71 protein-coding genes, 1 tRNA gene and 1 pseudogene (1 of these 73 running past the window's edge) are annotated in these 53,417 nt (G+C 43.3%); 21 read left to right on the top strand and 52 right to left on the bottom strand.

Annotation, left to right across the window (positions count from 1 at the left end; translation table 11 throughout):
* Nucleotides 1-530, top strand: partial view of an AcrVA2 family anti-CRISPR protein gene (locus tag RT084_RS06380; RefSeq protein WP_313098318.1) — the 3' portion only. The gene continues 484 nt to the left of window position 1, outside the view; the window shows 530 of its 1,014 coding nt (coding positions 485-1,014); its start codon lies beyond the left edge, outside the window; its stop codon occupies nt 528-530.
* Nucleotides 531-650: 120 nt separating this feature from the next.
* Nucleotides 651-1,019 (top strand): hypothetical protein, encoded by a 369-nt coding sequence (locus RT084_RS06375; RefSeq protein WP_313098315.1) that lies wholly within the window; start codon nt 651-653, stop codon nt 1,017-1,019.
* Between the two features lie 69 nt (nt 1,020-1,088).
* Here the strand turns inward: RT084_RS06375 and RT084_RS06370 are convergent, their stop codons facing one another.
* The 32 genes and pseudogenes from RT084_RS06370 to RT084_RS06215 form a co-directional block, all read right to left on the bottom strand.
* Nucleotides 1,089-1,715 (bottom strand): hypothetical protein, encoded by a 627-nt coding sequence (locus RT084_RS06370; RefSeq protein ID WP_313098312.1) that lies wholly within the window; start codon nt 1,713-1,715, stop codon nt 1,089-1,091.
* A 1-nt stretch (nt 1,716) separates the two neighbouring features.
* A complete protein-coding gene (locus RT084_RS06365) occupies nt 1,717-3,183 on the bottom strand; it encodes a hypothetical protein (protein ID WP_313098307.1) in 1,467 nt (488 codons plus the stop codon).
* Nucleotides 3,167-3,499: a hypothetical protein gene (locus tag RT084_RS06360; RefSeq protein WP_313098304.1), complete on the bottom strand. Its 333-nt coding sequence runs from the start codon at nt 3,497-3,499 to the stop codon at nt 3,167-3,169. The genes RT084_RS06365 and RT084_RS06360 overlap by 17 nt, the downstream gene beginning before the upstream one ends.
* Nucleotides 3,496-3,909, bottom strand: a complete 414-nt coding sequence (locus tag RT084_RS06355; RefSeq protein ID WP_313098302.1) for a hypothetical protein — start codon at nt 3,907-3,909, stop codon at nt 3,496-3,498. The genes RT084_RS06360 and RT084_RS06355 overlap by 4 nt, the downstream gene beginning before the upstream one ends.
* 23 nt (nt 3,910-3,932) lie before the next feature.
* Nucleotides 3,933-4,460 (bottom strand): hypothetical protein, encoded by a 528-nt coding sequence (locus RT084_RS06350; RefSeq protein ID WP_313098297.1) that lies wholly within the window; start codon nt 4,458-4,460, stop codon nt 3,933-3,935.
* 148 nt (nt 4,461-4,608) lie between these two features.
* A complete protein-coding gene (locus RT084_RS06345; RefSeq protein ID WP_313098294.1) occupies nt 4,609-5,622 on the bottom strand; it encodes a hypothetical protein in 1,014 nt (337 codons plus the stop codon).
* Nucleotides 5,623-5,636: 14 nt separating this feature from the next.
* Nucleotides 5,637-7,019, bottom strand: a complete 1,383-nt coding sequence (locus RT084_RS06340) for a hypothetical protein (protein WP_313098291.1) — start codon at nt 7,017-7,019, stop codon at nt 5,637-5,639.
* 175 nt (nt 7,020-7,194) lie between these two features.
* Nucleotides 7,195-7,926, bottom strand: a complete 732-nt coding sequence (locus RT084_RS06335) for a hypothetical protein (protein ID WP_313098288.1) — start codon at nt 7,924-7,926, stop codon at nt 7,195-7,197.
* 6 nt (nt 7,927-7,932) lie between these two features.
* The gene (locus RT084_RS06330) at nt 7,933-8,328 is read right to left on the bottom strand and encodes a hypothetical protein (RefSeq protein WP_313098285.1); all 396 of its coding nucleotides are present in this window, start codon (nt 8,326-8,328) and stop codon (nt 7,933-7,935) included.
* A 161-nt stretch (nt 8,329-8,489) separates the two neighbouring features.
* The gene (locus RT084_RS06325) at nt 8,490-8,771 is read right to left on the bottom strand and encodes a hypothetical protein (protein ID WP_313098283.1); all 282 of its coding nucleotides are present in this window, start codon (nt 8,769-8,771) and stop codon (nt 8,490-8,492) included.
* A gap of 86 nt (nt 8,772-8,857) precedes the next feature.
* Nucleotides 8,858-9,379, bottom strand: a complete 522-nt coding sequence (locus tag RT084_RS06320; protein ID WP_313098280.1) for a hypothetical protein — start codon at nt 9,377-9,379, stop codon at nt 8,858-8,860.
* 63 nt (nt 9,380-9,442) lie between these two features.
* A complete protein-coding gene (locus tag RT084_RS06315; protein ID WP_313098277.1) occupies nt 9,443-11,260 on the bottom strand; it encodes a hypothetical protein in 1,818 nt (605 codons plus the stop codon).
* A gap of 154 nt (nt 11,261-11,414) precedes the next feature.
* Nucleotides 11,415-12,041, bottom strand: coding sequence for a hypothetical protein (locus RT084_RS06310; protein ID WP_313098274.1), 627 nt, complete (start codon nt 12,039-12,041; stop codon nt 11,415-11,417).
* Nucleotides 12,042-12,046: 5 nt separating this feature from the next.
* Nucleotides 12,047-12,466, bottom strand: a complete 420-nt coding sequence (locus tag RT084_RS06305; RefSeq protein WP_313098271.1) for a hypothetical protein — start codon at nt 12,464-12,466, stop codon at nt 12,047-12,049.
* A gap of 3 nt (nt 12,467-12,469) precedes the next feature.
* A complete protein-coding gene (locus tag RT084_RS06300; protein WP_313098268.1) occupies nt 12,470-12,826 on the bottom strand; it encodes a hypothetical protein in 357 nt (118 codons plus the stop codon).
* A gap of 39 nt (nt 12,827-12,865) precedes the next feature.
* Entirely contained in the window at nt 12,866-13,072 is a 207-nt protein-coding gene (locus RT084_RS06295; protein ID WP_313098265.1) for a DUF7736 domain-containing protein, read from the bottom strand.
* Between the two features lie 62 nt (nt 13,073-13,134).
* On the bottom strand, nt 13,135-13,710 hold the full coding sequence (locus RT084_RS06290) for a hypothetical protein (protein ID WP_313098262.1): 576 nt from the start codon (nt 13,708-13,710) through the stop codon (nt 13,135-13,137).
* Nucleotides 13,707-14,870, bottom strand: a complete 1,164-nt coding sequence (locus tag RT084_RS06285; protein WP_313098259.1) for a hypothetical protein — start codon at nt 14,868-14,870, stop codon at nt 13,707-13,709. The genes RT084_RS06290 and RT084_RS06285 overlap by 4 nt, the downstream gene beginning before the upstream one ends.
* Nucleotides 14,867-15,154 (bottom strand): hypothetical protein, encoded by a 288-nt coding sequence (locus RT084_RS06280; RefSeq protein ID WP_313098255.1) that lies wholly within the window; start codon nt 15,152-15,154, stop codon nt 14,867-14,869. The genes RT084_RS06285 and RT084_RS06280 overlap by 4 nt, the downstream gene beginning before the upstream one ends.
* Nucleotides 15,155-15,163: 9 nt before the next feature.
* Nucleotides 15,164-16,882 carry a phage baseplate protein gene (locus tag RT084_RS06275; protein WP_313098252.1) on the bottom strand — a complete coding sequence of 573 codons (1,719 nt, stop codon included), beginning with the start codon at nt 16,880-16,882 and terminating at the stop codon, nt 15,164-15,166.
* Between the two features lie 95 nt (nt 16,883-16,977).
* Nucleotides 16,978-17,316, bottom strand: a complete 339-nt coding sequence (locus RT084_RS06270; protein WP_313098249.1) for a hypothetical protein — start codon at nt 17,314-17,316, stop codon at nt 16,978-16,980.
* Nucleotides 17,316-18,491: a hypothetical protein gene (locus RT084_RS06265; protein WP_313098246.1), complete on the bottom strand. Its 1,176-nt coding sequence runs from the start codon at nt 18,489-18,491 to the stop codon at nt 17,316-17,318. Before RT084_RS06265 ends, RT084_RS06270 begins: the two co-directional genes overlap by 1 nt.
* Nucleotides 18,492-18,494: 3 nt before the next feature.
* Entirely contained in the window at nt 18,495-19,061 is a 567-nt protein-coding gene (locus RT084_RS06260) for a hypothetical protein (RefSeq protein WP_313098242.1), read from the bottom strand.
* 4 nt (nt 19,062-19,065) lie between these two features.
* A complete protein-coding gene (locus tag RT084_RS06255) occupies nt 19,066-19,632 on the bottom strand; it encodes a hypothetical protein (RefSeq protein ID WP_313098240.1) in 567 nt (188 codons plus the stop codon).
* Between the two features lie 90 nt (nt 19,633-19,722).
* On the bottom strand, nt 19,723-21,273 hold the full coding sequence (locus RT084_RS06250; RefSeq protein ID WP_313098237.1) for a hypothetical protein: 1,551 nt from the start codon (nt 21,271-21,273) through the stop codon (nt 19,723-19,725).
* An 11-nt stretch (nt 21,274-21,284) separates the two neighbouring features.
* Nucleotides 21,285-21,830: a hypothetical protein gene (locus tag RT084_RS06245; protein ID WP_313098233.1), complete on the bottom strand. Its 546-nt coding sequence runs from the start codon at nt 21,828-21,830 to the stop codon at nt 21,285-21,287.
* A 2-nt stretch (nt 21,831-21,832) separates the two neighbouring features.
* Nucleotides 21,833-22,699 carry a hypothetical protein gene (locus RT084_RS06240; RefSeq protein ID WP_313098230.1) on the bottom strand — a complete coding sequence of 289 codons (867 nt, stop codon included), beginning with the start codon at nt 22,697-22,699 and terminating at the stop codon, nt 21,833-21,835.
* Nucleotides 22,693-23,607 (bottom strand): hypothetical protein, encoded by a 915-nt coding sequence (locus tag RT084_RS06235; RefSeq protein ID WP_313098227.1) that lies wholly within the window; start codon nt 23,605-23,607, stop codon nt 22,693-22,695. The genes RT084_RS06240 and RT084_RS06235 overlap by 7 nt, the downstream gene beginning before the upstream one ends.
* Before the next feature lie 117 nt (nt 23,608-23,724).
* Complete coding sequence (locus RT084_RS06230) at nt 23,725-24,216, bottom strand: hypothetical protein (protein ID WP_313098222.1); 492 nt, start codon at nt 24,214-24,216, stop codon at nt 23,725-23,727.
* Nucleotides 24,217-24,296: 80 nt separating this feature from the next.
* Nucleotides 24,297-24,875 (bottom strand): annotated as a pseudogene (locus RT084_RS06225) (lytic transglycosylase domain-containing protein); the annotation flags it as partial.
* 1,931 nt (nt 24,876-26,806) lie between these two features.
* On the bottom strand, nt 26,807-27,757 hold the full coding sequence (locus RT084_RS06220) for a hypothetical protein (protein ID WP_313098219.1): 951 nt from the start codon (nt 27,755-27,757) through the stop codon (nt 26,807-26,809).
* Nucleotides 27,757-28,461: a helix-turn-helix transcriptional regulator gene (locus tag RT084_RS06215; protein ID WP_313098215.1), complete on the bottom strand. Its 705-nt coding sequence runs from the start codon at nt 28,459-28,461 to the stop codon at nt 27,757-27,759. The genes RT084_RS06220 and RT084_RS06215 overlap by 1 nt, the downstream gene beginning before the upstream one ends.
* A 253-nt stretch (nt 28,462-28,714) precedes the next feature.
* On the opposite strand from RT084_RS06215, the gene RT084_RS06210 reads away from it, so the two are divergent.
* Nucleotides 28,715-28,852, top strand: coding sequence for a hypothetical protein (locus tag RT084_RS06210; RefSeq protein ID WP_313098212.1), 138 nt, complete (start codon nt 28,715-28,717; stop codon nt 28,850-28,852).
* Here the strand turns inward: RT084_RS06210 and RT084_RS06205 are convergent.
* From RT084_RS06205 to RT084_RS06145, 13 genes are all read right to left on the bottom strand, one after another.
* Nucleotides 28,842-29,528, bottom strand: a complete 687-nt coding sequence (locus tag RT084_RS06205; RefSeq protein ID WP_313098209.1) for a hypothetical protein — start codon at nt 29,526-29,528, stop codon at nt 28,842-28,844. The genes RT084_RS06210 and RT084_RS06205 overlap by 11 nt on opposite strands.
* A gap of 48 nt (nt 29,529-29,576) precedes the next feature.
* A complete protein-coding gene (locus tag RT084_RS06200; protein ID WP_313098204.1) occupies nt 29,577-30,101 on the bottom strand; it encodes a VRR-NUC domain-containing protein in 525 nt (174 codons plus the stop codon).
* Nucleotides 30,102-30,418: 317 nt separating this feature from the next.
* Entirely contained in the window at nt 30,419-30,808 is a 390-nt protein-coding gene (locus RT084_RS06195) for a hypothetical protein (protein ID WP_313098199.1), read from the bottom strand.
* Nucleotides 30,805-31,323, bottom strand: coding sequence for a hypothetical protein (locus RT084_RS06190; RefSeq protein ID WP_313098195.1), 519 nt, complete (start codon nt 31,321-31,323; stop codon nt 30,805-30,807). Before RT084_RS06190 ends, RT084_RS06195 begins: the two co-directional genes overlap by 4 nt.
* Nucleotides 31,316-32,635, bottom strand: coding sequence for a DNA cytosine methyltransferase (locus tag RT084_RS06185; protein WP_313098191.1), 1,320 nt, complete (start codon nt 32,633-32,635; stop codon nt 31,316-31,318). Before RT084_RS06185 ends, RT084_RS06190 begins: the two co-directional genes overlap by 8 nt.
* Nucleotides 32,635-33,426 (bottom strand): ATP-binding protein, encoded by a 792-nt coding sequence (locus RT084_RS06180; RefSeq protein WP_313098187.1) that lies wholly within the window; start codon nt 33,424-33,426, stop codon nt 32,635-32,637. The genes RT084_RS06185 and RT084_RS06180 overlap by 1 nt, the downstream gene beginning before the upstream one ends.
* Complete coding sequence (locus RT084_RS06175; RefSeq protein ID WP_313098184.1) at nt 33,426-34,406, bottom strand: YdaU family protein; 981 nt, start codon at nt 34,404-34,406, stop codon at nt 33,426-33,428. The genes RT084_RS06180 and RT084_RS06175 overlap by 1 nt, the downstream gene beginning before the upstream one ends.
* A gap of 97 nt (nt 34,407-34,503) precedes the next feature.
* The gene (locus RT084_RS06170; protein WP_313098180.1) at nt 34,504-34,998 is read right to left on the bottom strand and encodes a hypothetical protein; all 495 of its coding nucleotides are present in this window, start codon (nt 34,996-34,998) and stop codon (nt 34,504-34,506) included.
* Nucleotides 34,999-35,011: 13 nt separating this feature from the next.
* The gene (locus RT084_RS06165; protein ID WP_313098176.1) at nt 35,012-35,161 is read right to left on the bottom strand and encodes a hypothetical protein; all 150 of its coding nucleotides are present in this window, start codon (nt 35,159-35,161) and stop codon (nt 35,012-35,014) included.
* A gap of 14 nt (nt 35,162-35,175) precedes the next feature.
* A complete protein-coding gene (locus tag RT084_RS06160) occupies nt 35,176-35,373 on the bottom strand; it encodes a hypothetical protein (protein ID WP_313098174.1) in 198 nt (65 codons plus the stop codon).
* The gene (locus RT084_RS06155) at nt 35,370-35,636 is read right to left on the bottom strand and encodes a hypothetical protein (RefSeq protein WP_313098171.1); all 267 of its coding nucleotides are present in this window, start codon (nt 35,634-35,636) and stop codon (nt 35,370-35,372) included. The genes RT084_RS06160 and RT084_RS06155 overlap by 4 nt, the downstream gene beginning before the upstream one ends.
* 68 nt (nt 35,637-35,704) lie before the next feature.
* Nucleotides 35,705-36,022, bottom strand: a complete 318-nt coding sequence (locus RT084_RS06150; protein ID WP_313098168.1) for a CII family transcriptional regulator — start codon at nt 36,020-36,022, stop codon at nt 35,705-35,707.
* 9 nt (nt 36,023-36,031) lie between these two features.
* Nucleotides 36,032-36,235: a helix-turn-helix domain-containing protein gene (locus RT084_RS06145; RefSeq protein ID WP_313098165.1), complete on the bottom strand. Its 204-nt coding sequence runs from the start codon at nt 36,233-36,235 to the stop codon at nt 36,032-36,034.
* Between the two features lie 117 nt (nt 36,236-36,352).
* Between RT084_RS06145 and RT084_RS06140 the strand changes: the two genes are divergently transcribed.
* From RT084_RS06140 to RT084_RS06065, 16 genes are all read left to right on the top strand, one after another.
* Nucleotides 36,353-36,814, top strand: coding sequence for a helix-turn-helix domain-containing protein (locus RT084_RS06140; RefSeq protein WP_313098162.1), 462 nt, complete (start codon nt 36,353-36,355; stop codon nt 36,812-36,814).
* Nucleotides 36,801-37,679, top strand: a complete 879-nt coding sequence (locus tag RT084_RS06135) for a hypothetical protein (RefSeq protein WP_313098159.1) — start codon at nt 36,801-36,803, stop codon at nt 37,677-37,679. The genes RT084_RS06140 and RT084_RS06135 overlap by 14 nt, the downstream gene beginning before the upstream one ends.
* On the top strand, nt 37,676-38,599 hold the full coding sequence (locus RT084_RS06130) for a DUF3037 domain-containing protein (protein WP_313098156.1): 924 nt from the start codon (nt 37,676-37,678) through the stop codon (nt 38,597-38,599). Before RT084_RS06135 ends, RT084_RS06130 begins: the two co-directional genes overlap by 4 nt.
* A 345-nt stretch (nt 38,600-38,944) precedes the next feature.
* Complete coding sequence (locus RT084_RS06125; RefSeq protein WP_313098152.1) at nt 38,945-39,202, top strand: hypothetical protein; 258 nt, start codon at nt 38,945-38,947, stop codon at nt 39,200-39,202.
* A gap of 69 nt (nt 39,203-39,271) precedes the next feature.
* Entirely contained in the window at nt 39,272-39,469 is a 198-nt protein-coding gene (locus tag RT084_RS06120; protein WP_313098149.1) for a hypothetical protein, read from the top strand.
* The gene (locus RT084_RS06115; protein ID WP_313098146.1) at nt 39,466-39,654 is read left to right on the top strand and encodes a hypothetical protein; all 189 of its coding nucleotides are present in this window, start codon (nt 39,466-39,468) and stop codon (nt 39,652-39,654) included. Before RT084_RS06120 ends, RT084_RS06115 begins: the two co-directional genes overlap by 4 nt.
* Nucleotides 39,655-39,657: 3 nt before the next feature.
* Nucleotides 39,658-40,230 carry a hypothetical protein gene (locus tag RT084_RS06110; protein WP_313098143.1) on the top strand — a complete coding sequence of 191 codons (573 nt, stop codon included), beginning with the start codon at nt 39,658-39,660 and terminating at the stop codon, nt 40,228-40,230.
* Nucleotides 40,230-40,397, top strand: coding sequence for a hypothetical protein (locus RT084_RS06105; RefSeq protein ID WP_313098140.1), 168 nt, complete (start codon nt 40,230-40,232; stop codon nt 40,395-40,397). The genes RT084_RS06110 and RT084_RS06105 overlap by 1 nt, the downstream gene beginning before the upstream one ends.
* Nucleotides 40,330-41,568 carry a recombinase RecT gene (locus RT084_RS06100; RefSeq protein ID WP_313098137.1) on the top strand — a complete coding sequence of 413 codons (1,239 nt, stop codon included), beginning with the start codon at nt 40,330-40,332 and terminating at the stop codon, nt 41,566-41,568. Before RT084_RS06105 ends, RT084_RS06100 begins: the two co-directional genes overlap by 68 nt.
* A gap of 59 nt (nt 41,569-41,627) precedes the next feature.
* Nucleotides 41,628-42,311 carry a hypothetical protein gene (locus RT084_RS06095; RefSeq protein ID WP_313098134.1) on the top strand — a complete coding sequence of 228 codons (684 nt, stop codon included), beginning with the start codon at nt 41,628-41,630 and terminating at the stop codon, nt 42,309-42,311.
* On the top strand, nt 42,308-42,460 hold the full coding sequence (locus RT084_RS06090) for a hypothetical protein (RefSeq protein WP_313098131.1): 153 nt from the start codon (nt 42,308-42,310) through the stop codon (nt 42,458-42,460). Before RT084_RS06095 ends, RT084_RS06090 begins: the two co-directional genes overlap by 4 nt.
* A complete protein-coding gene (locus RT084_RS06085) occupies nt 42,444-42,857 on the top strand; it encodes a hypothetical protein (RefSeq protein ID WP_313098128.1) in 414 nt (137 codons plus the stop codon). Before RT084_RS06090 ends, RT084_RS06085 begins: the two co-directional genes overlap by 17 nt.
* Nucleotides 42,854-43,327: a hypothetical protein gene (locus RT084_RS06080; RefSeq protein WP_313098125.1), complete on the top strand. Its 474-nt coding sequence runs from the start codon at nt 42,854-42,856 to the stop codon at nt 43,325-43,327. Before RT084_RS06085 ends, RT084_RS06080 begins: the two co-directional genes overlap by 4 nt.
* Nucleotides 43,320-43,607 (top strand): hypothetical protein, encoded by a 288-nt coding sequence (locus RT084_RS06075; protein WP_313098122.1) that lies wholly within the window; start codon nt 43,320-43,322, stop codon nt 43,605-43,607. The genes RT084_RS06080 and RT084_RS06075 overlap by 8 nt, the downstream gene beginning before the upstream one ends.
* On the top strand, nt 43,604-43,801 hold the full coding sequence (locus RT084_RS06070) for a hypothetical protein (protein ID WP_313098117.1): 198 nt from the start codon (nt 43,604-43,606) through the stop codon (nt 43,799-43,801). Before RT084_RS06075 ends, RT084_RS06070 begins: the two co-directional genes overlap by 4 nt.
* Nucleotides 43,802-43,813: 12 nt before the next feature.
* Entirely contained in the window at nt 43,814-44,029 is a 216-nt protein-coding gene (locus tag RT084_RS06065; RefSeq protein ID WP_313098113.1) for a helix-turn-helix transcriptional regulator, read from the top strand.
* A gap of 15 nt (nt 44,030-44,044) precedes the next feature.
* On the opposite strand, the gene RT084_RS06060 is transcribed toward RT084_RS06065, so the two are convergent.
* Entirely contained in the window at nt 44,045-45,253 is a 1,209-nt protein-coding gene (locus RT084_RS06060; protein WP_313098103.1) for a tyrosine-type recombinase/integrase, read from the bottom strand.
* A 172-nt stretch (nt 45,254-45,425) separates the two neighbouring features.
* Nucleotides 45,426-45,512, bottom strand: a tRNA-Leu gene (locus RT084_RS06055).
* Nucleotides 45,513-45,753: 241 nt separating this feature from the next.
* On the opposite strand from RT084_RS06055, the gene modA reads away from it, so the two are divergent.
* The gene (gene modA / locus RT084_RS06050) at nt 45,754-46,695 is read left to right on the top strand and encodes a molybdate ABC transporter substrate-binding protein (protein ID WP_313098098.1); all 942 of its coding nucleotides are present in this window, start codon (nt 45,754-45,756) and stop codon (nt 46,693-46,695) included.
* A 40-nt stretch (nt 46,696-46,735) separates the two neighbouring features.
* On the opposite strand, the gene RT084_RS06045 is transcribed toward modA, so the two are convergent.
* The 4 genes from RT084_RS06045 to RT084_RS06030 form a co-directional block, all read right to left on the bottom strand.
* Nucleotides 46,736-47,155: an HIT family protein gene (locus RT084_RS06045; RefSeq protein ID WP_313098096.1), complete on the bottom strand. Its 420-nt coding sequence runs from the start codon at nt 47,153-47,155 to the stop codon at nt 46,736-46,738.
* 58 nt (nt 47,156-47,213) lie between these two features.
* Nucleotides 47,214-48,569 carry a serine hydrolase domain-containing protein gene (locus RT084_RS06040; RefSeq protein WP_313098094.1) on the bottom strand — a complete coding sequence of 452 codons (1,356 nt, stop codon included), beginning with the start codon at nt 48,567-48,569 and terminating at the stop codon, nt 47,214-47,216.
* Nucleotides 48,570-48,683: 114 nt separating this feature from the next.
* Nucleotides 48,684-49,580: a MaoC family dehydratase gene (locus RT084_RS06035; RefSeq protein ID WP_312385630.1), complete on the bottom strand. Its 897-nt coding sequence runs from the start codon at nt 49,578-49,580 to the stop codon at nt 48,684-48,686.
* Nucleotides 49,581-49,837: 257 nt separating this feature from the next.
* Nucleotides 49,838-51,220 carry a 3-oxoacyl-ACP reductase gene (locus RT084_RS06030; protein ID WP_312385629.1) on the bottom strand — a complete coding sequence of 461 codons (1,383 nt, stop codon included), beginning with the start codon at nt 51,218-51,220 and terminating at the stop codon, nt 49,838-49,840.
* Between the two features lie 349 nt (nt 51,221-51,569).
* On the opposite strand from RT084_RS06030, the gene RT084_RS06025 reads away from it, so the two are divergent.
* Nucleotides 51,570-52,883, top strand: coding sequence for an acetyl-CoA C-acetyltransferase (locus RT084_RS06025; RefSeq protein WP_095355327.1), 1,314 nt, complete (start codon nt 51,570-51,572; stop codon nt 52,881-52,883).
* A gap of 132 nt (nt 52,884-53,015) precedes the next feature.
* Here RT084_RS06025 and RT084_RS06020 read toward each other — a convergent pair whose 3' ends face one another.
* Nucleotides 53,016-53,306 (bottom strand): YeaC family protein, encoded by a 291-nt coding sequence (locus RT084_RS06020; protein WP_036595824.1) that lies wholly within the window; start codon nt 53,304-53,306, stop codon nt 53,016-53,018.
* Nucleotides 53,307-53,417 lie beyond the last annotated feature (111 nt).

Raw genomic sequence — 53,417 nt, 5'->3', positions numbered from 1 at the left:
TTTTAAAGTTATACGTTAATATTGAAGGTGGTAACTCGGATGATTTAGCCCCAATTATCGAAATGGCGATAGACAATGGAAAAACGGTTGAGCAGTCTATAAATGATGCCTATAAAGCAGAGAAAGACATAGACCCTATTGTGGCGTTGAATTATGCAAAGTCAGATATTGATATGCTAAAGATGCTGTTATCTATGCTGCTATGGCTTTGCGCTGAAGAACCTGATATATCAAACATCCAAGGCGAGCCGGTCAACAAAGATGCTTTGCGCTTGCCAAAATACCGCGTCAACAAAAAAACAGGCGTTTTTATTCCGCCGGATAAACCAACAATCTATGATATCGGTAAGCGTCTGGGTGGTGAGATACGCACGTTTAATGAGCGCTTAGGCAGTGGCGATAGTCGTATATCATCACGCAAACGCCCGCATATCCGCCGTGGTCACTGGCATGGTGTTTGGAGTGGCACAGGGCAAAACAAGCAATTTAAAATCTATTGGTGGCCAGCTATTTTCGTTAACGCAAGTTAATTACAATCCGTTACATTGTCTTGTTTGCTAGGTAACGTGGGTTACTATATTATACGAATTAACAGATACGAAGTGCTGTTTGTATCTGGCAACTTAAACACACCAAATAAGGACTTTGAAATGACTAAATTAATCAAAATGAATAATACAAACAATGATTCTGATAAGTACGCTGTAATTGTTGATGGCTTGTATCAATTGGTTGATACTGCTGAGCAAGCACAAAAACTAAAGGAAAAATTAAGCAATAATGAAATTGCGGCAGCTTCCCTGCATGGCATTGTTGTTTTAAAACCTTATGAAAAAGTTGATAGTGATTTAGCTATGATTTTTGGTGAACCTAGCCTTGTCAGTGAGTTTGAGCAAACCGATTTAATTGCTTATCAAAAACAAAAAGAACAAAAAATTATAAGCGATGTGATGTTTGCAACTGGAAAAGATGAAAATTATGCAAGAAATTGCATTTTAAATATACAAAATTTAGGTTAAGACAATAACACACTAAGTTTGGCTATTAAACCTATCAAAAACCCCGCTGCACTGCGGGGTTTTTTATGTCTAGGTGAAATCCCCTACATGGTAGCACTCAGCTACCGCCGCCAATCCAAGCGCCTGCTCTTGGATATCAAAATTAATGGCAACGTCAGCGACAATCTGCCAAGGCACCAATCGGCGAAACACGGGCGCAAGCTCAGCCAATTCTTTTGTGTCAATCTCATTATCCAGGGCGATGCGGATGCGACTGGTTAAAAATCTATCGCTTGCCTGGGTTTCATAGATATAATTAGGGTATTGGCTTAAATGCTTTTTGCTATGCCATAGGCGTACAATGTTATTTTGCCCAGGATAAAGCATATCGAGTACAAACTGCAAAAAAGCCAATCCGCGCTCACTGGCCAAACTTTGCCAGTTTGCCAAAATAATCGCCATCAAGGTATCAGAAAAGCCACTATCATTGCGCCGTAACACAGCCAAGCCATTGAGCTTGCTAAACCGTTCTACGACGTTTTTACTGCCCAGAAATGGCGTTCCGTATTGGTGCATATCCACCATATCAGGCAACATGGCTAACAGCATGGCGCGATTTGCACTGGCGATTGCTGCTTCAAGCTCATTGTATTTATGGCTTTTATCGACTGGCGTGTTTAGGTCACTGGCGCTGATATCTCGGTTTAATAAGCTCAATTTAAAGCGCCCCCAGTGTCCATAAACTATTACCCGCATCCGCGGTGCGGGAAATGTTGATGCGGATGCTATCACGGCTCACATACAGCCACTCATGCGGCTTTATTTTATTATTGCTGGCATCTTCACCAATCACAGTAAAGTCGCTAATACGGTCTTGAAAGGCGGGGATATTGTTGCGAATAAGCGTGGCAATCTCTTGACGGTTAAAACCATCGGCATTGGGATGACTGGCCGAAATAGTGCCCTTGCCATACTTTGATAATAGCAACTCAGTAATTTGGGTTTTGACATTATCTGTATCATGCACGCCAGACAACACGGCATTGATAGTTACCTGGTAAGGGCGCTCGGTAACACTCATGGTTCGCACTCTGCCCTCTAACAAGCTGTCCGCCTTAGCTACCAATAGGCGAATATCATTAACCAGGGTGGCTTGCTCGGATGCGTTATTGGCCACCACTGCCAAGTTTAAACGATTGATGTTGTCCACGCTTGCCCCGTAAAATTTCTCATGCGTGGTTTCATTCCAAATGGCCATATATCCAAAACGGCTCATAAAATGACTGCGTACTAGCATATCAAAATTACCCATGAATACCGCATTTTGGTCATACGTCGATGGATAGCTCGCCAGCAATCTCAACTGGGAAACGCTTAGCGGGTATGCGCCACTGCGTACCAAGCCGCCATACTTAAAATAAAGATTAAGGTAGGTTTCATTTTCTGAGTAAATCTGCTCAAGCGATGCCTGTTTCAACCCATTAATATCAACATAGCCGTATGACTGGGTAATGGTGATTTCGTATGTATCACCCGCTTGCACGGTCTGTCCGATTCGCTCGCTATCGCCTAGCATTACAACCAATGACTTAAAATCATCACTAAAAATAGTGTAAACCGCATCACCCGCCAAAGCATTCATGAATTTGGGCGCGTAGCTAAACACTGTATTAGTGGTCTTGTTTTCAACGGTAACGCCTGCGATATAAATATCTTCCACTGTCGGTAAAGTGAACCGGTAAAACGGCTCACTGTTTTGAATGGTGACTGTGGTAATTGATACCGTACTTTGCTCACAAATAACCGTTTGGCTTGAGCCTGCGGCAATGGTGATGGCTGATAATAACCGCCACTGTCTGCCAGTACCATCCTCGATGACGCGGCCTTGTGAAAGGCTGATACTATCGCGGCTGTCGTTTTCTATCGTCAACGCAAACTGGCAAGGTGAAGCGATGGGCAAAATGCCCTTATTGATTGCATCAGCAATGATGGTTCTATCTTTTGATTTGATAAAAGGCTCGATGATATTAATATCGTTATCAGCCGATAAAGCAATACCGAGTTCTTGGACTGCGGTTAGCATAGCGGTAACAGTGGGGTCGCCCACCAAATAGCGCTCAGCGATATCTGGATAATCATTTAATGCGCTTAATATGATGTTTTTTAAATTAGCTCGCTGTAACATTGTAAAAGTCCTGGTTATAGTCCTGCTCGGTATTATTGCTGCCAACTTCGATTAAAATATTGCCAAGCTTGATGTAAATATAAACATTTTCAAAGCCTGACTGCTGACTTACAATGCTTAATTGACTGCTATCTAGCTCACCCAAAATAGGAATATCCGCCTTCATTTTTTCAATGAATCTATCAGCGCTAAAACTGCTTAAATTTTTTAATAGCTGGTCTCGAACATTGCAGCCATAACTTTGCCCAAAATAACCATTAACTGGCGTGGATAGCCAGTGGTCTATCATGGCTTTAATATTTTCAGCGGTAATCATGTCGGCATCCTTCTGGGTGCGGCATCCCTAGATTTTTTCAGCGCATCGATTTGCTGGCTTGCCTTGACGTAATCACTATGCATGATTAGCACCAATAGTACCTTTAGCCAAATAGCGCCCAAACCGCCAACCGACATTATCACCATTAAACCAATCGCGCCTATGCCGCCCATGTTCGCTTGATAAAGCAAGCTGCCAAAGCGATACATCAAAAAAGCATAGGTTGATAAAAATGGCAAGCTCAGCATAACGCTGCGTTTGGCCAATGCTTCCACTGCGTATGCAAATAACGCTTTATCGGTCATGTGGTTTAGTTTTTTGATGTTATTACCCACGCTAACGCATAGCCAGGCCAATACAAGCCACAGCCAAAATGACAAGAAAGCATCGACGATGTATGCATTTACCATAAACTACCCCAAACGGCTAACAGTTAAGCGATTTTATTGTTTTTAGCTGCAGCAAGCTGTTCGACCAAGGTTTTTTCGGTTTGCTCAGCGGTGGCCAGTTGGTTATCCAGTTCTTTAGACTGCACCTTCAATTCTTGTATCTGTTTGGCCATGCTAACGCTGGCATTGCGGTTGCTGCTTGCCACACGAACCTTGATGGATGCTTGTTTTTTATCAAAACCCGCTTGACCTCTTTTTACAAAGTTGGCAATTTCATCCACCGACTTTTTGAACGAAGGCTTGTACTCGTTGTCTAGGTCGCCTGTTGTGGGCAACTGCTTGCCATTAACATCAACGCGATACATATCAAACTTATCATCCACCACGCGAATATAGGTAGTGACAACTTGGCCATTTTCTAAATTAAAATTAACCGGGGTCGCTGATACGCCTGATATGCGTTTGGCTTTATTGACAACAATAGTGACAATCGCCTCACCTACTGATTTGGCTAAATATTGGCTAAAATCTTTGACCAGGGGTGTTTTTTCGGTTAAGTCTGCAAGCTTCATGGGTAATCCTTAATGATTGGTATCTGATAGGGATTGTAAGCGGTTTTGGTGGGTATTTTGGTGGGGTGTTCCTTATCTGTTGGCCAATAAAAAACCCGCCGTGGGAATAGCGGGTAAAACCAATCTTAACGACTGTTTTTAGGGTTTGTTAGCTACCAATAATCCGTTGACTTTGGCGCATCAAGCCATTCATTGCCTTATCGTTATTGCGCGCCTTGCGAAAATCTTTGACGATTTTTGCACCGATTTTAGCATCCACTTTTTGGCCAGAAATAGCCGCCATGAAATTAAGGCCTTTAGCGCTCATAGTTTTGTGGTATAACTGTGAGATACCGTGGCGAATTGACTTAACACGCGACATTGATGCCAAGCCGTTATGCGCTTTACGGCGCGCTTTTTTAAGCGCTGCTTTTTGTTTGGCTGATAGGCGAACATGACCGCCAATACGCTTATTGACAACCACTTTCTTGCCATGGCGCATGACTCTGACGCCTTGATAGCGTAAATTACCGAATTTGGTTTTCTTCATGGTAGTAGAACCGGCTCTTAGCGGTTTTTTATTGCCCGCATCAAACATGGCACTGTCGTAACCTTCTTCTGTGTATTCATCAGAACCGCCAGCCACCAATGCTTCGGCATCATAACCAAACGCAAATGCCATCACAAATTCATCCAATGGGTCGCCATCTTGAGGTAGATTTTCCACCACGGTTTGGCAAGCTGATTCAATAGCCGTGTCCGCAACATCGGTATCGCTTGCAAATAAATCATTGATGACATCATCCCCAACACCGAGCGAGCTAAACGCATCCGCAACATGCGCTGATAATACCGATTTGACCATTGGGTCAATCTCAGTATCATCATCTTCATCATCTTCTTGGACTTGCTCAAGCGTGAGATTGTCTAGCACTTCGCTAGGCAACATTTCATCTTCTGGGTCGATATCGCCTTGACCTTCGGTAACGATTAGCGCTGTGCTAAGTACAATGCTCATGGCGGCAATACGCATACTAGCAATCGCGCTAATAGCGATGCGCTCAGCAATCGGGTCATGCTGCGCTTGGATTTGCTCAGCCGCTTCTTTGATGCCGTCAAATTGCGATTGCTCGATTTGACGTTCACGTTGCTGCTGGGCGATTTTTGTATTAATACCAAACATGGTTTTTTCCTCTGTTATTTGTTGACGGTGGTTTTGAGATAAGCTTGGCGTGCCGCGCCTTCTGGACGGCGATGGAGTTCAATATCAACGGCTTCAAAAGGCTTATCGGCTTTTGGAGTGATGCTGACAGCATAGTAAAGGCCGCCTAAATCATCTGACTTGACAAGCAAGCCCGCTGACGCACAATCATCCAGAAAATCAGCACATTCATCATTTGCCTTTTCGATGTAATTCGACATAGGTTTGAGTAAATGCTTTTTGGCAATATCAATGACATTGTTGGCGGTAAACGTCTCGATTTCAGCCGCGTTTGCTAGGCGTAAAACGCTGCTTTTACTGTCGCGCTGAGTTAATACATCGCCATAAACCCAGCGCGTGCTGTTTTGGTAGCGTTCATTCAACACCACGATAACGTGAGCTTCTGCTAAGGCATTTTGCGCCTCATCATCAAGTTCTACACCATCGAGCTGCTTCATGCCTTTAAAATTTAAAGGGAAGTCATAACCGCCAATCGGCACATGCAATGGTGGGATACCTTTTTCATTGGTCATCGCATTGCGAAGCAAATGCTGTGCCAGGTAATCACCCACACATGGACGCCATTTTTGGCGCGAAAGAACGGTTGATGCGCTACTGGGTCGTGATTTGTTTGGGTTCCATAAAATGCGGATGCGCTGGTCGTTATAGTCAAGGCTGTTTACTAGCGCTACTACATTTCGCCAGTCGGTCATATACCCCACATCGATAAACAAATGGATATTAAGCTTATCGATGACATGGCAAAGCGCCTCGATAATCTGCAAGTCATCTAAATTGCAAAGCGCGATATAATTTGGGCGCTGAGCCGATTTTAGTATCATGGCTTCGAGCGCGGCTGGCGTGACATCCGCTGTCAAGTCACCCGTTGTTTCTGGTACATCCAATACGACTTCTTTCACTCGGTAGCTGTTAAGTGAATTTAACGCACCTGCCGCAGTCAGTGCTGTGGTAATAGCTGCCACTTGTGCTTTGTTGTATCTGGTCTCGACTACATCAAAAAAATCATTGTCATTATCCATAGCGCCATAAAAATCAAGCTTTTGGGCAATAGCGGAAAAGTTTTTGCCGTAAGTGGCTTCAAGCGCATCAATGCCGCCACCGGTAAATAACTTGCCCGTCATTTCGGTAATCACGCCACCATCAACTTTATCCTTGAAGGTGATTTTAAATACCAGGTTATTTAATGGGTCATCGGACGTAATGGACTGTTTGCTGTCAGTTACGCGAATAGCGACTTGTGCGTTTTTATCAAACACATAATTGCCTGTCATGGCAATTTGCAATAATGCAGATGAGTTGTCAGCCTTGGATATCGCAAAGCCCGCGGCTGTCAAGGCAAGATAGATAGTATCATTCATGATAAAAGCCTATGCTGGTGATTTTTTATCAGTATAGGCTTTATGATTTATCGAGCTATTGGGGTGTTCCAATGTTTTAAGGGGTATAAAGGGGTTATTTGGGCATAAAAAATGCCTATGCTAAGTATTGAATTAGTATAGGCATTTTTGGGTTTGGCGTTAGGGTGCGTTCCGATTAAGTGGCCATTGGCAAACCTATAGCACAAGAGTAAATTTTGATTTCATTTTGATTTTCTTTACGAGGCAAATAATCATAAATATCAATGCCATCAATACCCACGCTAGGTTTAATTGTAAGAACCGTACTTTCATCTAATTCATCAGCACTAGGCAAGCCACTAAAAACAACTAACTCCGAATCAACATGCTGAAAAGGAAAAGAAAGCCCGCCATTCATTGTTAGCCAATACGCGCCCATCCTAGACGTTTCACTAACAACTGCGCCAAAAAGCCCATCGCGTAGCAATCGCCAAAATATAGCAGCGGCAGTTTTGGGTGCGTATCTTGTTGGTGTTGCATTCCATGTATAAGGCACACCGTTAGAGAAATTTTGCCTTAATACGACATCCTCTTCACCAAGATTCACGGTTAAGTGGAAATTATCACCAGGTATTTCAAATGTGTTATCAACCGTTATTGATGTTGGTATGCATTGAATAGGCTTCTTCCTAACCAAAACACCTCTACTGACGTATAAACGGCCATTCTTAACACTAGCAATACGATAGTAATGGTCATATTGATGTTCTTGGTCTAAATGCCTAAACTCGCGCGTGGTAGCAGCCAACCCAGTAGCTACCGGTACTGGCAAGTTGGTAGGACTGAAAGGCGATAATGAATGATAGATATTAAAACTATCAGGCTGCTTCTTAACCGACCACCAAAGTTTGATATGTCCTGTACTCATAAAAAATTACTCCCAATCACCACCAACAGGTTGAGGGATGTAGTCGTTAGGGTCTTCACTACCACCACCATCGCCATTGCCGCCATTGCCATTACTGCCATCGCCATTACCGGAATCAGAACCGCTATCGACAAACGAACCAACCCTTAACACCTGTAAACTAGGTACGCCGCGATTGAATACATCCTCTACTGCCAGATAATCAGGATTGCTAGGGTCATAACCTAACAGCGCTTGAAAATTATCTTTAGTTACGGTAAATGGCTTACCCATAAAGCCGCGCTTAAAATAGCCAACAAGGTAGCCTGTGGTAATGCCACCAGTTTGATTGACTTCGGATTCGTCCTTCACTCCCTGGTACTGGATGCCAGCCGCTTCGCCTAAAATCTTTGATTGAATCATAATGCTTTCCTTTGTGCGCTATTCCCAATCACCATCTGCGCCAGTTTCAGGCGTGTAATCGATATCTGGCGGTGTCGGTGTTGGTGTTGGTGTTGGTGTTGGTGTCGGTGTCGGTGTCGGCGTCGGCTCTGGGTCTGTTGGTTTTGGTGTCGGTACGTCAATTATCGTTTTTCTAGCGCACCAAGCCTTACCACCTGTAAACTAGGAATACCGCGACTAAATGCGTCTTCTACCGCCAAGTAATCAGGGTTACTGGGGTCATAGCCCAATAGTGCTTGAAAGTTGGTGGCGGTCACGGCAAATGGTTTGCTCATAAAGCCGCGCTTAAAACGCCCAACGAAATAGCCAGTAGTGAGCCCACCAGTTTGATTGACTTCGGACTCGTCTTTTACGCCTTGGTACTGAATACCCGCTGCTTCACCCAAGATTTTTGATTGAATCATAGTTTTTCCTTTAGCATAAAAAAATGCCTACCTAAGTATTGACTTAGTATAGGCATTTTTGGGTTTTACGTTAGGGGGTGTTCCAGTTATTCGATGGTCAGTTTATTCCCATGAATAAAATTGATTTGCTCAAGATTTCTCAAGATGCGTTCTCGGTTTGCTTTTTTGGTTGCTTTGATTTCGGTAGTTTCGCCAGGTGGCAAGATTGTGCCAGTAGCAGACTCAAGCAAATTATCATGCCAGCCATTAGTGACCTTAACTGTGTCATCGCTGCTTGTAGCTGCAGGTTTATCAGCATCTTTAACAATGGGTTTTACCGTATCAGTAGCAGTAGTAGCGGTAGTGCCAAGGTTATTATCAGCAGGCTTGTCACCACTATGGCTAGTAGCAGTAGTGGCAATAATACTATCATTAATGATAGCTGTATTTTTTCTGCTAGTCTTAGTTGGCTTGGTGGGTTTGTCATCATCTTGAGCGACTTTGGATGCATCATCGGTTTTTGTGTTGGTTTTTTCATCAACTGGCGCGGTTTTGTCATCAGCAACCTTGTCGGTAACAATCTGAGCGCTAGTTTGGGTAGGTTCTGTGTTTTGGGTGGTATCTGTCATGGCGTCAATCCTAGTTATTATTAAAAAAACCTAGGCGATGCTTGACCGCCTAGGTTGTGAAAATTATAAGCTTGGCACGTTCATAATTTTAATCAGCATTGCTTGATTGGCATATAGCGGATTTGGGTTATGTTCAGCGCTGATACGCGCATATACGCCTATTTGTTCTTCAAACATTTCACCGTTTGCGGTTAAGGCGATAGGCGGTACTGCGGTCATACCAATAAATGGCGCGGTTTCTGGCATTGTTGGGCGTGGTAGCACCAAAATTTCAGCGTTTTTGCCGTTATTGGTGGTATTGTCAAACACACCTAGACTGTCTGGAATGTAATATACATTGGTTCCGTCCATCAAGGTTCCGATACGGTAAATGCTTGAGCTATCACCATACGCAACGCCTGTCGGTCTAAAGTTATTGGCATCCATTGAGTTAAAATACACCGCGCCAGCATCCGACACATAGTAATCAACCGCACCAACTGCACGATTGGTCATTTGGGTGATAGATACCTTGGCTTTAAGAAGTGAACCCTTGGCGGCTGCCAACTTGCCTTCAACTGAATCAAACTCAATACCGTCTTTATCAAGGTCGATGATGTAGCTGTGTTTTTGCTGCATCAAACAAGCGCGGCGAGTTTCGCGCAATAATCGCGCGGTTTGCTCAAGGTTATATTTTTGCTGAACGATAGCCAATACCGCGCCATTCCAATCCAAGCCAAGCTCGTTACGCATTTGGGTAATGGCATCAATCGAGGCACTAATAAACGCGCGCATTGGTGCTGCAAAGATTGAGTATGACCCATAGGTTAAATCAAGCCCTGGTGGGGTCAAGATTAGGCGGCCTTCTGCGTTTTTGCGCTCATAGTCAAACACCAACTGCACTTCGACTTCATCTTTAGCGGGCGCTTCATTGCCAGCGGAAGTATCAAAGGTTACTGTAACCGTATGATTGTCTAAATCCGCTTTACCAGATTTCACCAGATATTTTTTACCGTCAATATCAACTGCTTGACCATCGATTGGCTGAATGAATGAAATGCCTGACTTGGTGGCGTGAGATTTGCTGTCATCACGCGCAACTGGTACTCCTTTTACCAAAATAACCACACGGCCACCTAGGTATGGTGCGACTTTGGTTGAGTCATCTATGACAAATTTAGTAGCGCCGTTTGCGTCTTTTTGTGCGTTATAACCAACGCGAGACGTAATTTTAAACTCACCTGCGCCAGCACCTGCTTGCATGACCAGTGTATGGCGGTTTTCAAGATAAGGTAAGCCTGCTTTAGAACCATCGATTAAATCACCCGCGTCAAAAACACCCATACGCATATTGGCAGTGGTTTGGCCAAATAGCAATGGCACTTCATTTGAACCGATAGGGTTTGGCAACTGAGCGACAATAGGCAAGCTTGATGCAATGTTGGTCATTAAGGTGACTTGGATTGCTGCTGGCACTACCGATAACGATTCGTGATGGTCAAATGACAATTTATCGTACTGAGCAATAACCTTTTGTGCTTCTGGGTCTTTGCTGTTTTCGATAAAGCCATTGTATGCCATAGCCATACCAGCGTAAATCGACTCAATAGGTGGATTATCGCCACCATTGCGGCGCTGATATTCTTCGATACCCATTTCTAAGCCATCAAAGATATGTTGAAGTGCTTTATCGCCACCTTCGACCACGCTTTTTGAGTTAAGGATTTTTTTCAAAATCTCTGGTAATTTTTCTTGCGACTCGTCATCAGCGGTGATGTTGTCAAACGCTTGAATCGTGGTCATGTTTTTGCGCTTGTCGGTAAACTCCGACAAAAAACGCTTGGTTGCATACAATTCATCTTGGACGAATTTGTTGCGTTTTAAAGCTTCTTGGTTATCCATAATACATATCCTGTGCTAGTTGATGGATTTAATCAGGTTTGGATATGCTTATGTTAAAAGTAGCTAGATGAGTGCTTAGGGGGGTGTTCCAATGTTTTGATGCATCAAAAAACCCTACTCGGTGGTAGGGTTTGTTGGGGTGTTTTATGTGGCGTTAAATTATCTCTGTTAGCTTCCACGGCTCTGCAATGAATTTTGGCTTATTATAAAACTTATCGTAAAATTCTTTAAAATCTTTAGCCATATCGGCTGATACATCAATTCTAACTAATTTGGGGCGGTATGCGGGCAAGTGGTATTTGGGTGCACCATTATAAATTGCTTCATAGGTCATGATTCTAAACCTTTCATCAGCTATCGCTTCATCTAGGAATGGTTGTACTCGCTCAACATAAAAGCTTTCTTTTTGGTTTTCTACCTGTTTAGCGATGGTTACAACCTCACTTAACAGAAAAAATGATGGGGTGCATTGACCACTGGCAAAAATCACATCGATACTACCAATTCTGCTTGGCTTATTACCATCCCCAATTCTCAAGCGCCCACGCCAATCCCAATTTGGGTCAATCATCATGCCGTGAAAATACAACTCACTTAAAACAAAAACTTGCGGCTCAGTAAAAAATCTATCAATAAATCGGTATCTTAGATGCTGAAAATACCGATAAGTCATGTCAATGTTATTCGCGCCTTTGCCCAGCATAAAATGGTCATAGTCTTGGCAATATCGGCGCAAATCTACTGCAAAGTTGTCCGAGGGGTTTAATGCGATTTTATTCATTGGTGTTATTTTCCAAGGTCTAGCATATCAGACAATATGCCTATTTTGGTCATCATAAATCCATCTATTTTAGGATTGCGGTTAGCATGCTTCACTAAAAAATATGGCTCGTCAATAGCGTTATTAATAACCACTTGTGTGTTATCACCCCAATAAATAATATTCGGATTAAGCATGCTTGTATTTAAGCGATTAAAGCCTAGTTTTAGGTTTTCAAACTGCTTTAAGGTTATAAAAAGATAGGTTGGGCTTCTGTTAAAAACCTTTTTACATTCCTGGTAATGATGGTCAACTCTATCACCAAAATCTAAATATTGGCTTCGCTCATATTGCTTGGTGGCTATTCGGCTTAACGCTGATTTTTCTTGCTCAAGTCGAAACGACTTTCCGTTAGCCATACCGCCTGTGATGATTGTTTCGGTCATCTGCTAATCCTTGGCTTCGTAAATATTGGTAGGTTCAGATAATTCACCCACTCTTACTACCTTCCAATCTTGCGGTAGTGGCTTCATTCCAGACATAAACTGCTCGACATACTGTTTATCTGCGTCCTTTGGTATTTCAACCATTATAAAGTTATCTGCTTGGTTATCTAAAAGCTCGTTTACTGCCTTTTGGCTTGCAATAATATCTTTTAGGCAGTGCATGGCGTGTGCATGCATTTCGTTGGTTATGAGAGTTGGTGGCAATCCATCACTAGAATAACCCACAAGGCTTTTATAGCCTTCTGTGAATCGCCTGTCTAATTCTTTTTTTAATTCCATTAATTGCGTTTTATTGGTCATGCCCACTCCGCAGATAATTCGCTTGGTATATAGTGATGATTATTTAGGTAATTGACCTACCAATTTTTCAAAATCAGCGCGGTACGCTTCTTTGATTTCACCATGCGGGTCTGCAAATTCATGCGTAAATACGGGTCGCCCCAATCGCCTTTCCACATCCTCATGAAAATCACTGGTATTTTGAACCATTCCAATGCCAGTGAACCCAGTTAAAATGATTGCTTGCTCTTTGGTTAGTTGCTGCATAGCTTGTTTGTCCTTTGTTGCTGATACAGATATTTTAAGCCAATCATGCAAAAACACAACGGCTATTCAAGTGGGGTTTTGTCATCAATCTTGCTTTCATCAAACGCGGGCAAGAAATCTAAATCAAATTTTTGGTTAAACACATATTTAACCCCAAAATCAGCCATCATGCTACTGCCGGTGCGACCCACACACTCCATGTAAATATAGCTGTCCTCAGCAAGCATCAAACAAAAAATATCACTTTTTTTAGGACGCCAGGTAGGGATGTTGGTCAGACGCTCTCTGCCCTTTAAGTTGATATCGTATGGCTCAATCTGCCCCGCCATTGACACCTCATCAGGCTGAATAAGCATATTGTTGTCATACACGGAACCACCGATAAACTGCTCGATAGCAAGCATGGCATGACCTAGTGGCTCATAATCGAAGGCGTGTTCATCCATCTTAACGTCGCTCGACACACCAAGCCCGCCCCAGGTTTCATCGGTTCGGTTCTGAAAATCACTGTTAGGTACTGGCAAGATGACCTTGCGAAAGGCAAAGCATGGGATGGATAGCAATGACTGCAAAACGATAGTGCGGCTCGCCAAACGTCTGCCATCCGCTACTAGGTTTGTCTCGACTCGTAAACTCATTTTCTGTTCCTATTCTGATATGGCGCTAAGCTTGACTGATACGCTTCAAACATTGCTTTTTGCTCTTTGCTAAACTTAATGCCCACGCGCTGCATTTGCTGCATGATTTGGTACTGCTGCTGACTGGGTAATGGCGTTAGCGATTTAAACGCCAGTTTTAGCTGTTTTTCAAGCTTGATTTTTATTTGCTTTCGCCAATGTTCAGCTGCCCTAGGATTGGCTTGCGCGCGCGCTTCTTGTCTGATTTGCGCGGCTGTTTGGCGCTGTGATAACGCCTTACCGCTGCCGCTTGCCAAGTCGCTACGGATGTAACCTTTTATTTTTTCAACGCCATAACTGCTTATAAGCGTATGCATGACGCGCAATACATGCTTGCAGCCAACGCCTGTTATCTTGGGGTTGCGGGTGGATGGGTAGCGATTTTCATGCGCCCCAAAATTAAACTTACCGATAGTGGCTATGTAGCGATACCAGTATTGGTGGCGGCCACAATCGCAATCAAACTTGATTTTGCCATGCTCAAGTAATTGTTTGATTTCTTGATAGGTGGGCATGGTGCTTCTACCCACCATCAAAGATGGGTAGTCGAGCAGCTGCACGGTGACATAGTGGTTTTTCGATTTACTACCAACACCGGCATTGGTTATAAAATAAACAACATTGCCTTGCCGTTTGTAGGTGGATGCTAAAAATATCTGCTTGTTGGCGCGCTCGATGTCTTTTGCACGAGATTGGTTGATTACCTGGCGCGGCGATATACCGCCAACAAAGCTATTGCGCGCCTGTTTGATGTTCGCCATGTAGAGAGACAACATGGCTGGGGTCAATGAGTTTTTAAGCCCTGCTTGCTGCGATAGCCTACGGTTGACGCGGGTGTTACCCAGGGTAAAATCTAGCAGCTCGCCTGCATCAATACCGGATTGGCTTCTGGCATTTTTGATGAGCCTTTTTAACGCATCATTGGTTAAGCGCTCACCTGTATGAATGGCTTTTTGAATGTCATCCATGTATTGATTGTGACTACTAGCATGACGGGTGCTTTCTGTGGCTTGTCTGGCGGCATTTTCACGATAAATACGGATTTGCTCGCGCGACATACCCGCCATGATTAAGTCTTGGTAGCTAGTACCGTCAGGCGCATCCATGGGTATTGTGGTCATAGTATCGATGTCACGCTCTTATAGGCGCGTTTTAGCGCGATTAACTGCATCCTAGTGGGTAGGATGATTTCTTGCTGTGGCAATGGCTGATAAATGGTGTTGGTTCCCGCACACACCATTATCACGTCATAGTCATCACGATTACCATATACCCGATACGCCACCAAGGTTGGGTCATTGATTTCATCGGTGCCGATTTCATAACGAACACACTGCCCCGTTTTACCCTTGCGACTGCTTAGGTCAACCAAGTCACGGATGGCATTATGATAGATATTTTGCATCTTTAATCCTTATGGCGCGGGATAGTCGAGTACAATTCGATACAGTCTTTGGTTTGGATTGATAGGAAGTTTTATATTGTATGATATGTATAGATTACTATACATTCTCGCCCCGAAGTTAGAAGTACCGTCATTTGTAACTATCAAATCAGGTAATGTAACTGGCGCACCATTAACATCAACAAGACCCTCAGTCTTCTGTACGTAAAGATTAACTTGTGATTTTGGATTAGTTATCCAGCTAGGGAAAAAGCGAACATCTGTGTCAGCCGTAGGATTAAAACGATAAGCTGTTCCATACATACCATTAGCCCATCTGCCATACTGTAGATTATCTAAGTTTTTAACCACCTTGCCTACATAGTAATCGCCATAAGGATTACCATCTACAGATTGCGCGCCTTCGCCTGTTTTAAACACATCAATCACGTATCTACCAGGTATTTCTTCGACTGGCGGTGCATCGCTGACCGTGTCATTAATGGTTAAGCCCGCGTGAATGGTTTGCGTTTTACCAATAGCGGCATCAAACAAGGTAAAGCCCCAATCAATGATGGTTTGCATATCGACGTGATAATTTTCTGGCAATACGCCAATCATTAAATTTTTGCCGTTATTGATTGTGGGTGGGTAGGTTAAATTTGCCCCATCGGATATAAACTCGCCAGCGCCTTGTTGCTTGAACGCTGAAACAGTGATAGGCACAGTCGCATTGGCAACATCAATCCATAGATAAATAGCACTGTCTTCATTTATCTGGCTAACGCGATTTCGCCCCAGGGCGTCTGACGTAAAGTAAATATCAAAGCTTGTTGCAGTGTAGTCGTTTGGCAATCTAAGCCACATGCCAACACCGATTGACGGCTGAATGTTGTTGTGCGGTTTGTTGGCGCCTAAAGCATTGGTTTTTAAATTTGCCGATGCGCTGCTACTGCTATCGGTTGCGGGGCGCCCAGAACCACTAATACCGCCAGTTACGAAATTAACATCATGACTATGACTAGGCATTTCATCGGTTGTTAATTGATGCTCGTATTCACCGAGTTGCTGCATCATGCTAATATTTTTGGTGACGCCATTTTTATCGGTATGACGGCCAACGCCTAGTAATAATTGACCTTCTGAAAACTTAGCCCATTTGCCATAGCCTTCACCGTCATGCACTTCTTGGCTATTAGCATAATCATTGGTTGTGATTAAAATACCACCGACCTTGATAGGTTCTGGGACGTACTCATTGCGTAAAAGGTATTGCGGGTGTGGGTTTGGATGCGCTAAATGTTGACTCATTAACACAAGCGATAACGCGCCGTTTGGGTCAGTGACCACTTGGACTTTGCTTGCGTCAAATGCATCTAATTTGATTGCAAAATTACCGACAAAATCAATGTCTGGGTAAACTTTGAAAAGCGGTTTATCGGTTGACGAAGCCAAGGCAAATAATCGATTTTCAGTGTCGTATAGCCCTAATTCCCACACTTCTGTTTCGGTAGTAGCTTTCACCACCGAGAATAAACGCAGTGTGTGCGTGGCAGGCTCGATGTCACCTACCGTTATGACATGGCGGCTGATTTCATTTTTCAGCGCCGTTTCACTCCCCGATGGATTGTAGCGCCCACTGCCAATGGCCAGGCGCTCAAGTCGCAATGTAATGCCTGTATTTTCGCTATCCAACATCGCGTTTTTGGCGCTGTTGGTAATTGTCATGATAATAGGTTTGGCTGCCATCAAAAAATCCTAAGCTAATTTTGTTTTAGGATATTATGGCCAAAAAAAACACCACTGTGATGCGGTGTTCCTTGTTTAAACCATTAACCTATAGATTAATCAGTCGGTGGTTGCTGTTGGCGTTTATCTAACTCGACCATGTAGCTAAACAACCAAATCTCTAGCTGTTGCGCCAATTCACCAATATTTTTCTCGCCTAGTTTTTCCATCGTTAATGGGTGATACAGCGTTAAAGTTTTGGTTAGCTCGTCTGCGTCAAAATTACCCACAATAGCTGATAAATCGCTTGGGATAAAGTTGCCATCTTTGAGATTAACGATTTGCTCACGGCTAAAAGTGACTGACTTAACGCCATCTTTGGGATTGTTTAAGATGATAGACTTAGCGCGGACATAGATATCGCCTGCGTCTTGTGTTTGCACATAGTTTGTCATTACAATTCTTCCCCGACATAGATAGTGACTGCTTTACCAAAAACTTTGGTTGAGTTTGCAGTCACACCTAATACTAGATTTGCGCCATTGACACGCACATAAAACTGATTGGCTGGGTCAATATCATTGTTATAAACAATAATGCCGTCGCTATTTGTCACTTTAGCTTGCACGGTTTCAACGGTTGTTAGCCCATGCGCTACTATCACCTCACCTACTGTACTTGGTAGTGTAGCAGTGAGTTTACGCCAACCTTTTTTATATGACGCACTACCACTGCGTAATGATTTAACTGACCCATCAAAACTTGAATCTGCTAATTTTGTATAGACACTAGCTTCGATAAATGACTGTTTTTGTGTTGCAAACGCACTAATGTTTGTGTAGCTTGATAAATCGTTGGTTATGCTTAATGACCAACCAGTTAAGTATGTGGGGTCAACAAGATAATTAACGTGTGCTGAAACAATAGATATTGCTGCTGACGTACCAAGAGATGTACCAACATCTCCCAAAATAAAGCATAAAAATCCGTCAGAGCTTTGGGCTTTTCTGACGGGGACATCTTTAGTACCGTAGCTAAATTTAGATACCGTACCTGCGGTGTATCCCAAAATATTTAATTTAATCGTTGATGTTTCAGAATCCGTTATACCATCTATACTGATACTAACAACTGTACCCTTATTAAATAGTATAGCGGTTTTAATAACAATTACACCAGTTACATTACCGCCTAATCTAATATCCCCTAAGCCATACACTGTAGCGGAAGAATCTTTCGCTATACTTGTGCGATAAACAGCGCCATTACTAATATCTAATGTTGTATTTTTATAAATACCATTTAATGCTGATTGTGGTATATAACCACTATTATTAAGTAGCAATACATTGTTTGCGCTAGTCCCTGCTGTGTAAGTTGCAGCCGTTCCTAACCCTAGATTACTTCTTGCTGTTGTCACATTATCAGAGCCTGTACCACCTTGCGCTACGGCTATCACATCGGTTAATTGATTTGGCGATACATTGATTTTATAAGCGCTACTGCCAGTAGTATCAGTTGCATATAAATCATACCCCTGACCAACACGCACTAAATAAACGACATTAGGTACAAGTGGGACGGGTAGTGCTGATACTGTCTTTATAACCTGCAATGGTTGATTGGCCATTTATCACCACGCATCATCATTGATTGTCGTAGTCACATATTTGCCTTTATAAGACAATAAGCCGTTAAGCTCGCTGATATTATCTAATTGGGTTTTGTTAGCATGGGTATGACTATTATTCACTGCCGCATCAATCGCTGTAACGCTTGATGTTGGCTTGTCCTGCAAGCTTGCCCAACTAAAAACTAAATCCATTGATTCAGCTTCAGATATTTTTACCCATGCGCTAGTCGCTGAGTCATAGATATAAGTCGCGCCGCCGCTTTTAACAGTGCTATCGCCAGTGGCGTTTTTGACATAGACAAGGCTTGTCTTATCAGTCAAAGCGTTACGCGCTGCGATATCCGCTACTACTTGATATTTACTGACATTGCTTATCGATGCGTTAATCATCGCTTGCACGTCAGCTTGATTAATCACGCGCTTTATTGCATCGCCTGCCGCGTTTGAGATATAAATCTCAACATAGTTTGGTGTAGCGGCTGGCGCAACATAAAACACGGTATTCGGTGTGGTCGGTACGCTCGGCACCGCGGTTAATTTTCTTACTTGATAAACTTGTTCTGCCATGTTGTCACCAATCTGATTGAGTTAATGTGGTTTGGGTGTGGACGTATAGTTTGTTGTCACTGCCAAGTTTTAGGTCATTTGGTTTATCATCACTGATTAATTCATTTGCCTGGCTTGCGCTTACCATGCTCAGCAATGTTTCAACCAATGATAAATCCATGTTGTTTTGGCTTGGCGTATCATCCGCTATGCTGCCTTTATAATAATTGATAGTGAGCGTATTTTTATTCTCTAAAAAATCAATCACCAACCCATTGATATAAATATAGCCTTGCTGAATGTTGTAAATATCATAATCCACGTCCGCCACTTGCGTGATTACTGTTCCTAGCAAAATCTCGTCTTGATAAAATTCGATTTTTCGTACTTTGAAATCACCCCGAAACGAGCTATCAAATGAGACAGCAAGCTTATATCCGCTTTGCTCAGACTGCGCTTTAACAAACGATTGAAAGCCAGATACATCAACAAGCGCCACTCGGTTGACTTTGAACGGCTTTTGATTGGCAATCAATGCGCCGCCAAACGCCGATGGGCTAAAAGTCAGGCTTTTTTTGGTTATTACGCTCATAGTTAAAATTTTATCAATTAGTAGGGTTTACTTGGGTATTATGGCTTGATTGCTGGCAAGGTTTATAGGGTGTTCCTATACTGGCCATGCTTAAAGCGCTTCTGCAAGCTCGTCTAGCGCATCCCATTCTTGGCTGTCCTTAACTTCCTGTCTTGAGGTGAATTTATCCTCTGCTGGCGCATAGTTGATTTTTTCCATGTAGATAAATGCTAGGGTATCGCCGATATCGGGTGAGTCGATGCCCATTTTTTTCATGTCTTTTTTGCCCAGAAGTTGCCAACGGGATTTTTCATCAAACGTATAAGGCAAGCGCGTTAACTGCTCTTTTAGTGGGGTTAATACCCTAAAGTTTTTGCGAACCTTATCGGATATGGTTATCCAGCCATTTTCCACGGCTTTTGCGAATTTCACATAAGCATGGCTGCGCTTGTTGAAATAATAGTTTCGATTGCTACGCTTAAAGCAAGCTGAGCCCCAGTGAACCTCGGTTAAATAAATGCCATCGGCTTTTAGTAACTGCGTCAAGCCCGCCCCGCTGCCGATAGGGTCAACCACCAAGCTTGCGCCTTCATACTCGCTCATCAAGTCAATGATTTTGGCTTTCATCGCCACGATGTCTGCGGTATTGCTATACAATGGGATGTCAACAATATCAACAAAGCGCTCAAAACGCCCTTTGATTTGCCGGTCAATCACTTTTGCCACAGTAATAACGCTACTGTCTCGCCCAACACCGCCACCAACGTCCACGGTAATAATATAGCCATAGCGCTCATCGTCTTTAATGATAGGCGCGCGCTTCACAAAGTTATCAACTTCTGATCGCGTTAATAAAAACTCATTTTTTAATTCTGGGAACTCACCGCGGATGCGGATTAGATAACCTGGTGAATTGCGGTCGCCATATTGATACAGCGCCTCAATGATTTTATCGCGACTTACAATCGGCGATTCTTCACCATTGAACTTGAGCGCTCGCCATTTACCGCCGTTTTTATGCGATAGCTTGTGGTGGGTGTCATAGAAAAACCCAGTGCCTTTGGCTGGCTGGCTTGTTAATACCGCGCGGTTAAATTCATGGGTCAATGCGCCAATGGCCACTTCCATCACAGCATCATCGATACCTGCAGCTTCATCACCCCAAACCATGTACCAATCGCCATGCTGACCGGCAATGTTGGTGGGGTTATGCTTAGGCGCTGTCTTAGCGAATACAAACCAAGTTTTTTCAAACCCTTTGATATAAACCTTTTCAGCCAGTACCGTGACAAAATCAGCAAGCCAGCCCAACAGCCCTTGTTTTAGCCTGTCTAAACATATCGATATTTCTTTCCACACCACAGTACGCAACTGGCCAATCTGCGGCGCGGTGAACATCATGATAGATTCTGGGTAAAAAAGAAGGTGCCATAGCGCCACGATGCCCGCTGAGCGTGATTTGCCTGTACCATGCCCTGATGAAACACTGGTTCGACTGCCAGGTATTTCAATCGAATGAAATAATTCTTCTTGCTGCGGCGTTACCGCTTGCCCGTTTTCCTCGGTCATACCCAAGGCTTCAACAGCAAAACGGGTGATATCGTAGCGATACCGTTTACAGACTTCGTGCCACTCTGGAAGTAATCGTAAATCGTTTGACATGAACGCTCGCCTTAACCACCTACACTAAAAGGCATCATGGCATCAAAATCATTATCATTGGCATAGCCAAAAAGCGCGCTATCGTCATCGATATCCGCTTCGGCTTTATTAGTTGTCACATAGCCGCCGTATGCTTTTCTTGCGCCCCACACGGCTAACAGCACAGCTAAATGACCATTGGTGACGTTACTATCAAACTCCATCACTTGCCCGCGCTCATCAACTTTCGCGGTCTGCATGATTTGGTCTGGGTCGTACATGCGTAAACCGTCATTAATCTTAATCAATCCACTGCGCTTGCACTCAAGGTAGGTTTTAATCAAGTCCTTGATATCTTCGCGCTCGTAAAAAGCCATTGACCAATGCTCGGTTATTTGTGGGGTATCGGTGATGACAACCACATCATCTTGCGGTACGACCGGCTCACGCCAATCAGCAAGCTTAGCAATTTGAATTTTGCCACTATCTGGCAAGGTGATAGCCATTACTCGCACGGGCTCACCTTCGTAACCTGCAACGCGCGCATCAATTTTGATAATGCTTTTTACTACCGACATGATTAATCACCCAATTCAGTTTGCGTTATTTCCCCTGTTTCGACATCGGCATGAAGATGAACATGCCTTGTGTCGGCTTTGTCGTAAACATCCGCATCCGTCACCACCAAATTAAGCGCTGAATCTGGGTATTCATCACGCCCACCAACGATAGGCGGATAACCTGGGGGTGTGCCGTATTCGTGGGTATCGGTTAAATCATCCCATTCCCCGCCAAGCCCCGTGACAATCGGTATGCTGCCAACAATGGTGCAATCCACCGTGACAACGGTAAGATTTTTATAATCTTGTAGCGCCACGTCTGGCATCAAGGTGTTTTCCAGTACGCGAAATCGCCAATCATCGCTAATGACTTGCTCACCGTGTTTACCCAACTCAAAATTCACATTAAACGTGCGCTTTGCCTCGTTTCTCATGTATAGGCAAAATTGATTAGACAGCATCATAGCGCCTGAGTTATCTGGGCTAAAAAAGGCAATTTGACAACGAAATGCCGCGGGCATGGTTCGCATACGCACCACACGGCCAAGTGGGTCACTAGGCACCACAACTTCTAGCCATTCTGAGCGACCAATTACCTGTTCAAAATCGGGTGGCGCTTGAATGGGTGCAATGGCAGTGGTCATGACGGGGATAAAAGCGGATTGCGCTTGCCCTGGTTCGGTTTGGGTGGTTTCCCATGCCTTAATCATGGCTTCTGCATCGTCTATCATGTTGCTACGACAAGCCATGATTGCGTGTTTGAGTGGCGCTGTTTTCCACCGATAAAGCGCTTGACCTTCTGGCTTTGTCCATACGCGAAAATCACGCAGGAATTTTGCCCACGCGATTTGCACACAGTCCAAGCTTGATTTGATGGGTGTTACCATAATCTACCTCTGAATAATTTGCGGCCAGATTCTTTGCGTTCAGTGTCCTGGCGCGCTACTTTTTCTTGTGATTCGTCATCGGTAGCGGCACGCATGGCATCGATTTTTACGCTATCAAATGCCGCATACTGTTTCTCAAGCTCAGCTAATGGCACGGATGGGCAAATAAGACTGTCAATCATGGCTATTTCTTTTTCTTCTCGACGCTTAGCGATACGCTCTTGGCGCTCAACATAATCAAAAAAGGAGTTTTGCGCGGCTATGGCTTCTTTTTGGTAGTAATCGACCATGCCTTTAGCTTGTATGGCTTCATAGATACTGTCATATTGAGCGACAAGGCTGTCATGCAACACCATCTTCACTTGCGCCATAGCTGGGTCTAATTGGTCATCGCTCAAGCCATCGAACATCAAGCCATCTAGCAAGCCTGCGCCCTTGTTGGTGTGGTAATTAGGATTACGCACATAGTCATACCCATAAAAGCCTTGCACCACGCGGGTGCCATCCATCATGGGCTTAAACCCACATGCGCTGCTAAATCCGCCAATGCCTGCTTTGTATTGTTGGTAGGCGTACTCACCCGCTTCATTTTCCAAAAATTCTTGTTGGTGGGTGATATCACCATTGCTATTTGCAGTAAGTTTGATAGTGCGAATGGCTGGTGCGATTCTGATTTCTCGTCCGTCATCGGTCATTACTGTGTCGGGTGGATTCATGCCATACAAGGCGCGCAACTCATGGCCATAATAGCCGTACATATCGCCTGTCTCGACCAGCTCTTGTGTGGCGGGTGAATTGATTGCATCGACCATCGAGCGAATATTGACATTGCTACGGTCTTTGCCTGCATGGGTGCGGCCACGCTCTTTGATGTTGTAGGTAATAATTTTTGATTTTCTGGATGACATAAAAAACCCTTACAATTTGGCTGATAACCGTTATTGTAAGGGTGTCAAGTGTTGGTTGTAGGTGGGTGTTCCTAGATGATAGCAGCGTTTCGATTAGCCAGTCTAAGATAAATTTCATTATTTCCCATTAACTATGGATGATGCTATCTTACTCCTATTTTTAAACTCCTTCTTTTCTTCTTCACTTAAATTCTTGAATGTAGCTGATAGCGATTTTGCTAAGGTTTCTGTTGTCTTGCAGCTTTTCATGCTAACCGTGTCAAAGGTTTTAGCCATTGCGATAAAATTTGATGAGGTTAATCCACCGGCTGCACCTGTTTGCGAAATAACCTTTTGTTGCAAGTCACCTTTAACGCGCTTGTAGTCATTTCTAACCTGTTCTTGTGGGTATCCGGTTAAGGCAATCATCAAGGAACCAAGACCATTCATTGTTATATTGCGTAATTGATAGTCCGATAGTGACCGCTGTGGCGCAGCCAATTCAACCAAAGAGATTGAACTTGCAGCGCAAGAAATTAAGTCGTTGTATTCGCTTTTATTGATAGCATTTGCGCTAATTGATGTTAAGCCTAAAGATGCCAGCAAAAATAATAATGATATGCGTTTCATAAAAGTCCTTTATGGTCATGCCAAAGATAGCATAACCATAAATTATCATAGCTAAAATTTACAAGAAAGATATTTTACAATCAACCATACCATCTATCCTCACCAAGCCCGCCAGTTACCGCGTGAGCGATGCCACGGTCACTGACGTTTTGCGGTATCGTCGATTGGTTATTGCTCGATAGCATGAGCGGTTTTTGCGTGGTGCTGACCGACTTAGTAACTTTTGGTGGCTGTGGTAATGGTGGTGCTTTAAGCGGCGGTAATGGGGTTGGCCGAGTCACACTACTGATTGGACTGTTGGCCAATGGCATCAATCTTGAAGCCGATGGCTGCACTCCCTTGTACTGACTATAGCGCCCTTTCACCTTGCTAACATAGTCTCGCGTTTCTTTGAATGGCGGGATGCCACCATATTTTGCCACATTGCCTTCACCGGCATTGTACGCGGCTATCACCTTGGTTTGGTCGCCTTTGAATTTCTTGTTGAGGTACGCCAGGTATCTTGCCCCACCTTCGATGTTTTGCGCGGGGTCGTTTGGATTGACCACGCCAAAACGCCTGGCGGTCGCTGGCATTAACTGCATTAACCCTTGAGCGCCAACGGGTGAGCGTGCGTTAGGATTAAAACCTGACTCAGTGTGCATCACAGCCTTCATCAAAGCGGGGTCAATGCCATTTTTAGCGGCTGATTTTGCGATTAAGCTGTCATATTGACCACTGTTTACGCCAGTTTTCCCACTATCGCCACTCTTACCTTTTTGCAACTGCATATAGCGATTGGCGGCTTCTTGAGACTTCCAGTTAAAGTGAATATGCCCGCCTGTTGCGCCTTTTGATGGTTTTAAATACTCATCCAGCATGCCAAAATCACGGCCTTCTACAAAACCCATGGATGCCATGTGCTGCCTAATTTGGGCAACTTCTGGGGTCGCTTTACCCATGCGCCCACCCTTGACCGACATATCAAACGCCAAGCCTTTTGGATGATAACCGCCACGGCTTTCATGGAATTTGTCATCAAACGCGCCAAACCCTTTTACATTATCACCGAGTAACTGCTTCATGTTTAATGCAGCCGCATAGGTGCCTGCATGCGCTAAACCGCCATTGATTGCAGACTCACCCACCAAGCCAGTAGCTTTAAGCTGTGATTGTAGCGACTTGGCATCACCATCGACACCAAACCAACCGCCAACCATATCTTTAGTTCTGCCCCATAAGCTCGATGACTCACCATCGCCACCACCTTGACCAGAACCCATGCCAAGCAAACCTAACGCCTTGTTTTTTACCCAATCCCAAATACCTGTCGCGCCCAAAAAGAATGGTTTTAACCCTTTGGTATAAATTGACTCCATTTTTTTTGGTAAATTGGCTTGATTTAGATTGCTAGTCCATCGTGATATATATGGCGCTGCAGTTTCGCCTAATGCTTGCCCAGCATCATGCCCAAACCAACCACCAGCCAAACCACCTACCACGCCACCAATGACCGTTCCTACAACGGGAACCACTGAACCCGCCATCGCGCCAGCGCTTGCACCTGCCAATGCCCCACCAAGCCCGCCAGCAACGCCACCAACACCGCCGCCCTTGTCTTTGGTGTCAAGATTATCCCAGTTCATCGCAAGCGAACCTGCGCCCAATAAGGCACCTATCAGCGGCAACCGCTTGCCACCAAACTTGAGTAGCTTGCCACCAACACCAAGCGCACCGCCTAACAAACCACCCAGTAAACCACCGCGACCACCGAGCAAACCTGATAGTAAACCACCACCGCCACCGCCAGTATTGCGATTGTTGTTTAATGCATCTTCTATATCGTCAAGGCTTTCTTGGGTTTCTCTGTCTCGTCTGCGCTCATAGCGTGACGGCTTATTTTTACCGCCAGTGAGCCAACCAAACAAGCTAGTGAGTGGTGATAAAGCGTCTTTGACCTCATTAAAACTATCGATTAATGGGTCTAGGTTCTTGTCATCAATAACAACGCCTTGCATATTTTCGCCAACGGCTTCACCGATGCTTTCAGCCAGGTTGTTATTTTCTTGATTGTTTTCTTGATTGGCCGTAAAGCGTCCGCGCTCATCACGGTTACGGTTCGATGGGTTGCGATTAGCGCCATTGCTAGAGGTTCTGCGTTCTGCGCGTTCCTGCGCGTTATTGGCGTGCTGTGTGATGCGATTGCGCGGATTCGCTGTACCACCACCTGACCGACCACCAAAATCGCGCCGTCTCGATGTAGGCGAAACCCTAACGCTACCGATTGGGGGTTGAGTGTTGGCATTATCTGACGCACCTTGCCCGCCACCGCTGTTTGATTGCGATAATTGGCGGTTAGTGTTGCGCGTATTGTCACGGATGCGGCGCAAGTGGTTTTGCGATTGGTTTAACTCACTGCGTAAGATGCGGATGATTTCTTGTGTGTCCTGGTGAACCGATTGAGTTTGACCTTCAATCTGCCGCAAGCCAACCAAAAAACCACTGTTATCAAAATTTAATGGGCTGTTAGCCATAACCTATCCTTAAAGTAGAATACTGTAAGGTAAATTATGGCTTAGCGAAGGGGGTATTTTTAGGAATGTTCCTACAGTTAATCCCAGCCCTCATCTTCATCCTCATCGTCTTCGCTATCCTCATAAGTCGCGGCATAATCGGATTCGCCAAATTCAGCATCATCCAAGGTTAAATTCTCAAACTCTGGCAAGCGTTTTTGCATGGCTTGCTGTAACTCATCGCGTTTGCGCTGTGCTTCTTCATAGATGCCGTCTAGCGCCTTCATGCCTTCCATGCGTCGGTCTTGCTCAGACATTTCAAAATCTTCCCACTTGATGCCACACACAAGCATTTCTTGCTCAAACAGCACTTTTTGGCTCATGGTTAAGGCGGTCAAGGTTCGGCTAATACTTTCAGCCGATACCAAAATTTGCTTAATGGTTTCACCGTCTTCATCTGGTTTCAAACCTTTCAATGCTTGCAGTAAACTTGCATTAGTTTCCCAAAGCTCGCCCGCCTGTCTAATCCGTTTTCGATGCTTGATAATGACTTCGGTTTTTTGCTGATTGTCTAAAATTAGCTTTTCAACTTCTCGATATATGCGCTTTTCAGATTCAGTCCATAAAACCAATCCTGTGTTGCAATTTTTGTTGCAATCATCATCGCTTGTTGCACTTTCGCTTTCTTTATTGTTTTGCTCAGTATCATCAATATTTTGCGATGAGTTATCATCGGTTTTGTTGCAATTATCGCTGGTTTTTTTTGCTTTTTTTGTTGCATTTTTGGGCTGTTTTGAGCGACTAGAAGATGACTTGTTGCCACTTGTTGCATCTGTTGCATTTTCTGTTGCATCCAGTGGCGTTTTGCGTTGCCATTTTTCTTTTTGGCGGCGCCTGGCAACACTGCTATGGTTTTTGGGTGCTTCATCTGGGTATAGCTCAACCAATCGGTCATGAACATCACGGTCGGTCATGCCGTGGGTGTTTTCCCATAATACCCTGGCGGCTTCCCACATATCAGGCGGTAATTCTTTTTTGGTTCTAGCCATCAATTACCGTCCTTCACGTCAACAACGCTTAAACGTGGCTCAGGTAGTGGTAGCGTGTACTGTTTTTTGCCCAACACATCCGACATCAACAAATGACCGTCTTCTTTGTCGTGGCGCTCAGCAATGGCATCTAATTGCGCTTGCATCTGCACCATGCTTTGCGCTTCTTTAACCTCTAGGCTTCTGCAAATATCCCCAAGCTTAGATAGCATCGCGTATAGTTCTGGGTTTTGGCTGTGTATTTTTGCGGCATTGGTCACTGCGTATATTGATAGGTTTTTGGCGGCAACCATCAATTCAAGGTATTTATCAATGTCATGACGCTTGATGTTGTTTACGACAACTTCCGTCATCGAGTCGATAATGGGTTGGATGAATTTATGGGTATTGAGTTTGACGTTGTTTACAAATGCTGCTTTTACGTCGTTGATGGGCTCACAGCTACGACCCAAAATGAAGTCAACCGACTGGCCGTATAGGTCAACCAAAATCAAAAAAGTGTAGATATCGATAGTTACTTTGCCGTTTTCAATATCGCTAATTCGATTGCGATTTTTCTTATCCCAAGTAATATCCATCACTTGCGACTGCGTATAGCCTGCGTTTTGTCTAGCTACTCTTAAATTATTACCAATGACTTTGTTAATTAAAAGACAGTCATTCTCTGAGTAGTGCCTTAGTACAACTTGTTTTATTCCAGCCATTGAAAATCATCCGTAAAAAGTTAAAATAACTTTAACGGTCATGTGGTGTGACTGTTTCTTAATAGCTTGTGGTATTTTTCGCTGTAGGATAAAACCCGTCTCAATGGCGGGTTTTGTTTTTTTTATTGAATGGGTAAACTAGCTTTCGCTTGCTTCAATCTCGCCAACTTGGTCAACATCATTACTGCCGGTGCATTTAAAGCCGTGATACTGCGCTTTTGGGCATCGCTTATTGCCGCATTGCGGGCAAACAATGAATACTGATGGTACTGAAAACGGACTCAATCCATTTGCTAGTAACCGCTTACGGGTCAATCCATCGCATGACAAACAACACGGCTTGTATGGCGCGCCTACATTAACTGTCTTTCTCATCGTTATCAGCCCTTAAATTCGCGTTCAAGCTCGACTAGGCGGGTCAAGGTATCAATGGCTTCTTGAATGTCTTGCATTTCATCTTTTGCCCCACGAGCGCCGCTGCATAGGATTTTTTTGATGGCATGATGTTTAGCGCCTGAGCTGTCTTTAACGCCAAACGCTTTGCACAATGCGTAAATATCCATTTCATTTAGAAATGATACGTCTTTGAAGTAGTGATTATGCTTGCGATTAGGCTTGGCATCGTCATTGCTATCAGCATTGATTCTTGCGCCAAATAATGACTTGGTTTTGCTAAAAGCCGTGCCAAATGAAAGGATTTTTGAAGTATCTGGCTTGATGTCATCCGATGGCTTAAACTCGCCTTTTTCCCATGCTTCTAAGTCACATGACTGCGCTACAAGCTGGCAGTAATCATCTAGCCAGTTCTTGACATTGCAAGTATCGGTATGGCGGTTTCCTTCTTCGTACCAATCGTATTCGACCCATGTTTCGCCAAATGACAAACCAAAACCCACGATGCGGACAGGTTGAAAGTCATCGTCATCACCAACATTCCAAATTTGACCAGTGATTAATTCTATCGTTTTCGATGAATAGTCACTGGCCTTGATGATATTCACCCGCGTTGGGTCAAAAAGTTTGGTGGTTTTATCCACTTGATGCATACTCATGGTTTCCTCGGTCATCTTGCCTGCCTTTTAGATAAGCAAACAATACCCAACGCATCTAAAAACTCAACGGGAATTTTCAGCATTTGTGATATCGCACTCTAAGTCATGCTTTTGATTGCGGCCAACACCCATGTAATCGGTAATAATCTGCTTGGCTTCATCAAAACCACGCGCAATAACCGCTTTGTAGCCTTGCCTGGTTAATCGCTCAATCCATTCTCGCTGCTCAGGGGTTACTTGCCCGCCCTTTTTAACTTTCAGCTCGATGCGTAAACCGTGATAACCTTGCCTGGCGATTTCTAGCACTAAGTCTGGATAACCCTTGCGGGTGCCCATGTTTTTATTTTTTTGACCTTGCGGGCAATACACGCGACCCGCCTTGCTAATCCTGGTTTCCTTTTTGCCTTCATTGGGGGAATGGTGCAGATACTCACCTAGCACCTCATCCCCAAACTTAACTCGGTTGCACCAGTTGACCAATTTAATTTGCGCCTCAGATTCGCTCAATGAGTCATTGTGACTAAAGGCTTCACTGATTTCATCCGCGTAACGACCACCGATGTCTGATAACTTAATTCTTCTAGCCATGAATTACTCTTTTTGGGTTTTGTTTTGGTGATGCCTGGCTAAGCAAAAATTGCTGTTTCTTGGTTAGTTTCATATTCCATTTCCTAAAATTAAATCGCCAAATTCATGCTCGATAGCTTGTCCATTTAGCCGCCATGAAGCCCACTGCGCTGGGTGTAAGTCCTCATTGTTCGGGCTTTCGATAATGCGCCCGCTTATGTACTTGATTGTTTTAAGCTCGTTGGTCTTGTTGTCGCGCCAAGTAAGCTCGCCGCGCTTAACTCCACAGACGTAATAGCCCGTGCTAGTTAATTTATGGTTTGGATGACGAAGGCAGGTCATTTACCACCATCCAAAACCTTAAAAACTGGCTTGCGTCTTTTTATGTTCTGGCTGTTTTCAATGCTTTTGATTCGTCGGCGTTCTTCTAGCGATTGCTCAAAGATTCTTCTATGTTTTTCCAAAAAAGTTTCCTCAGTCCAATCACCATCTTTGGTGATATGCTCAAAATCAGCCTTGGTCAGTTCTTCGATATTTAGAATTTCGATGCGGTCAAAAAGTCCAAACGCTTCTTTTGCTGATTCTTCAATGTATGCGTGAGAAGGTCTGTATTCTTCTTCATCAAAAAGCAAATCTTCGATGTAGGTTGATGACCATGCCCTGGGATTACTCACCCAAGGCATGTATAATTTGATTTTTACCGCAAAATAACGATTGCCTTTACTCACGCCCTCACCTCAAAGTAACATTCGTCTAAATTAAATAATAAATCCTTGTCAAATGCGTAGGACGCGCAATACTGCTTTGCCTTAAGTTCCAAGTCATCCATGTTCTTTGGGTTTTTAACCACAAGCGTCTCAACCTCGTATTCCTCGCCTTGTATGCCAAATAAGCGCAGGTCAATGTGATACACGCGCTCTTTAGTATCTTTGACGATATCTGGCAGTATCTTGTCGAGATTCTTTTCACCACACCAGTCACCGTAAAATCTCATGCGATTGACTCGCCATTCTGGGGGACGAGAAGCCATGCTAATCTCCATCCAGCCTGCAAACTCACAGCCTTCTCTCTGGTCTCTGATAGCAGGGAATGAGTTACGCTTGATGATTTGTTTTGCTTTGATTTTTAACGCCACTTGAGCCGGTGTTAACGCGGTCAATGGTACGCTTCGGCTCACCTTGCCTTGATTGCGCAGGGTTTCAAGTTTCTGTGGATTGTATTTTTTGTTGCGATTTTTAGACATACGCCACCGCCTTTTGAATTTGTTTACCTATCCAAGCCATAACAGGCACCGCCATTGAATTACCTAACGCTTTGTAGCGTGGGCTGTCTGGGCATTGGTCAGCGGGTTTTTTGCGATATGGGATTTTGGTGTAATTTCGCGAAAAGCCCTGCAAAATTTCACATTCCGTTGGGGTCAAACGGCGGATGATTGAGTTTGCGGCAACCGCATGACGGTCTGCCGTGGTAAGTGTGTAGCAAACTTCTTCATCAAAACCATTGCCATTGCCACCGTTTTGCGGTGAGCGCCCTATGATATTGCCTGCTATCGATATAGCCTGTCTTTGCATAACCAATGGCGTATCACCCCTGATAGAATCATTTTGCCCACAAGTTAGAGTTCCGCATGTTTCACCAACGCGCCAACCGTGATGTTGATAAGCATCAAATAAAACTGGTTTTTGATAGGTAACTACATTTTCTTGCCCATTATTTCGACCAAGGCAATTAGCCGTGGTTTCGCTTGTGATAGGATCTTGGGTGCCGTGAACGACTACCAAGCTCTCACTGCCGCCACCTAAAACACCGCCACTTGCTTTTGACGTTCCCCCAACTTCACTGTCTACGAATGTTCCGAATGAACCCTCTCTGACAGTGCTGACATGAGTATCGGTGGCAAAATCTTGCCCCGTCTCTCGGCTCGGTGGAGTATCCCCGCACACGCCTTTTGGCTCAAGTAGTATCGGGGGTCTATCTTGCCAGTTTCCAAAATCGACGATAGCAAACACACGCTTGCGTCGCTGTGCCAGTCCGAAGTATTGAGCGTCAAGCACGCGCCACTCGACAAGTCCATTTTCGCCCAACGCAACGCCCGTGTTGCCCCAACCGTTTGCGGGGGTGTTGATATTTCGGTTAGCTGATAATTCTCTAACCACTTCTCTAAAGTCATCGCCTTTGTTGCTTGAGAATGAGCCGGGGACGTTTTCCCACAATGCAAATCTGCACCCGTTATGCTGTCTTGCGTATGAAATAAGTCTAATTGCTTCATAAAATAACCCTGATGATTCACCTTGCAAGCCTTTGCGATTGCCCGCTACTGATAAATTTTGACAAGGTGAACCAAACACCACCAAGTCAATTTGCCCTAAATTTTTAATATCTTCCTCGGTGATTTTTGTCACATCACCCAAGTTTGGTACGTCTGGATAATGGTGCGCCAAGACAGCGCACGGGAACGGCTCAATTTCAGTCACAGCCACACATTCCCACCCTAAAGGTTTCCACGCTACCGTACACGCTTCAATACCGCTAAAAAGTGATAAATATCTCATCATTACCACTCCCCCATAATTGCAACGCCTGCTTTTTGTCGGTGACTTGGCCAATCGCATTTGACCGTAATTAATTTTTGTTGGTATCTATCCCAAGCGCGATCCCCCATGAATATTTTTATTTCATCTAGGTCCATATTGGTTGTGATAATCGTAGGCTTTTTCTGATAACGACCATCAATCAAATCACCTAAACGACTTCTATCGTTGGCCGCATTGCCTGTGGTATCGCCATCGCCTAAATCATCAATCACAAGCAAATCAAATAGCTTTAGCTCTGCCAAGACCATTTGTTCTGACGGCTTTGCTTTATCCGTCCAGTTTTCTTTGCAAAGACGGGTGATTTCGGCTGAGCGAATAAACTTAGATGGCTTTATCGCGCCTTGATTGAATTGATGCTGAAACACTGCACGCGCCAATGCGTTTGCAAGCATGGTTTTCCCGCTACCCGTACTGCCATAAAGCAAGATATTTGGTTTATCGCAGTCAAACGATTTGGCATACACGGTTAGATTCTTAATGAGCTTGGTTTGGCGCTCGACCTGCACATCGTCGTATTGCCAAGCATCAAAACCGTTAGCAGTCACATTGATGCCACAATTTGCCATTTGCGCTAACATGCGTTCGCGGTGTGATTGCTCGTATTGGCGCTGCCTTTCGATTTCTTGATCGCGCGCTGAACACAAGCAGCATTTAGGCGCAAACTCTAAGACTTGCACAAACTCGGTTTCGCCGTGCATTGGGCAAATGTCGTTAAACTTTTTCACTGAATTTGTTATCGTTGTAATATCCATTACCACGCCTCCGGTGCCGGTTGGTCAATCGGTCTTGCTACAAGATTGCCATTTTCATCTGCTTCAAAAATCGTGTTGGGTTTAATCATGCCGGTGTCGTTTGGCCGAAACTTGTGATTAACCGCCAATGGGTCATTGGTGCTGCCAAAATTTTGTGGCTGTTTTGCTTTGCCCGCCAGTGGTTTTTGAGCGTTACGCATAACCCAATCACGAAGTTTGTTTTTTCTAAGCGAATCGGTCACTATGGGTTTGCCGATAATGGCTTGGTCTGCATAGTAAACTTTAAAGTCCGATGTGAGTTGGTTGTACTGCTGCTCAGTCAAGCTTCCCACAAACCCTGCTGAGAACAACATGCTGCGAATCTCGTCTAGCTTTGGCGCTACCCAGTTTTGAATATCTTGAGCATTGGCTTGCTTGACCTGTTCGGCTTTTTCCAAGAACGCATCAGCAGTTTCACCCACACACACACCGCTTTGGGGGTTTGGGGGTGTTTGTGTGTTTGGGTTATGGGTAGATGGGTAATTGGGTAATTGGGTAGATGGGTAGCTTTCATCTAGGTTATTGCTAGGTTTATCTTGGGTTTTTTCTAGGTTTTCGCTAGGTTTTGATTGGCTTTCATCTTGCTTGCCATTAGCTTTTGTTTCGCTTTGACTTTGCTTTGATGGACGACCACCTTTTTTACCGTTCTCGCGCGATGCTTCAACGCGGTCAGTCGTATCATCTAAAATAGATTGGCAGTAGTCGCTATAGTAGCCGTCATCGGTCAAGACAAAGAAGTCGTCCAAAATGTTTTGCAAAGCTTCTTTTTCAGCCTTAGACTTGACGCACAAAAGACGCTCAAGTTTTTTAAGGTTGTCAGTAATAGGCTTCTCATCTTTGACGTAAAGATCAAGAATGTCGCGGAATAAACCGCGCTCGATAATTGATAGATGGCGTGTGGATTTATCAAAATCACCAATGTTGAATTTGTAATAGTGCATCACACCACCCCTTGCTTATTTGTATTTTTCATGATTAAATATCCTTGTTCTTGATTTCTCATATCTGAATACCAAAACCCTAACGAATCGCACCTCGTTAGGGTTTTTTATTTTCCAGTGATAGTTTTTTCCATCCGAGAAAACACCCTGCTTCATTGTGGTATCTTTCAAATCCCATGCGCGCTAAAAGCTCATTAATACCGCAATGATTATTGATGCAGTCAAAAGCATCCTTGCGAATAAGCCCTCTTTTATTGACGTTGTTTTTAACGATTTCCCTAATATTGAAATTACGCGCTTCAAGCGCTGACATATAAGGTCTGTTAGTAGCGGTCTTTGTGTTTGACTGTAGGCGACTATTAACAACGCTTGCAACGTCATATCCATCTGTCATATAACCGACCGTCATTCTGCCTTGCTTGATACAGCGGATGGTTTTGCCTTTGTTTTCAAATTCGCGGCGGATATGGCTAATTGTCGATGAAATGTCTTGTTTATCGCCGAGCTCAGCATAATCACGGATATAGATGACACCTTTTGACTCAATATCATTTTCAAGGCGGGTTCTGAGTGGTTTTTTCTCGTTTGCCATGGGTGCCGCCTGGTTAATGCCATAGCGATGCTTGGTCGCGCGGCTGGTGACGCTCAACTGATTGACGAATCATGTCTTCGCGTCTTGCCAAATCTAACGGCTTTTCAGGCTTGTTGAATTTGCTTGGCTTGGTTGATTTTATTTTTTTCTGTTTTAAGTTCATTGTTGACCCCTGGTTTAACGTGGCATAACCACGTCTTTAGCGACGAGCAATCCATTCATCATGAAGACATGGCTGTCAGCCTGGTTGTTGCGATGCTCGTCTTGAGCGTCGATGATGTGAATTCGCGCTTTGTTGTCAGTGCGTATTGCTTCGTGACAGCAAACATCGTCTGTGTTGTTGCAAAAGTTGCATGGTTTGGTTTGGTGGTTCATTCTGGCACCTCATTTACGCTGATAACATCAAAGTATGGCTGCTCACCATTTCGCTGACTCGTTCCTTTTAGCTCTAATTCAACTTGATACCAGATATACCCAGTAGTAATTTTTTCTGAATTGAAAATTGCATTACTTACCATTGCTTTGTAGTCTTCGATGTCATCAAAAAGCACAGGTTTGCTAACTGAAATTAAAGCTAAATTTTCGTTAAACGAATCTGCTGTAAAATCGTCATACATTACTAAGACTGTAATTTTCATCACGCCACCCCCTCAGTCTCTAACCAATATTTACATTCATCTGGATTGAATTTCGCCACTGGATTCTCCTATCGAAATAAAATCTGTAAAAATTCTGGGCTTTCTGCCGAGTTCTTTAAAATCTCTTTAAATGCTTCGGCAATGACAGGTGAGCACATCAAGTCATCTTTATCAGATAGCTTGATGCCAAGCACAGCAGTCAAAACGGCAAAAAGCTCAATGCGACCTTCGCTTTTGAGTTTCGACACACCGCTTTCACTTATCCCAACTTTCTCACCCACTTCTTTTTGACCAACTTCGGAAAGTCGAGTCAATAAAAGCCGTTCGTTCTTTCGTGCGATTTCCTGCAACTCAGGTGATAATTCACTTATCGGTTTATGGCACATAGGTCACTCCTAGGCGGTTTCGGGTTGAAGTTCGTTGTAAGCGTCAATTAAGGCTATTCCATAATCATAAGAAATGCGTTTCTTTGGCTTTCCTTGATTAAGGTCGGAAATGACGCTTTGGCTGACACCGGTTTTTTTAGAAAGCTCAATTTGAGTTTGACTCTCAAGTAGTTTTCTTACAATTTCTGTCCAGTTGGGATTTTGCCCAATCATGAGTATCTCCTAACGTTATTTATTAAAATCATAATATCGTAAATACGTTATTTAATCAACGTCAAAACGTTATTAATTTATATCATAATCACGATAATATATTTAGAGGATTTTAAGATGCTAGAAACAGTGGGAAGCAGGTTAAAAAAGGCTCGCAAATATGCAGGTTTAACCCAAGTCGAATTAGCTAAAAAATCTGGCAGCAAACAAGGTGCTATTTCTGATCTTGAAAGTGGCAGAAATGAAAGCTCAACTAAATTAGTTGAGATGGCACAAGCAATGGGGGTTAGTGCTAATTGGCTCGCTACAGGCAAGGGTGAAATGATACCTTCAATAGAAAAACCAAAGCCCAGTATTGACCTTCCAGCTAGTAGCCCAAGCGTGGTTGACTTAATCACCAATATTAAAGACATGGAAACCAATGGTGAATTATCGCCTCAAGTCATAGCGGCAATTAATGGCGTAATCGATGCGGTAAAATCTGCTAGCCAAGCAACGAATAGTGAAGCCAAAAAGACTCAGCCAATAGATTTCAAGGCACTACAAACAGAAGCGGTGAAAAATCATGGCAAAGATTGAACTATTACCCCCTGATAATTTTAGAACATTTAAAACTTGGGTATCTGACAAAGGCAATCTTAATCCTGTTTTTGTGGCAAGCTTTGCACATCCAAACGAAAAACGCCCTATTGATATGTATGTCAAAATCTATCCTATGACCGTTGAGGATAGATCAATATTTAATGAGATTGTCGCTTATCTTATGGCGGATGCTCTGGGAATACCGCAACCGCAATATGCCTGTATCGCCTTTATACAAGTTGCTGAGATAATGCAAAACGATGATGTGGGTTTTTTTGATACTGATTTTGGCAAAATGATTAGCGAGTATGATACCTACCCTGTTTTTTGTACCTCCAAGATAGATAAAAGCCTGACCGCATTTGAATACACCATACAAGCACATGGCAACTCGCCAACCCCGTCCGCATTGATCACAGAATTAGCCGCATGTAATGGGTTTACTAAAGCCGCTGCTATGGATAGCACCATTGCTCATATCGACAGGCACATGAATAACCTACTTCGTACAGGCAAAAACAAATATTTCTTTATAGACAATGATCAATTGGTCATAAAATATCAGCATCATGGCTGGTTAGTTGCTGACCTAGATGTCAATAAGAAGTATAATAATAAACTCTATGATTTTGCTAAAAAGGCTTTCAATAGCAGACAAATAGGGAAGTTTAACAGTCTGATGATACATGAAAGCCAATCTCACGCCCAAGCATGGCAATCTATTTGTAGTGAGTTAGAAGACTGGAAAAATAAAATCTACCAACAGCACGTTGCTGACTACAATGATTTTATCGAATTCTTATCCGCTCGCTGTGTGAGTGCTCATGCCCATACAACATCAAGGGTACAATTGCTAATATGAATATCTCATGGGAAAACCTAATCACACCTAGCAATGAAAAACCATCTACCATTAGCGGCGAGTGGTTTGCTGTCCGCTTTATGCCCGACCGAGTAACAGGGGAGATTTTTAACCTTGGCGTAGCGTTTATTGATGATTTTTCAGACTGCCATTATCGCCTATTACCCAATGCCAAAGCTTTCGATTGCCTGTTTGGTAGCCTAGGCGTGGCAAATATTCAGTTCATGCTCAATGTCGTTGACGAAATGCTGTCAAAAAATCACTACGACATACCGCCATCACCCCATATTATCTATTCTGAGCGCAGAACTGCCCGTGGCGACAGTATTGATGAAATACTTGATGATTTGTATCGGTCAATGGTGTCGCTTGTCTGTTCGGATGACAAAAAAGATGAAGAAAGCAAGGAGCGAAAAGCTATCCCGACCAAACAGGTGCGTTCAAAAATATTTAGCGATATGAAAAAACGCTATCCAAAAGCCTATGAAAAAGCATATCATCCCGAACCTATCGCCTTGACCAATCCTAGAACTGGTCGCCAAATCACAGTTGATATGCCGATTGCAAGCTATACAGGGTATGAAAGAAACACCAGACAAGATTACTATGCGTCTGTGGTGTCAGCTGCTTACTTAGATTCTGTTCACCGCGTTCACCAAATTAACTATGTAGGCGTGACCAATGTCACCAATATTTGCGAACTGCTGGGCAGAAATGAGGTGGCGCAAGCGGCTTTGATTATTTACAAGCCTGAAGAAAGCAAAATTTTTGATGAAAAGTATCAGCTTGAAACAGATTATGAGCTAGACAAGTGCCTATACTCACTGTACCAGCTTGAGAAGGATGGTTATGATATCAAAATAGATATCCGTGATACCCAAGAAGGCTGCTTGGATTCATTAATGCATTTCATTAGCTAGTATCAGTCATAAACAACAAACCGCTTAATTTAAATATAACCCTATAAGATACTACATTCACTCCTTTTGTCAAACCGCCCACTGAGGCGGTTTTTTTGTGCCTATTTTTCAATAATTACAATTCATTTACAAAAAATATCGTGAAAATGATAATTGAATATCGTTTTTACGGTTGTTATTATATCGTTTTTACGATATTATAAATCCATCACCACGATAAGCCGATTATCGCGAAATTCAATTCCGGCTTAGACAAGCCTAGTTAGTTACTAGGCATAGCTAATCAATCTTAGCCACTGTTGGTACAAGGTGGCTAACGTGGATTAACTCAACAAAGGTGAAATTATGAACATAGAGAAAATCAAGCAAGCCAAAAACATTCGTCAAGTTTTTGCTGAATTAAAAATGCCTTATTCACAACATACTGAACGTGAAGAACTTTTGAGATTCATTGGTGCAAAGTTTCGTGAAGAATGGCAGGTAGTTGGCAGCGAGCAAGCTTTGATTACAGCAAAGCGTCGCATTGTCACGGCAATGGGCGGTACAACTGAACAGTGGCACGAAGTTAGCCAACGCCCAAAAGGTCAAATGCAATTAATTTAAACAACAAAAAACCCTGCGGACTATCACATCAAACAGGGCTTTACTCAACTTATAAGGAGTGACCGAATTATGGCACAAAAACCAAAAACGCGCAAATTTGAAGTGTTTTATCGTGACGCACGATATCCAAAAACGCTTTTAAGCGCCGAAGTCGAAGCATTTAACCCCACGGCAGCGCGCGGCGCGGTGCGTTGGGATGCCTGCAAAGATGGTATCGATATTTCAATCAGCAAGGTTGTCGAAATCAAAGAGGAGTCTGCCGCATGAAAGATAAACTTTTCACCCTCTTAGGCAAGCTCACCTTTGCCATGCTGTGTATCTTGGCATTTTTGGCGGTAGGTAAATTTGTCGGTCACGGCATCAGCAACGCATGGGATAGACAAGCGCAAGGCGAGCAAGCCTACATCAACAGCCACAAAGCTGACATTCAAGCTCACTGGAATAAGGAATAAGCCATGAATATCAGAATCGATATTGAGCAGGTGCGCAAAGTAGTAAATCCAGAAACTTTTTTTTGCTACTTTGGCGCAGTCCTAATCGCAGACAGCGGCGCTGGTCAAGAGACACACTATGCCATTAAAACCATCACCAACAAAACCACGCCAAAAGAATTTTTTGTGAAAAAAAATGGAAAGTGGTTGCCACACGCTAACAAAGAAATCAATGCGCAGTTAACCGAGAAGTTTACTGAGTTTATGGACTTATCGGGCGGACGTTGGGATAAGACCGATCAACCAAACCGCTTAAAGCTACATTTTGAAGATGGCATGACAAAAAACCGTGACCTCAATGCCATGCTCACTGTTATGAAGTTTGACGGCATATTTAACGGTCAATTTATCCGTGTTGAGTATGACGAATACTTTACCCGACCTTTTGACTTATCTAGCGACTGGACAGCGTTTGAGCCATCGAAAGATGATAAAAAGCAAATCGACGCATTCCCTCGTGGCGTTCAACGCTATCTAAGCAAAAAGACCACGGCTATCAAATACCAAACGATGCGCAAAGCTAGTGTGGTTTTCTGATGAATATCAGCGATTACTTTATCCCAGAGCCAAGCGAGAATGACTTGGCTTTAGAACAACATCAAATCGAACTTGAAGACCAACAAAAGGAACAATCTTATGTCAAACCTAGCCGAAGTAATGCCAGCATTGCCGATGACTGCACCGACCACCACTGCCCTTTCTAATAATGGCGTGTTTCAAGTCACTAACTTTAATGAAGCAATTAACGCCGCCAGTTTTCTATCAGGTTCAAGTCTGGTGCCAACTGATTATCGCCGTTGGGTGCCTGTCAAAAACCAATACGGCAAAGCCGTGACCAATGCGGACGGCACACCTCAGTTGATGGAAAACCCAAACGCCACCTCAAACTGCCTTATCGCTTTAAACATGGCAAACCGCATGGGCTATGACCCGCTAATGATTATGCAAAACCTGTATATCATCGAAGGTCGCCCAGCGTGGTCAAGCCAGTTTATCATCGCCGCTATCAACGCCTGTGGCAAATTTGACCCACTACAGTTTGAAATCGTCAACGAGGGCGAAAAGGAAATCGAGTACGTCAACAGCTATTGGGAGAACGGCAAAAAATTATCCAATCAAGCCACTGTCAAACTTGAAAATCTTACCTGCATTGCATGGACAACTGATAAAAAAGGCAATCGTCTGCAATCAGACAAAATCAGCATGGAAATGGCGGTTAAAGAAGGTTGGTATCAGAAGAACGGTAGCAAATGGCAAACAATGGCGGGTCAAATGCTGCGTTATCGTGCAGCCGCTTTCTTTGGTCGCATCTATGCACCAGAGATTTTAATGGGTATCTATGCTGCCGATGAAATCCGTGACTTTGTTGATGTGACGCCAGAGCGTGCGCCACAGCCAGCCGCGCAGCCAAAACAGCAACAACTACCCTGCTACGATATCAAGCCGCTATTAGCGCAAATCGAAGCGATTACCACGCTTGAGCAGGTTAGACCGCTTGGCGAGCATATCAGGGAACTTAGCGAAAATCCAAATGTTAATCTTTGCGGTGATGACCTGCCAACGCTTAGAGATGCTTTGACCGCCAAGCGTGATGTTATCAAAGCCCAACTCGAAAGCGCCAAGACAGATACCGTTGTCGAAGCCGAGCCGGTTGCCAATGATGAGCCAGTCAGCGAGCCGAAAGAAAAAGCCACGTTGACAGGTGAAAAAAAGGTTGCCAGCGACCTGATGAAACTAATCAGCGGCATGACGCTAGATAATGTTAATGATGTTCGCGCTGAACTATACGCTGCCCAAGCGCAGTTAAGCGAGGCAACCTTCAATCAGCTAGATGCAGTGCTTGAAAGCAATCTTGAAGCATTGACCCAAGCCTAACCAAAAAAGTGCCACTGGCAACGGTGGCATTTACCATTGAATAAATAAGCGAGCGAATTATGAAACTAGATAAGACTTTAAATTTCAAGAAAGTGCGGTGTGTTAAGGGTTATGATGATTGCCTGGAAATTGGCAAAGAATACAATGTTATAGATATTAGCGTTGAAATAAAGGTAAAAGATGATAGAGGCGAATTACTTTATTGGGAATCTGACTATTTCGAGCCAGTCCTAGCCGATAACAGCATTAATATACAAGATATCGGTACTGATATCTTAGATACTAACGCTGATATCAAAGATACGCCTAAGTTTAAGATTGGAAGCGGTTTTTATTTTGGATTGAATTCAAAAATCTATATTGTCAAGAAATGTACTGATAATGAAATTTTTGCTAATGACCCTTACGACCCAATCGAATTGCTATCGCTTCGGAAAATTCATTGTTGCCCAGCCACACCCGAAAACTACGAGCGGTTACAAGCCACATTCCCTGATATCGAGTTTGAGCAGCCGCCTAAGGAATTGGCGGGAACCGACCTGGCGAAAGCGTTAATCGAAAAAGGCTGGGTTGGTTTTAATTGTCTGTGTGGGCATAGCGGTGATGAAAATGCAATTACAGACACAATCGTCACCGGCATAAACAATGATGGGCAATTTACTACTATTGATGGACGGCTATTCAGCAACGCTATCCCAATGAAGGGGTGGCGGCCACTGCAAGCGCGAGAGGTGGGATTGTGAATAAAAACCGCCAACGCCGCCATCAATTCTACTATGAGCGATTGAAGCGCGAAAAGTTGAATTATGAGAAGTTTAAACAGGCAGTCAAAGCGCTGCCAATCAATATCGAAATGTTAACCAAGGAAAACCGCAATGACAACAAAACTTGAAACCATGCTCAATGAGCTAATAGAAAACTTGAGTACGGCGCATGTTAACCATGCTGAACTTGAGCCAATCAAGCAAGAAATACTACAAGAAGCGCTTAAGCCGACCGTGTATCAGCTTGAATATTGTGACGGCGAATACACTTGGGTTTTAGTACGCACCTATGATAAAGCAGAATTAGACAAGGTTATTGCAGACGTGCGTGAGTATGATAAAACAATTAAAAACCTTGATTTTGATAATGACGATGCATTGGACAATTGGACTGAAAACCATCCGTTATCAAAATTTAATGACTACAGGTTCGATGATTTACTTGACATAGTTGACGATAAAGATGGGACTTGGGCAAATTACTTGCAAATTGACACCATAAAAGTAAGCGGAGTGAGCCAATGACACTAGAACGCACAACAATGACAATGACGGACGCTGTGGTTCAGCGTCCAGAGCGTCCATTGACACTGGTTGAGAAGTTGGAGCAGAAAGAAAGCGAAGTATCACAAATGATGCAATCTGATGACGCACCTTTTCCATATCACTACATGGCTGGGAAACTTAATGCCTTCCGCGAGATTGTCAACATCGTCAAGCAGCACCAGTCATGGCGCAAAATGCCAAGCGATGAAAAACCGCAGGATATGCAAGCCTACAATCTATTGCTCAAGAACGATAGCAGTGAATACCCTACGCTTTATAGTGTAGGACTATTCAGACAGCATGCAAGCGGTCATGTGTGGCTAAGTCTAGTTGAAGCTGAGAAATACATTGATGAATCAAAAATCTTAGCATGGCAGCCGATGAGTATGCCGAATGATGAATTTTTTGAGAACCTAAAGCAACCGCCAAGCGAGGTGCAAGATGACTAATGACCAAATCAAAGAATTAGCCATAGCCAATGGCTTTAAATTAGAAGAGCAGCCAGACGGCACGATGAACTTAAACCCTTATGTTTATGAGTTTGCAAGCGTGGTTTTCAGTAAAGGCGTTGTAACTGTTTTTGATGATATTTTAACTGACTTAGAAGCCAACGAAAATGCTAATACGATATCAAGCGTTATTAGGTCTGTTAAAAAGCACACTGAAAATTTAAGCGAGACTAACAAAAAAATGTTAGGAAAGATAGCAGGCAAAGAGGAATTAGTATGAAATTAAATGTAGCTAATGTCCGTTATTGGCGAAAGAAAGGCGGCTGCGAGCTGTTAGTTATTTGTGGTCTAAACCTAACAACAGGTATGGCAATTATTGATGATGATAGCGGATTAACGCATGGCAATCAGATTTCTATTGATGAACTAACAAGAGATTACGAGCCTGATAAGATTTTTAATGAAAGCGATTGATAGGGAGTGAGTATGATTGACAATCCAGTGATTGAAGATAAACGACCAAAGAATATGCTAACCGCCGACCAAGCCGCTAAAAAGTTAGGCATGGCAAAGTCAACATTTTATGAAAAGGTCAGAAACAACCAAGCGCCAAAGGGTTACAAGTACCCCAACACGGTAGGCACCTGGTGGATTGAATACGAGCTTGACGATTGGCTTACTGAAAACTTGATACCAGCGTGACTAAGGGCGAGTACACTACTCGCCTTTTTTTATCAGCGAAAAAAGGTAGTCAGCCCATTTTTGCATCATTTCGCGGCGCTCGTCTAACCATTGGACGCGATTGTATGCCCTGCCATTACTATCACGGACTTGGTGCCCAAGTTGCAGCTCTATCCAGCGATAATCATATTTAAACTTTTCTTCAAGCACCGTGCGAGCGATGGCACGAAAACCTTGTGACGTTTGCTCAGTATTTTCAAAGCCCATGCGCCTTAACGCCTGATTAAGCGTATTTTCAGACAATGGGCGTGACGTACTGTTACTTGATGGAAAAACCAATTCAGCGTTTTTATACGCCTTCATCTCTTTTAAAATCTCAACGGCTTGTGCTGGCAAAGGTGAAATCATACTCACGCCAGTGGACTTGCGCGTTTTATTTGGCGTATATGACCAGTTATTATACTCAAAGTCGATATCTTGCCATTTAAGGTGACGTATCTCACCAGGGCGAGCAAACATGATAATGGCAAACAATAACGCCTTTCTTGTCGCAAAATGCCCATGATAACTATAGATTGACTGCACAAGTCTAGTTAATCCTGCTTCATCTAAAATGGCAGGCGCGTGTGTCGTTTCAGGTGTCATAAACACGCCGCGCAGATGAATACATGGATTTTCTTTGGCGCGCCCAGTTGCGATGGCATACGCTATCGTTTGGCTCATCATCGAGCGCATTTTCTCAAGCTTGGTTAAATGCCCTGCGGACTCCACAGGCTTTAACACGCGCATACAATCTTCGGTTGTCACTTGGTTAATTGGCTTATTGCCAATGACCGCTAACATTTCCTTGATATAATTTTCCATCTTTTCAACGGTTTTGGGCGCATACTTTTTGGTGGGCAACCATTCTTCAAAGACGGATTTAAAATCGGTGCGATGTTCGTATTCTTTGCGGCGCTGTTCTTCTTCAAAGTGGGTTTTGGGGTCAATGTCTTTTGACAGTAATTCTTGGCAGTAATTTTTTTGCTTGCGTGCATCCGCCAAATTGACCGAAGGATATCGACCAAGGTTAACCATATCTTTCTTTTTTGTAAAAGGCTTGCTATATTGTAAATACCAAGTTTTGGTACCAGAGCTTGCGACATTTAGCAGTAAACCTTCGCCATCGTACAGTCGATACGGCTTGTCTTTGGGTTTTGCTTTGTCTATCTCGGTATTGGTGAGTGGCAGGGTTTGGCGGGGCATAACAGTAATCCATTTTGCAAAAGCAGTAAATTATCAAAATTTACGCCTAGATTACTGCTAAAAATCACATATTGCAACATACGCTCACATACACAAGCATACAATAAAAAAGCCCAAACTCGCTGTGAGTCTAGGCTTTTCATACGTTAGCATACATCAGCATACTATCAAATGGTACCAGTGGTCGGACTCGAACCGACACGCTTTTAAAGGCAACGGATTTTGAATCCGTCGTGTCTACCAATTTCACCACACTGGCATAGATGGCTATAGCTTTTTAGTTTATTTCTAATTGGCTATGTGGGGTGGTATTTTAGCAACTTTTTTTTTTTTTGCAACAACTTTTTCAATTATTTCTCCCTCAGAATAAGAAATACGTAAAAAATAATTTTTCAATAAAATCGATACGTTTTTTACACACTCACTTACTACTTTGTATAGTATTCTTGCCCGCCACTTAATCATAATATCGCTAAAACTAGGGTAAAATTTGTTAATTTATGACTTTTAATCAACCTGCTTCGATCTTTTTTAATAGGATGCTATGTATTGTCACAGCATTAATGGCGGGTTGTAATTCTTCAAATAACAATCAAAATTCAACGGCGGCCAATAATCAATCTAGCAAAGAACCTGCCAAAACAATTTCAACCAATGCGCCTGTTGCCTCTTCACCCAAAGCGACTGAGACTCTACGTATTGCCGCTTTTTCCAATCTTCGCATGGTATTGCCTATTTTGGTATCAGATTTTAACCATAATTACCCGAATATAAAGATTCAAATTACTTTTGCGCCTAATACTGCGCTGTATGATAAGGTCAATGCCAATCCTCAAAGTTTTGATATTTATTTAGCGGGTAATCAGAGTTATCCAAAGCAAATGCTTGCCAGTGTTAAGGGTGTTAAATCATCGCCTTTTACTTATACCCGTGGTCAGTTAGTGCTTTATAGTCACAAATACCCTATGGACATTAGCCCTACAACCACGCTTGATCAATTGATGCTCGACAATAAACCCTTTAGTTTAGCGATAGCCAATCCAGAGAATTTAGCTTATGGCGTGGCAGCAGAAGCCTGGTTGGTCAATCAAAACCTTTATAATAATATCAAGCCTAAGATTATTTATACCAATACCCTAGATGAAACTTTTGCGTTAACTGAAAGTGGAAAAGCAGATTTTGGATTTGTAAGCCTCTCGCAAGTATTGAATAAACCCAATAACATTGCCCTGCAAAATGTCAATACACTAAGCAATAACTACTTGATACTGCCTAAAAATAGTTATCCGCCAATTCTGCAAGATGGCATCATTTTGAATCACCCTGAAACCAGTCAAATCTTTGTGGATTATCTAAAGTCGGTAAAAGCACAAGATGTTTTAACCGATGCGGGGTTTTTGCCGATTTGTACCTCGACAACTATCTTACCTGCTTGCAAATAGGGGGTTGGGTGTTAATTATCCGCTACTTGCAAGTCGCGAATTAATTTGCAATCGCTGATTTTAATTGATTAGCCAGCGCTGCTAGACGCTCATGATCGCCCTGTCGATCTTCATGCAAGCCGAGATGATAGATACTGCTTGGAATCAAATGAACGTGGTAATGAAATACCGATTGTCCTGCTTCTGCATTATTTAACTGCATCTGCACAATACCTTGGCGGTTAAATATCTTGCGCTGCGCTGCCATGACTTTTTGCGCGGTGCTGAAAACTGACACAATATACTCTACTGGCATATCCGACAATTCAACGGCTTCACATTTTGGAATGACTAAAACATGCCCTTCTGCCATTGGCATGATATCCATAAAGGCAAGCGTTTTATCATCTTCATAAACTTTATGGCTAGGAATCTCGCCACGAAGAATTTTGGCAAAAATATTTTGATTGTCATACTGCATTGATTACATTCCTTTTCTTATTTAAATCAGACTAAAAAACGAGGCTAAGAAATAAGCCCTAGCAATTAGACTCAGCAAAAAAATCTAATATGGTTTCATTCAAGATAAATTGGCGATCATCACCTAGCATAGTCACATCATAATTATGTACAAAGCTGACTGATAGGGCACGGCTGGGATCACACCAAGCCATTGACCCATTATATCCCATATGTCCAAATGCATCAGACACATCATGGAATAGACTAAACACGCGATGGTAACCGAGTCGCCATGCCATAACCGCTGGCATGATTTTGTCAAATTGCTCATTGTGAATGGTTGAAAGCGCCTTAAAAACAGCAGAATTGATTAGCGTTTTACCTTGCCAAACGCCGCGATTTGCAAGCATTGCATATATTGTAGCCAACGCTATCGCACTGGCGACACCATTTGCGGCAGGAATTTTCGCCTGTAGCGTGACAGGGTGATAATAATTAAATTGTCTGCTACCGATGGGTACCAGCGCAGATTTATAGTCTTCGATATTGATATTAGCAGGTTGAAAATACAGCGCGTTAATGGCCTGCGTTGTCAAAGGAGAGCCCGATTGAGACAATGTTAACCACTCGGGGTAAAAAGGCAGTGATTGATAAAATTGTAGCGTTGAGTCGGCATCTTGAGTGAGTAAAGGTTTGGCTTGAGTCTCTTTGGCACGTATTTGACCGGCAACCTGCTCGACTTTGTCTTTGGGTACCCCAAAATAGACTTGACCGACCAAATTAAGCGGTTCCAATAAATAATATTCTAGCACTTGCTGCAGGGGCAATTGGGTTACTTTTTCAATCAGCCCACCTAATACCCAGCCTGATACCAAGGCACTATAAGCGGCGCTAGAATCCGCACTGGATTGAGTCGACTGATTAACAGAATCTTTATTAGCTGAACCACTACCTGAACTATGCGTATTAGTTGGACTATTTAATGCCATTTGCTCAACATTACTGAGCATCAATTGCCAATCTAGCATGTCTTTGGCATGTTCGGTAATACTGACAATATTAAATAATCCCGATTCGTGCGTTAGTATATCGCGCAAAGTGACGCTATCTTTGCCATTTTGGGCAAACGCTGGCCAATAACTAGCAAGGGTTTTGTCATAGGCTAAAAGGTTTTGACTCACTAAAATATGAATCAACGTAACCAGTATTCCCTTGCCTGTCGAAAAATTCAGCGACAGGGTGGATGGCTGCCAAGGGGTAATTTGCTGGTTAGTTTTATCAATATTTGCTACGCCATGGGCCAGTTGAGTGACCGCTTTACCTTGATGAAAAATGACAAGACTGCAGCCACCTACCTTTTGATTAAGATCAAATTGTGATAACAGTTGTGCTAGGCTTTGATTGAGCGCTTGATAATCCATTAAATCCTTCATTGCTTCAATAGCATCCTAAAAAACCATTTCCTAAAAACCATTGTGCTAAAAAACACCTTGCTAAAAAAATAGCCGCTTAACATTGAACCCTTATTGACCTTCTTTTTATCGCTATTATTTAGCCTGCGCTTGGGTGATTTTCCCAATCAAATTGGCTTTTGGTGTAGTAGAATCATACACACCAAAATCCACCTGCTCATCACGATTATCAAATTTTGCGATAAACTCCACCTCAGAGGGCAAAAAAATCGGCAATTTAAACGTCACATCACAGGTAAAGCTCTCTGGCAAATCGCCCAACGCCCCCAAGCATTTGGCTTTGGTCCACATACCATGGGCAATGGCTTTTGGAAAACCAAATGCCTTGGCGGATAAAGGATGCAAATGAATCAGATTAAAATCCCCAGAGATAAACGCATAGCGACGCCCGATATCTTCGGGAATTTCCCAAAATTCATGCATATCGTTGTCATCAAGTGTGGGCTTGGCTTCTACTTGCGTCGTCGATGATTTTTGAGTCGTTTTTTGACGTTTTTGGCGTGATAAATACGTCGAAGTCCCTTCCCAAACCAGTTCATCTTTTTCAAAAACTTTAGTCACAAAATCAAATTGCTTACCACGATCATGGTCGCGCAGGTTAGCAAAGCTCACCGCCATTTTAAAAATTGCGCTATCTTTAATGCGCCGATATTGGGTAACACTGTTTTGCACATGAATCAAGCCGAGCATAGCAAAGGGAAATGGCTCTTTGACCATCATGTTCATCTGTAACGACTGCGACAGCACCGCAAAATACGTCGGGGGCACATAGCTATTGTTTTCAAAACCACAAATCCTCCGGTAATCGGCTAAGTTATCATGGTCGATTTCAAGCATATTGACGCTATAAGTAGCATTGGGCAACACCGCATTGGCTGATTTATCTTGGTCGCCAATGGGTAAAAAACTTTTAATAATATTGGCATAGGTGGTGTGCGGCTTTGGCAAACGACTAAAATTTTGGTCTGACATACAGACTGTCCTTACTTTTTTACTTTTTAAGCTTGAGCCAAAAAATGGCTATTTGATTAGATAGTGTTCGGGTATATTCCATTACTTTTCATTACCGTCAGATCTCAAAATCTGAGAACTTAACTTATTATAAACCAATGTCACACTCTAATTGTTGATTTTTTGCATAAAGCTTAGTTTAAGTTTGACTTAGAAAAAATAATGAAAAAAAATCAGTAGCGATATTTTCGATACTGATTTTTTCAGCCCGTCAATAATTACGCACCCAACACACTTTGACCACAGACACGGACAATGTTGCCATTGATGCCGCCCGATGCAGGGCAAGCCAGCCAAGCAATGGTTTCAGCCACATCAATCGGCAAACCGCCCTGGCTCATTGAGTTCATCCTGCGACCTGCTTCTCGAATCGCAAAAGGTATCGCAGCGGTCATTTGGGTTTCGATAAATCCTGGGGCTACCGCGTTGATGGTAATACCGTTCTTCAACGTAGGCGCAGTCGCTTGTACCGCGCCAATCACGCCAGCTTTGCTCATGGCATAATTGGTCTGTCCCAAATTGCCGGCAATACCACTAATGGATGATACACATACAATTCTCGCGTTTTCATTGAAACTGTCATGACTGAGCAGATAATCATCAATTTTTTCTTCTGCATTGAGATTGACGTTCATGACGGCATCCCACATGTTATCATCCATTTTTGCCAATGTCTTGTCACGGGTTATGCCGGCATTGTGGACAATACCATCTAAGCCGCCACGTTTGGCTGCCGCTGCGGCTATTTTTTCGCCAGCATCGTCGGCTGTGATATCTAATGTTAAGGTAGAACCGCCTATCTCACCTGCCACTTTTTGCAAGTCCGATTGCTGTGCAGCCACATCGACACAGATGACATGTGCGCCATCACGCGACAATACTTTCGCGATGGCTTCACCAATACCTCGGCTCGCACCAGTCACCACCAGTGTTTTACCTTTTAAAGGCTTTTGCCAATCAACCGTGACTGGGTTGCCTTCACCCACTCTCACCACTTGTCCTGACACATACGCAGAACGCGGTGAGGCAAAAAAACGTAAAGTAGATTCAAGGTTTTGCGCCGCATTTGGGTCTACATAGATAAGCTGGCTTGTGATACCGCGCTTAAACTCTTTACCGACGGATTTGACAAATCCTTCTAAAGCACGCTGGGCGGCTGCCTGTGCGATACTGGTGCATTTTTCAGGTGGCAAGCCAATGACGATAACGCGACCTGAGCGGTCAATCGAACGCGCAATCGGATGAAAGAAGTTGTAAACTTGTTTCAGCTCATGGGTTGTGTTAATACCTGAAGCATCGAAAATAGCCACTTTAAAATACTGATTCGCGCCAAACTGCTCGGCGTCAATCGTCGCATTTTGTAAAGCATCACGCGCTGACTCATTGAGGTCTAGATAGACATCCGCTTGCACATTGGCCAATACTTTGGCGATGTCATTTGCCAGGACAGCGTTTTCACTGACCCCAAAAATGACACTGCCTGTCACAGGTGCTTGACCGTCTTTATAACGTTCAAGGCTGATTGGCATCGGTAGCCCCAAATTTTGGGCAATCTTACGTCCCAATGGATTTTGCACAAATTCGGAATAATGGTCTGACATAAGGACTCCTTTGAAGAATTAGTTTTGCTTAGGCTATTAGATAAGGCTCAATTAAAAAGTAAGTTAAACACTCAATTAAATACAGCTGCTAAACCTATTTACTGTGTAAATTTTATACCAATCAAGCAGCCTTGAATAGTCATATCAAATAAAATTTTATTGGTTTTATTGATTTATATAAATTATCGTTATATATATACCTTTAGGCGATATTTTTGTCTAAGTTTTATGGTAACATCACTGCAACTTAAAAAGTTTAGTTATTTTTAAAAAATTTAGTTATTTTTAAAAAGTTATTTGGTTTAAGCTTAGCCAATTTTTTTAATTGATTGCTCAAAAGGACTTTTCTATGGACAATTTTCAACATCCCACTCACCAGCCTACTGGCAAAAAGGTCGCTATTTTAGGTGGCAACCGTATTCCATTCGCTCGCTCAAATGGCCAATACGCCAATGTCAGCAACTCTGAAATGTTGACAGCTGCGCTTAACGGCTTGGTGGAACGCTATAACTTACAAGATAAACGCTTGGGTGAAGTTGTGGCGGGCGCGGTCATTAAATTAAGCCGTGATATCAATCTCACCCGTGAATGTGTGTTAAGTACGGCGTTAAGTCCGCAAACGCCTGCTTACGATGTGTCACAAGCGTGTGGCACTGGACTACAAGCGGCTTTCGCAGTGAGCAATAAAATCGCCTTGGGGCTGATTGATTCAGGGATTGCAGGCGGTGTTGACACCACTTCTGATGCCCCTTTAGGCATTGGTGATGGGCTGCGTAAAGCGCTGTTAAAACTTAATAATGCCAAAACCAATAAAGATCGCTTACAAGCGTTATTAAGCATTAATCCAAAAGACTTGATTGATGCACCGCAAAATGGTGAACCGCGTACTAAATTATCGATGGGTGACCACCAAGCCATCACCGCACTTGAATGGGCGATCACCCGTGAAGCGCAAGATGAGTTTACCTTTAATAGTCATAAAAACTTGGCGCGTGCGTACGATGAGGGTTTTTTTGATGATTTAATCACGCCATTTAAGGGTTTAACACGCGACAATAATCTACGTCCTGATATTTCGTTAGAAAAATTGGCGTCATTAAAACCTGTATTTGGTAAGAAAAATGCCAACCCAACCATGACGGCGGGCAACTCAACACCGTTGACCGATGGCGCATCTTGTGTGTTATTAGGGACAGATGAGTGGGCTGCAGCGAATGGATTAAAACCGCTTGCTTATCTCACCTACCAAGAAACCGCTGCAGTTGATTTTACAGGTAAAAAAGGTGTTAAAGAAGGCTTATTGATGGCACCTGCGTATGCTGTGCCACGTATGTTGGAACGTGCAGGATTAACGCTGCAAGACTTTGATTATTATGAAATTCATGAAGCATTTGCCTCACAGGTATTGTCTACGCTTGCTGCGTGGGAAGACGAAAGTTTTTGTAAAGAGCGCTTAGGTCTTGATAAGCCACTTGGCGCGATTGACCGCAGTAAACTTAACGTAAATGGCTCATCACTTGCTGCAGGACATCCGTTTGCCGCAACGGGTGGTCGCATTCTTGCCAGCACCGCTAAACTACTGGATCAAAAAGGGTCAGGTCGTGCGCTGATTTCTATCTGTGCGGCGGGCGGACAAGGTGTGGTCGCCATTTTAGAAAAATAATCAACTAGCTAATACCAAGTACTTATACTTAAGTACTTATACCTAAGTACTTAAGTATTCAAATAATTGATAAATAAGTACTTAAAAAATAGTGTAAAAAAGGCGAGATAACGAACTCGCCTTTTTTATCGCCTAACTAAATTTGATCGGTTTTTCGCCATCTTCATCTTGCGGTTTATTTGGGTAGTGATGATCATGACCGATATCACAGTCTTCTGCCGCTTTTTTGGGTCGATGAATATAGCCAGTGCGCTCTTCTACGCCCAAAAATTCATGCTCCCACACCATCACCGCTTGCATACAAGTTTGACGCTGTTCCTCCGTCAACTTTCGACCATCTTCCCATTTGCCAAGCGAAATCGCTTGACGAAATTTTTCAACAATTTCAGGCGTTAACGCTGATAAAATCGCTTGTTTATCCATGACTGAATTGTCCTTATACCCTTGAATAAATCAGAATAGTTTAAAAAAATTTTGCTAAATAAACCCCACTCTCAACACTTTTAAGCGGGGTTGAAACAAAGAAGGCATGAA

This window comes from Moraxella sp. CTOTU48717 (assembly GCF_032057165.1).
Lineage (GTDB): Bacteria > Pseudomonadota > Gammaproteobacteria > Pseudomonadales > Moraxellaceae > Faucicola > Faucicola tetraodonis.
Note: the sequence above shows the minus strand (reverse complement) of the source record. Positions and strands in the feature narration are given on the sequence as shown.

What these genes read in the sequence shown, in the direction of transcription:
- RT084_RS06375 (WP_313098315.1), top strand. Translation starts at nt 651, where the DNA reads ATGACTAAATTAATCAAAATGAATAATACAAACAATGATTCTGATAAG.
- RT084_RS06365 (WP_313098307.1), bottom strand. Translation starts at nt 3,183, where the DNA reads ATGTTACAGCGAGCTAATTTAAAAAACATCATATTAAGCGCATTAAAT.
- RT084_RS06360 (WP_313098304.1), bottom strand. Translation starts at nt 3,499, where the DNA reads ATGATTACCGCTGAAAATATTAAAGCCATGATAGACCACTGGCTATCC.
- RT084_RS06355 (WP_313098302.1), bottom strand. Translation starts at nt 3,909, where the DNA reads ATGGTAAATGCATACATCGTCGATGCTTTCTTGTCATTTTGGCTGTGG.
- RT084_RS06350 (WP_313098297.1), bottom strand. Translation starts at nt 4,460, where the DNA reads ATGAAGCTTGCAGACTTAACCGAAAAAACACCCCTGGTCAAAGATTTT.
- RT084_RS06345 (WP_313098294.1), bottom strand. Translation starts at nt 5,622, where the DNA reads ATGTTTGGTATTAATACAAAAATCGCCCAGCAGCAACGTGAACGTCAA.
- RT084_RS06340 (WP_313098291.1), bottom strand. Translation starts at nt 7,019, where the DNA reads ATGAATGATACTATCTATCTTGCCTTGACAGCCGCGGGCTTTGCGATA.
- RT084_RS06335 (WP_313098288.1), bottom strand. Translation starts at nt 7,926, where the DNA reads ATGAGTACAGGACATATCAAACTTTGGTGGTCGGTTAAGAAGCAGCCT.
- RT084_RS06330 (WP_313098285.1), bottom strand. Translation starts at nt 8,328, where the DNA reads ATGATTCAATCAAAGATTTTAGGCGAAGCGGCTGGCATCCAGTACCAG.
- RT084_RS06325 (WP_313098283.1), bottom strand. Translation starts at nt 8,771, where the DNA reads ATGATTCAATCAAAAATCTTGGGTGAAGCAGCGGGTATTCAGTACCAA.
- RT084_RS06320 (WP_313098280.1), bottom strand. Translation starts at nt 9,379, where the DNA reads ATGACAGATACCACCCAAAACACAGAACCTACCCAAACTAGCGCTCAG.
- RT084_RS06315 (WP_313098277.1), bottom strand. Translation starts at nt 11,260, where the DNA reads ATGGATAACCAAGAAGCTTTAAAACGCAACAAATTCGTCCAAGATGAA.
- RT084_RS06310 (WP_313098274.1), bottom strand. Translation starts at nt 12,041, where the DNA reads ATGAATAAAATCGCATTAAACCCCTCGGACAACTTTGCAGTAGATTTG.
- RT084_RS06305 (WP_313098271.1), bottom strand. Translation starts at nt 12,466, where the DNA reads ATGACCGAAACAATCATCACAGGCGGTATGGCTAACGGAAAGTCGTTT.
- RT084_RS06300 (WP_313098268.1), bottom strand. Translation starts at nt 12,826, where the DNA reads ATGACCAATAAAACGCAATTAATGGAATTAAAAAAAGAATTAGACAGG.
- RT084_RS06295 (WP_313098265.1), bottom strand. Translation starts at nt 13,072, where the DNA reads ATGCAGCAACTAACCAAAGAGCAAGCAATCATTTTAACTGGGTTCACT.
- RT084_RS06290 (WP_313098262.1), bottom strand. Translation starts at nt 13,710, where the DNA reads ATGAGTTTACGAGTCGAGACAAACCTAGTAGCGGATGGCAGACGTTTG.
- RT084_RS06285 (WP_313098259.1), bottom strand. Translation starts at nt 14,870, where the DNA reads ATGACCACAATACCCATGGATGCGCCTGACGGTACTAGCTACCAAGAC.
- RT084_RS06280 (WP_313098255.1), bottom strand. Translation starts at nt 15,154, where the DNA reads ATGCAAAATATCTATCATAATGCCATCCGTGACTTGGTTGACCTAAGC.
- RT084_RS06275 (WP_313098252.1), bottom strand. Translation starts at nt 16,882, where the DNA reads ATGGCAGCCAAACCTATTATCATGACAATTACCAACAGCGCCAAAAAC.
- RT084_RS06270 (WP_313098249.1), bottom strand. Translation starts at nt 17,316, where the DNA reads ATGACAAACTATGTGCAAACACAAGACGCAGGCGATATCTATGTCCGC.
- RT084_RS06265 (WP_313098246.1), bottom strand. Translation starts at nt 18,491, where the DNA reads ATGGCCAATCAACCATTGCAGGTTATAAAGACAGTATCAGCACTACCC.
- RT084_RS06260 (WP_313098242.1), bottom strand. Translation starts at nt 19,061, where the DNA reads ATGGCAGAACAAGTTTATCAAGTAAGAAAATTAACCGCGGTGCCGAGC.
- RT084_RS06255 (WP_313098240.1), bottom strand. Translation starts at nt 19,632, where the DNA reads ATGAGCGTAATAACCAAAAAAAGCCTGACTTTTAGCCCATCGGCGTTT.
- RT084_RS06250 (WP_313098237.1), bottom strand. Translation starts at nt 21,273, where the DNA reads ATGTCAAACGATTTACGATTACTTCCAGAGTGGCACGAAGTCTGTAAA.
- RT084_RS06245 (WP_313098233.1), bottom strand. Translation starts at nt 21,830, where the DNA reads ATGTCGGTAGTAAAAAGCATTATCAAAATTGATGCGCGCGTTGCAGGT.
- RT084_RS06240 (WP_313098230.1), bottom strand. Translation starts at nt 22,699, where the DNA reads ATGGTAACACCCATCAAATCAAGCTTGGACTGTGTGCAAATCGCGTGG.
- RT084_RS06235 (WP_313098227.1), bottom strand. Translation starts at nt 23,607, where the DNA reads ATGTCATCCAGAAAATCAAAAATTATTACCTACAACATCAAAGAGCGT.
- RT084_RS06230 (WP_313098222.1), bottom strand. Translation starts at nt 24,216, where the DNA reads ATGAAACGCATATCATTATTATTTTTGCTGGCATCTTTAGGCTTAACA.
- RT084_RS06220 (WP_313098219.1), bottom strand. Translation starts at nt 27,757, where the DNA reads ATGGCTAGAACCAAAAAAGAATTACCGCCTGATATGTGGGAAGCCGCC.
- RT084_RS06215 (WP_313098215.1), bottom strand. Translation starts at nt 28,461, where the DNA reads ATGGCTGGAATAAAACAAGTTGTACTAAGGCACTACTCAGAGAATGAC.
- RT084_RS06210 (WP_313098212.1), top strand. Translation starts at nt 28,715, where the DNA reads ATGAATACTGATGGTACTGAAAACGGACTCAATCCATTTGCTAGTAAC.
- RT084_RS06205 (WP_313098209.1), bottom strand. Translation starts at nt 29,528, where the DNA reads ATGACCGAGGAAACCATGAGTATGCATCAAGTGGATAAAACCACCAAA.
- RT084_RS06200 (WP_313098204.1), bottom strand. Translation starts at nt 30,101, where the DNA reads ATGGCTAGAAGAATTAAGTTATCAGACATCGGTGGTCGTTACGCGGAT.
- RT084_RS06190 (WP_313098195.1), bottom strand. Translation starts at nt 31,323, where the DNA reads ATGTCTAAAAATCGCAACAAAAAATACAATCCACAGAAACTTGAAACC.
- RT084_RS06185 (WP_313098191.1), bottom strand. Translation starts at nt 32,635, where the DNA reads ATGATGAGATATTTATCACTTTTTAGCGGTATTGAAGCGTGTACGGTA.
- RT084_RS06180 (WP_313098187.1), bottom strand. Translation starts at nt 33,426, where the DNA reads ATGGATATTACAACGATAACAAATTCAGTGAAAAAGTTTAACGACATT.
- RT084_RS06175 (WP_313098184.1), bottom strand. Translation starts at nt 34,406, where the DNA reads ATGCACTATTACAAATTCAACATTGGTGATTTTGATAAATCCACACGC.
- RT084_RS06170 (WP_313098180.1), bottom strand. Translation starts at nt 34,998, where the DNA reads ATGGCAAACGAGAAAAAACCACTCAGAACCCGCCTTGAAAATGATATT.
- RT084_RS06165 (WP_313098176.1), bottom strand. Translation starts at nt 35,161, where the DNA reads ATGAACTTAAAACAGAAAAAAATAAAATCAACCAAGCCAAGCAAATTC.
- RT084_RS06160 (WP_313098174.1), bottom strand. Translation starts at nt 35,373, where the DNA reads ATGAACCACCAAACCAAACCATGCAACTTTTGCAACAACACAGACGAT.
- RT084_RS06155 (WP_313098171.1), bottom strand. Translation starts at nt 35,636, where the DNA reads ATGAAAATTACAGTCTTAGTAATGTATGACGATTTTACAGCAGATTCG.
- RT084_RS06150 (WP_313098168.1), bottom strand. Translation starts at nt 36,022, where the DNA reads ATGTGCCATAAACCGATAAGTGAATTATCACCTGAGTTGCAGGAAATC.
- RT084_RS06145 (WP_313098165.1), bottom strand. Translation starts at nt 36,235, where the DNA reads ATGATTGGGCAAAATCCCAACTGGACAGAAATTGTAAGAAAACTACTT.
- RT084_RS06140 (WP_313098162.1), top strand. Translation starts at nt 36,353, where the DNA reads ATGCTAGAAACAGTGGGAAGCAGGTTAAAAAAGGCTCGCAAATATGCA.
- RT084_RS06135 (WP_313098159.1), top strand. Translation starts at nt 36,801, where the DNA reads ATGGCAAAGATTGAACTATTACCCCCTGATAATTTTAGAACATTTAAA.
- RT084_RS06130 (WP_313098156.1), top strand. Translation starts at nt 37,676, where the DNA reads ATGAATATCTCATGGGAAAACCTAATCACACCTAGCAATGAAAAACCA.
- RT084_RS06125 (WP_313098152.1), top strand. Translation starts at nt 38,945, where the DNA reads ATGAACATAGAGAAAATCAAGCAAGCCAAAAACATTCGTCAAGTTTTT.
- RT084_RS06120 (WP_313098149.1), top strand. Translation starts at nt 39,272, where the DNA reads ATGGCACAAAAACCAAAAACGCGCAAATTTGAAGTGTTTTATCGTGAC.
- RT084_RS06115 (WP_313098146.1), top strand. Translation starts at nt 39,466, where the DNA reads ATGAAAGATAAACTTTTCACCCTCTTAGGCAAGCTCACCTTTGCCATG.
- RT084_RS06110 (WP_313098143.1), top strand. Translation starts at nt 39,658, where the DNA reads ATGAATATCAGAATCGATATTGAGCAGGTGCGCAAAGTAGTAAATCCA.
- RT084_RS06105 (WP_313098140.1), top strand. Translation starts at nt 40,230, where the DNA reads ATGAATATCAGCGATTACTTTATCCCAGAGCCAAGCGAGAATGACTTG.
- RT084_RS06100 (WP_313098137.1), top strand. Translation starts at nt 40,330, where the DNA reads ATGTCAAACCTAGCCGAAGTAATGCCAGCATTGCCGATGACTGCACCG.
- RT084_RS06095 (WP_313098134.1), top strand. Translation starts at nt 41,628, where the DNA reads ATGAAACTAGATAAGACTTTAAATTTCAAGAAAGTGCGGTGTGTTAAG.
- RT084_RS06085 (WP_313098128.1), top strand. Translation starts at nt 42,444, where the DNA reads ATGACAACAAAACTTGAAACCATGCTCAATGAGCTAATAGAAAACTTG.
- RT084_RS06080 (WP_313098125.1), top strand. Translation starts at nt 42,854, where the DNA reads ATGACACTAGAACGCACAACAATGACAATGACGGACGCTGTGGTTCAG.
- RT084_RS06075 (WP_313098122.1), top strand. Translation starts at nt 43,320, where the DNA reads ATGACTAATGACCAAATCAAAGAATTAGCCATAGCCAATGGCTTTAAA.
- RT084_RS06070 (WP_313098117.1), top strand. Translation starts at nt 43,604, where the DNA reads ATGAAATTAAATGTAGCTAATGTCCGTTATTGGCGAAAGAAAGGCGGC.
- RT084_RS06065 (WP_313098113.1), top strand. Translation starts at nt 43,814, where the DNA reads ATGATTGACAATCCAGTGATTGAAGATAAACGACCAAAGAATATGCTA.
- RT084_RS06060 (WP_313098103.1), bottom strand. Translation starts at nt 45,253, where the DNA reads ATGCCCCGCCAAACCCTGCCACTCACCAATACCGAGATAGACAAAGCA.
- modA (WP_313098098.1), top strand. Translation starts at nt 45,754, where the DNA reads ATGACTTTTAATCAACCTGCTTCGATCTTTTTTAATAGGATGCTATGT.
- RT084_RS06045 (WP_313098096.1), bottom strand. Translation starts at nt 47,155, where the DNA reads ATGCAGTATGACAATCAAAATATTTTTGCCAAAATTCTTCGTGGCGAG.
- RT084_RS06040 (WP_313098094.1), bottom strand. Translation starts at nt 48,569, where the DNA reads ATGAAGGATTTAATGGATTATCAAGCGCTCAATCAAAGCCTAGCACAA.
- RT084_RS06035 (WP_312385630.1), bottom strand. Translation starts at nt 49,580, where the DNA reads ATGTCAGACCAAAATTTTAGTCGTTTGCCAAAGCCGCACACCACCTAT.
- RT084_RS06030 (WP_312385629.1), bottom strand. Translation starts at nt 51,220, where the DNA reads ATGTCAGACCATTATTCCGAATTTGTGCAAAATCCATTGGGACGTAAG.
- RT084_RS06025 (WP_095355327.1), top strand. Translation starts at nt 51,570, where the DNA reads ATGGACAATTTTCAACATCCCACTCACCAGCCTACTGGCAAAAAGGTC.
- RT084_RS06020 (WP_036595824.1), bottom strand. Translation starts at nt 53,306, where the DNA reads ATGGATAAACAAGCGATTTTATCAGCGTTAACGCCTGAAATTGTTGAA.